Consider the following 44,539-nt stretch of genomic DNA (forward strand, 5'->3'; position numbering starts at 1 on the left):
GATTGAAAGGGCGTGCCATTGTTTGCTTCTGGTTTTGAGTCTTTCTCACTCTCTATTCTACAGTTCTATGCAGCCTCACATAGAATTGGTATTAGTTGCTGCGGTTTCTCTCTTCGCGTTTTTTAACTCTCTTTGGGCGTTATTTGTTTCTGCCCTTGCTGTTCGTGCTTGTCCCAATTGATATTGAGCAAATATTAATGATGCAACTGCCCCCAGCACAGTCAGTCCTAACACCAAAGAACCAATACGAATTCGTTGATTAGCTTTGTGGTTCGCCTCTGCTAATACTTGCTTTGCCTGTTCCTCTGCTTGCAACCTTTTCTGCACATCGCGCTTTTCCAACTCTTGGCTAGCAGCTAAAAACCGATAATCCAAATCACTCAAACTTTTACCTACTGCCCATTTTTGAGCATCGTGCAAAGTCTGTCCCCGCAACAAGCGCGACTCATCTTGGCGTTCCGACTCAACCCAAGTGTTCAATGTATCGGAGTAGGGGCGCAACTTTGCTAAAATCTTGTCGCACCATTCCTGCTTAAACACCTCTGTATAAATCTGGTTATAAATTCGCAGCTTCCCCTCCCGCTTCACCGCTAATCCCTTCAGGCGCAGTTCCGTTTGTTCAGGACTATCATCAGCTACTATCTCTCCCTGCTGCAAAATCTGCTGATACAACCCCAACAATCGCCCAGTCCGCTGTTCCCCACTCCGCAAAATTCTGTCTCGAATCGTCTTCAAATGCTCCGGCTCATCCTGCGTCTCCCAATTTTCAATAATCCGCCTTCTTACTACCCCTGCCACCAACCCCTCAATTTGGGATTTCTCATCGTCTCCATAAGACGCGACGCCAGTCGCTACAACGGGGGAGACCCCCGCAACGCGCTGGCTCATAAATCGCGTCTCTACAGGGCATTCCTCAATTAACAACTTACAAACTTTTTGCGTCAAAAACGGCTGTCCTCCCGTCCAATCCAACACCGCTTGCATCAACTCTTGGGCATTACCCACTTGTGCCAATCCCTGTGCCAGAGGTTGCGCCTCTGGGAGTTGAAAGCCAGTTAAATCAATTGCCTGCCCAATATTAAAAGGTGTGCGGCGTTTATCTTGAATCAAATCTGAAGGCGTAGATACGCCAATCAAAGCAAAGGTGAGGCGATTATATTCAGGATGGTCTGCTCGTCGGTTGTAGCAATCGCGGATAACTGCAAAAAAGTCATCCAAGTTGAATGAAAGACTCAGAACGCTGTCAATTTCATCAATAAAAATAATAATCTTTTCAGTAATTGTTTTAAGTAAAATTGTTTCAATAAACTTGCTCAAGCGTTGCACTGGTGAAAGCAAATCGTTATCAGTCCACCAAATATCTAAATCAAAAGTTGGATAAATATTAAAACTTCCTACCAGAGTATCAATCACCCCGGCATACCACTGTTCTGGGGTAATATCTGCCGTCCCAATAGCTGTAATATCAACAGCAGCACAAGCAAATCCCTCAGTTTGCAACTGCTGCATTACCTGCACCCGCAAGCTAGATTTCCCCATCTGCCGGGAATTGAGAACATAACAAAAATCCCCAGCCTTCAAGCCTTCATAGAGGTCATCGTCAGCTTGCCGTCTAACATAAGTTGGTGCATTTTGAGGAAGACTACCACCGACTTGATATTGGTACTGAGTCATAAACAATTAATAATTCAGCGCGAGTTAGACAAACCTCTCCCTGCCTTGAACTAAAGTTCAAGTCTGTCCCTCTCCGAATCGGAGAGGGACGGTTTTGCGTAGTAAAACCTTCTTAGAGGTCTTTTTGTTATGGCTAGTCAGAGAGATAGTATATAATTTATCGAACTCACGTAATACTAGTTTGATAGGGTATGTTAGCGATCGCATAGGGCATCGAAAGTATTAGTGTACGCAATAATTACGAACTTGTACTGAGCGTAGCCGAAGTATTACGAATTAAACCAGCTAGCCGTTTTAAGACTTTGACGACAGTATATATGTCATCCCGACTATCTAAAGCAAACAAATCAGATAGGGCGTATTGTGAGGTTTCAGCTTTTATCAGTTTGAGAAATCTAAATTCATTACCATTGGAGATAAACCCAAAAACAGGTTTTTCGGAACTTACATCCGCTAACATATAAGCCAATGCTTGTGGAATTGCTGGCACTAAGGAGTAATCTGCTCGTTTTGCTTCTACAACCAGAACCCAGAATGGTGGTTTAAAAACTAAGATATCAATACTTCCTCTAACAATTGTGCCTTCGTCTTCAGAACAAATTTCTACCTGTTGTTCCAACGCAATGTAAAAAGGCGGTTGATAAAAACCTGCCAGACGCAATAGTGGAGATAGCACCACCATTTTGACTACAGGTTCTAAAATTTGGTAGCGGGACAAATGCAAATATTCTGCTTTTACTTCGTTGAGAGATTGCTTTTCTAAGTCACTCAACTCAGGTAAATCATGCTGCCACTCTGAGAAAAACTGGGCATTGTCTGCACGTTGTAGCCCAAATTCATCAATAAGTTGGGCTAGGGTGATATCTTTTCCTTGAATAATCTGAACCATTGTTAATCCTTTTAGTTATAGCGATTCAAAAAATGTTTGCGATAGATTACCCCACCCTAACCCTCCCCTTAGAAAGGGGAGGGAACCGCATTTCTGATCTCCCCCCTTAACAAGGGGGGATTAAGGGGGGTGATATCTGGATAAGCGGAGGGTTTTGTCTATGTGTCGCATTCTTTTTTCAAATTGGTATTAAATGCTAATTGGAAATGAAAGTTCTATTGCACTCCTAATGTACTTTTTTAATTTTTCAACCCCAAGCGATGCCCAAAATATTGACGATACAATTCACACAGAGGTATCACTTCATTGCCTTGAAACTTAACTAATCCCATACTGCGGAGTTTAAACGCTTCAGTTGTGCCGACATCCACGGGGCGATTTGCTATCATCACTTGTTTAACCGCAGCTAGCAATTCTGCATCCTCTTGCAAATTCAGCCAATGGCGGCGTAAATGGTCACTGTAAGGCCCTTCCTCAGTTGCAGCGATTTTTTGCAGATTTTCCAGTGTCATCCTCCCACGGGCAATTTCATAAAGCGCTACCCGCACTAAATAAGGATGACCACCCACTAGTGTGATTAATTCTTCAATTTGTGAGTTAGACCAATTAAGGCTGTGACGCTGTAGCAAGTTTTTTACTTGTATTTGATTTAAGTCTGGCAACTCAATCGGTAAACCCACATTAAAAGGCGACTGATTTATATTGAGTGGAATATAAACTTCCTTAGAATGCACAATCACTAGCCGGAGATTTTTCCAAATTGTTTCATTCTTTGACCGCTCATGCCAAGCTCGTAGTAATCCAAAAAAATCAGCAGCAATTATCGGATGCTTGAAGACTTCATCGACTTCATCCAAACCCAAAGCTATGGGCTTATTAATCGCGGGTAATAAATACCGTTGAAAATAATTTGTACATTTATTCTTGCTACCTAAAACACCCTTCCAATACTCGTCTAACTTATCGGGTAGATTCAGTTCGTAAGTAATGCTGGCGCAGAACCACTGCAAAAACTGATCTAAATTGCCGAGAAATTCTGCATCGGCTGACTGGAAATTCACGGGTGCAGTCTGATAGCTATGTTGACTAGCATGATGGAGAACCCGCGACATGAGGGAAGTTTTGCCCATCTGCCGGGGAGCTTTGATGCGAATTAAGGCCCCTGGTTGAAGAATCGCTTCATAACAGTCTACCTCAATAGGCGATCGCTCGACATAGAAAGCAGAGTTTAGAGATACCTGCCCTTCTGGATTTTCTAAGGAGACTGCTGGTTTTCTCTGGGTATCTAGAATAGTTTCGCCAGCAGAAATAGCCCCTTGGGGATTGTTCCGACTTTTCAACACTGGGGTGGAAGACTCTGGAATACTTTCTAAATCTATAGCGCTACAGCCAAACTCGTAGGCATCCTCATACGACCTATCAGCGCCTAGTGCATCATAAAAGCCTACCGCAAATTTAATCGCGGCGCGATCGCCAATTGCCCGATTCATCCCAACTACGCAGTTAATGTGTTGGTAAAGTGCCTCAGCTTGCACCTCGCTATAACAGGCATTTAATAAGATACACTCAACTTTGTCCTTAAATAACTTAAATAGCCTAGCCAGTGACTCTGTACTCACCAGCTGCATTTGCCCTGTATTATTTTCCAAGGCTAAACCTTGATTTCCTCCACCATGTCCAGAAAAATGGATAATATCAGGATCGTGATCTAAAAGCGCCCGCCGCAAATCGTCAGGACGCACTGCCCATTTAGTTATAAGTTCAAACTTCTCTCGGCTGCGAGAGCGTTGCAACCCTTCCTGAATTTCCCTTACTTCCTCGTCCAAGCGGAGTTTATCTGTCGTCGTGGGATTAGCTGACACAATCAGGATTTTTTTCACAGCGTTATCAACTATTGAATGCAGGCTTCTGGCTTAGATGTAGTTTACTACAGCAGATAACTAGACAATTACTGATAGCGCATTACCGTTAATGAGTCTTTTGGCTCGGTTAACGAGTCTTTTAGCTCCGTCAACGAGTCTTTTAGCTCCGTCAACGAGTCTTTGAACTCCGTGAACGAGTCTTTTATCTCCGTGAACGAGTCTTTTATCTCCGTGAACGAGTCTTTTAGCTCCGTTAACGAGTCTTTTAGCTCCGTGAACGAGTCTTTTAGCTTCGTTAACGAGTCTTTTAGCTCCGTGAACGAGTCTTTTAGCTCCGTTAACGAGTCTTTGATACTCGTGAAAATGACAGCAATTTTCACAAGCGTGGAACACACATAATTTTAGGGGCACAATATATTGTGCCCCTACACGTGTAGTTTATTCAATTGAAAACTGCTGTAATCCTTAGCCGGATGCAACCTAATTAATCTTAATGTCCAGTATTTTCTTGGCAACTTGCGTTTAAATAAAAACTTTGACATTCCCTAGCTTCCAATAATTCTTTAACCGGATAACTAGACTGACAACTCATCAAAGTTGCCTCCAGTGCAGCTAGTGTAACAACAGTGGCTAGTCCCAGCACTGTAGCTCGTTTTCTAGGTTTGATTATACTGACTAAAGTATCTATCCCAGTGGCAGTACCAACAACTTCAATGGGCTTGAGTACTTTCAAAGCAACAGCCGCATTAGCATAGCGACGTTTCCGGTTTGGTTCCACCATTTTCATCAACCACGACTGAAAACGCGGACTAATGTGAGGAACTAATTTCTGGAAATTAAAGCGATAGTTATCATCAATTAATTTCCCAATCTCAACAGAACGGGTATTAGTAAGTAAGCAAATTAGTGTTGCTCCTAAACTATATAAATCTGATGCCTCAGTCAGGGAATGACCAAACTGTTCCTCTGGTGGCATAAAACCTGGGGTTCCTGCTACAAAGCTACTAAGAGCTACTTTTGCACCCTGTATCCTAGCTAAACCAAAATCAACCAGGTAAGCATTTAATTGTTCATCAACCAAAATATTCTCTGGCTTAATATCTCGATGGATAATTGACGGAACTTGCTTTTGCAAATAAATCAAAATTTCTAATATAGACAGAGCAATTTGCTTAATTTCTTCAGGATGAAAGTTGCGTCTTAATCCCAAGGATGGGGCATTTTTGTATTGCTGCACCAGATAAAAAATCCCTGGCATTTCAAAGCAATCTACATAGTGAGGGATGCGGGAATGATTCAGTTGTTGCAAAATTTCAATTTCGCGCTCATAGGCTTTCACTCCTGACAAATCAGTACCTGCACGAGCAAAACAAAACTCTTTAATCACCACCTGTTGATTAGAGTTGAGGACATTAGCTAGATAAGTAATGCGTCCCCCTTCTCTATTGCGTCCTAGTTCGGTGATAACTTGATAGCCAAGTTCTGAAAAATCTGGATGGTGATTTGAGGGAATTACCCCTTTATATCCATTGTGCATATCAAGCTCCATTCCACTCCACATGAGTTTTATTTTGTCAAGGTGCAATAAAAAATAAGAGGGACTCACCCAGATTGTTAGCCGTATTCTTGCACGCACCAAGATACATAGGCACAAAGTTATTCTTGGTGACGGACACTTGGCTCAATTAGGACTTACGCATAGGTAACGGAAAATCGAACCACAGAGGCACAGAGAACACGGAGGAATAAGAGTTTGAGAGGTATTTTGCGTAAGTTTTGTCAATGTCACACACAAGTGTCCTCAATTGTCAGTCTACTTTCGTCTTTGCGTCTTGGCGCGAAATTATCACCTTTGCGCTAACCAATCGATAATCTGGGCATTAACAACATCTGGAACCTCATCGTGAGGACAATGACCGGCATTGGGAATGGGAACAATTTTGATTTCTTTGCCATTCTCCCGCGCCTTTTCGTAAATCTTTGCCCCGGTAATTGGTGTCCAAGGATCATCAGCACCCCAAATCACTAATAAAGGACGTTCGACTTTGGGCAAAAGTTCCTCTGGACTTGGGCCAGGAGGGGCTGTAAGAATGGAGGCGAAGACTTGTTGCGCTCCTGGGTCGCAAGAGGGAGTATAAAGTAAATCGACTAATTCATCGGTGACGGCTTCACGGTTTCGGTAAACTTGGTAGAGGGTGCGGCGAATTTGGGCTTTTTGACGGATGCGGTTATAGACAAATTTACCTGTAATTGGCGATCGCACAAACCGATTAAAAGCTGCCATCACCATCTGTAGCGGCGGGTTCAATTCGTGGGGACGATGACTCAACCCACCCGCAGAGTTAATTAAAATACCACCAGCAGCAATTTCTGGATGTTCTACCAGTACTATTAAGCTCAAAAGTGCGCCGATAGAGTTGCCAATAAATACAGCAGGTTCGTGTATGTGTGCTGTGCAGAAATCTTTCAGCAGTTCCACCCAAACTTCCACAGTGTAATCAATGGGCGCTTTATCGGAACCACCAAAACCTAAAAGATCCAAAGCAAACACCTGGTAGCCAGCATTCGCTAAAACTGGGATATTTTTGCGCCAGTGTCCAATGGAAGCACCAAAGCCGTGAACCAGTACCAAAGGGCGTCCTGTACCCATGACAGTGTACTGAATTTTGTAGCCCTGCCAATTCCAAATGAGTTTTTCAAAGGCGTCTTGGCTTGCAAACTGCTGTGTAGTTACAGTCATTAATAAGATTCATAAAGTATTTCTTTAATATTAATGTTCTCTGACCTTAAAGAAGACTGAACAAAATGTTATTTTTGAACCCGTCGCCAAAGCGGCGTTCCTCCTCCCCGTGACCAGTTGATAATGAAGATAGGCGTTATCTTCACAAATTTTATGTTCTTAACTTGGTTAGACAGCAACTCTTGGCTGCTAGAAATCGGCGGGAAACGGATACTGATTGATCCTTGGCTGGTTGGTTCGTTAATTTTCAGCAATTTGGATTGGTTGTTTAAAGGTTCGCGATCGCAAGAGCGCCCGATACCAGATAATATTGATCTGATCCTGCTATCTCAGGGTTTAGAAGACCATACTCACCCACCAACGCTCAAGCTGCTGGATCACAGTATCAAGGTTGTAGCTTCTCCCAATGCAGCCAAGGTAGTACAGCAGTTAGGTTATACCCAGGTAACAGTATTGGCTCATGGTGAAACTTTCACTTTAAATAATCAAGTTGAAATCAAAGCTTTCCCCGGCTCTCCAATTGGCCCGACTCTGGTGGAAAATAGTTATCTCCTCAAAGAATTAGAAAGTGGTTTAACTGTATACTACGAGCCTCACGGGTATCATTCACCGCAACTTAAGCAGGCTGCACCTATCGATGTAGTGATTACACCGTTTGTAGACATGACGTTGCCTTTGCTTGGGCCGATTATTAAAGGACAAAATAGTGCTTTAGAAGTAGTCAAGTCGTTACAGCCTCAAGTAATATTATCTACAGCGGCTGGAGGCGATGTGGCGTTTGCGGGATTGCTGATGAGATTCATTCAGACTAAAGGAAATGCTGAGGAATTTCGTTCGTTAGTAGAGAAAAACAATCTTTCGACGCAGGTACTTGAGCCGAAACCAGGCGATCGCTTTCAACTAGCATTAGAAAAACGAGCATTAGCAATTTAAGTTGCACCTAGCCCTAGCGATTAGAAATCGCGGCTATACAAACGTAGTCCACCTACGCAGACTAATGAAAAATTAAAGGTTTGCTAACCTGCAAAGGCAAGGTTTTGTCTCGTCTAGCTGAGACTTCTAGTCGCCAGGGCTAATTCCGTTCTCTAGGTGAATTATCTTGCATATACACTTTTATAATCGGAAAAGGAATTTTAATTCCTGCTTGCTGATAGCGTTTGTGTAATTTTTTGACAAATAGATGTTTACCAATCCGCTGATCAAAGTATTCACTTACCCGCATATAAAGCGTAAAATCTATACTAAAATCATTAAAAGTATGAAATCTGATATATGGTTCACTTTCTTTTAATTCCGGTGCAATTTCTTGCATGACTTCTTTGGCAACTTCTACAGTCACTTTTTCAACTTGTTCCAAATCGCTATTATAACTGACACCCACATCCATTGTTAAAGTAATTTCCTTTGCAGGTAAATGATAGTTGGTGAAAATTGCAGTAGATAACTTAGAATTAGGAACAATGACTACATTATTTGAAATCTCTTTAATTGTCGTATTTCGCCAAGAAATATCTATGACATATCCCTCATGTCCAGCATCTAATTTTACATAGTCTCCGGTTCTAACTTGCTTGGAAATAATTAAGTAAAACCCAGAAAACAAATTTGCTAGTGTGTCTTGAAGTGCTAAACCAACTGCTATACCACCAATACCTAAAGTTGTGATTATAGGTGTAATTTGAACACCCACTGTTTGCAATATAATTAATGTTCCCAAAACGAAAACGGTAGCCTTAGCAAGGTTAGAAATTAATGATGTGGGAACGCCTTCGGCTCTGCGAATATATAAATTAACAAAACCACCAGTCAATCTGGCTAAGACTAAGGTTACTGAAAATAGCAATGCGATCGTCAGAATTTTTTGCAGTACGATCGCAACATCTGGCTTGAGGGGAGCGCTCATAATTGCCCAAAAAAAACCGGCGATGACAAACCAAATAAAAGTCATCCGGTGCAGAGAGCGAAATATAATTTTACTCCCAAAGATTCGTTTATTAGTAACGAATATTTCTAGTTTTTTAAAGATAACTTTTTCACCAATTATTCCAGCCAAAAAGCCAGCTAGAATAAACCATATCGGCGTAATCCATTCCATCATATAAATTTTAAATTTTGAGTTTTACATTTAGGAGAACAGCACTGTTGCTGCAATTATGGCTAAATTTTAGCTTGTTAGTTGTCGGATTACCTGTTTGAGATTTTCTTTCCTTATGGACTTGCCAATTATTTACCATTCAGATTACATTGCTCCCCTACCTGAAGGACATCGCTTCCCGATGTCTAAGTTCCGACAACTCTACGAATTACTGTTAGCTGATGGTGTAGCAAATCAAGAACAATTTCATACCCCCGAACGTCCGCTGCTAGAGTTGATAGAGTTAGTTCACACTCCAAGCTACGTTCAAGCTTACTGTGAGGGAACCCTAGATGCCAAAGCACAGCGTCGTATTGGTTTGCCTTGGAGTCCAGCATTAGCGAATCGTACTTGTGTAGCGGTAGGTGGTACGATACTCACTGCTAAACTGGCACTAAGTCAGGGTTTAGCTTGTAATACGGCTGGTGGCACTCATCATGCCTTTCCCAGTTATGGATCTGGTTTTTGTATTTTCAACGATTTAGCGATCGCCTGCCGCGTTTTACAAAAACTCGGACTTGTGCAGAAAATCCTAATTGTAGATTTGGATGTCCATCAAGGAGACGGCACAGCTTTTATCTTCCAAGACGACGACAGCGTTTTTACTTTTTCTATGCACTGCGAAGTCAATTTCCCCGGTACTAAACAAAACAGTGATTTGGATGTTCCTTTGCCGGTGGGAATGGAAGATGACGCTTATTTACAAACTTTGGCGAATTATTTAGCAGATTTATTGTCTAAAGTCAAGCCAGATTTAGTATTTTATGATGCAGGTGTTGATCCTCATATAGGCGATCGCTTAGGCAAATTAGCTTTAACCGATGCTGGCATTTTTCGCCGAGAAATGCAGGTTTTAAGTACCTGTATGAGTAGCGGTTATCCTGTCGCCTGCGTCATTGGCGGCGGTTATGCTGATGATATGAAATCTTTAGTCTGGCGGCATTCCCTGCTACATCGCGCTGCTAGTGAAGTTTATCAGCAGTACAAACTATAGTTAGTTAATAGGAAATACTACCAAAATCGTAAAGTTTTTAAACGCAGAGGAACGCAAAATAAACGCAAAGGTACGCAGAGTATTGCCAAATTTAATTTGTAGCGAATGGGATTAAAATAAACTTTGCGCTCCTCTGCGCTTACCTCTACACCCCTCTGCGTCTAAATTTAAACCCTATTTTGTCGGCAAAGGTAGTACTGGATGAACAACGGCAAACTCAGAATCTACGAACTAGCAAAAGAATTAAATTTGGATAGCAAGAAGCTATTAGCAATTTGCGACAAACTCAACATTGTAGTCAAAGGCCATACCAGCACCATCTCAGAATCTGAGGCAGAACGCATTCGTATAGCGGTAAATAAATTAACAGCAAAATCCTCGAAAATTAAAACAAACTCTGAAGATTGGGGCTATATGTTTATAGCTTCAGCAATTGATAGTTTCATCCGCCATCTTGAAGGTGAAACTGCCCTTAAATCATATCCCGAATTTAGGGAGCGGCGCGATCGCGCCAATGAGTTAATGTTGGAATGTGTCGGTAAAAAGCCTTGTCTATTTTATGTGCGTCGCAAAGGCTCAGGGAAAGAGCCAAGAGAAGAAATTTGGGATTTGACAATAGCAACAGACTCCGATGATTTTCAATTACCTGCAAGACTTGAGAAGCTCAGAAAAACTTTAGGATTCAGAGCGGCTGTACAAAAGGATGGACACGGCGGTTTAAAAATACTGTCGGCTCAATTGTTACAACCCTCACGGGGACACGCCGATAGCTATGCTGTACCTTGTCGCTTGCGTTTGCTAGCGAATCATCAGCATCATCTCGACATTCCGCTAGTCACATTGAAACGCATAGCAGCCGCGCCAGCTTGTGGCGACCATGTGCCTACAGAAGATCAGCTGAAAACTTGGAAAGCATTTTTGCAGATTGAGGAGAAAATCGCTAAAGCACGTCAATTTTGCGTGCGTTACATAGGTCATAACTATAACTTTAAAAGGCGGATTAGTTTTGAAATTGATGTAGCATCAGCCACCCTTGACGGCTTTTATCAAAATTCCTTGGAAGTGCAAAATTTCTGGGAACGAGCAAGACAGGCAAAGAACGAAGACTTGAAGCTTTTTGAAACTGCTCCCATCGGAAAAAATTGGATTAATGGTCGTCAATTAGGGACTGTTGAAGAAGTTGATCCCAACCGTTGTATTATCAGCCTCAGATTAGAACGTGACTTAGCTGAATATATGGCAGCAGAGCGTTATAAATTGCCAGCTACTGGATTTTTATGTTTCGAGGCAGTTGGTGATATTCAGCAGATTCAGCGCAAGAAAAAAGCTTTGGATGATTTGAATAATGGTTACACCCAAAATCCCTACTTGGGCAACTTTTTATTCGATGCTTCCCAGGCTAGACAAATCAAAACAACTGTCGAACTTCAACCACAAGATTTGTTATTATCTTCTGCTAATCCTGGTCAGAAAGCAGCAGTAGAAAAGGTACTAGCCGCTAAGGATCTTGTTCTCATCCAAGGGCCACCAGGTACTGGGAAAACTACTGTAATTGCCGAGATTTGCTATCAAATTGCCCTTCGTGGTGGACGTACCTTAATCGCGTCTCAAGCCAATTTAGCAGTAGATAACGCCCTGAGTAGATTAGTTCATAACCCAGTGATTCGGGCTGTACGTAAGGGGAGAGCCGAAAAAGTTGGGGAGGAAGGACAGCCATTTTTAGAAGACCAAGTGATTGGCAGATGGCTAGGAAATACAGCAAATGACTGCGAAAACAATCTTACTCAACGGCTTGAAAATATCCAAACTTTCAGTCAATTATTAGCATCATCACAAAGATTCACAGCCTACTTCCAAGCCGAGGAAGAGTTCAATCAGCAACAAACTAAATTCAATAAAAATAAGTTAAAATTAGAGGAAAACCTTAAAAATCAAGAAAAATCTTACAACGAAACTGTAGAACAATATAACGAGGTTGAATCTCTAATTTGCGGACTGGAAAACATCCTAAATACTGCACCAAATATCAACTGGGAAGCTCCAGAAGTGACAGATTTTTTGCCACTTCTGAAGCCTTACACAGAAGGTAACAGTTTAGTAGAAGAATTTTTAGCAAATGTTCGTAAAGCCATAAAATATACTGATGAACTTGGCTTGGTGCGCCCGGCGATTGGTGCTTTTGGTTTAGCAGTTTGGTTGCGTGAAACTGTAGCAAGAGAAATTTCTGAATTTAAAACTGCTTTTACTTATGCTCAAGATGCAACTAAAGCCATGTCAGAAGTTGCAGCATCGGTGCAGATTGTCAAACAAAATTTCGCCTCGTTAAATCAGCTACAACCAGATTATCAGCAATATCTTACCAAACTGCAAAACATCCAGCAAACAATCCAGATATGGGAAAACCGCAAACGGGAAATAGATTATATTATCTCAGCAGTTAAAGAATGGAAATCTACAGCACCTTCTCATCTGTATCAAACTTTGAAAGATTGTCATCAATCAGGTTTACCACTAACAGAGAATTTAGTAGACTTGCCGCTAGGTTTGTTGATGTTTGCTAATACATTAAAATTACCAATAGTACCGAAAATTTACAATATTAACCTACCAGACTGGGAGCTATTAGCAAAAGCGATCGCTTATGAAATAGACGGAGGTTTTACTGACAGACGGGGTAAACAGCATAATTTTAGCTATTTTTTACAACAAAATTTTAGTCAGATTCCAATGGTGCTATCAAAGAGCGATGCCTCCGGCGGGCTTTGCCTACGCACTCAGTGGCAAGAAACATATCAACAGTTTAGTAATTATCAACTACTTAACCCCAAACAGCGAAAATTGCTGGTTGAGAATACCCAGGCTTTCTTAATTAGAATGCAAAAAACCTATGGTGCATCATGGGAATGGAATAATATCGACTCTACTCTCACCAGAATTACACAAGAATTACTAGATACTATTCTTATAAATGCACGTCAATGCGTTTTAAAAGTAAAAACGGAAACAGAACAACAGCTTCAGCATCTGCAACGACAATTAAAAGAACTTCAGAAAAATGAAATTAGCCAACAGCAAATATCCGTTACTCAAACTGAGGTAGAAAAAGCGCAGCAAGATGCTAATTTGCAACTTGGAGGAGTTATTAATGTTTTGCAAGAACTTAATCAACAAAATATACCTGCTCAATTACGCATTCTAACTGAAAAATATCTTGCAACACAATCAAATATTTGGGAGGAGCCGCAAGAATTCTCAAATCAAGTGAATTCCTGGGGAACTTGCATTAGTCAGCTTGAAACCTTAATTTCATCATTAGAACCTTTTGCTGTGCTGGAGATAATTAAAAATTCTCTACATGAGCATTTATTAAAACTAAAAGAAGAAACTGAAACTTCTCTACAGCAGCTTCAAAAATTACATATTAACCTCCGTGAAATAGAACAGAAATTACAACCACAGGCATCAGACAATTTAATAGGAGAAAGAAATTGGTGGTTGACAGAATGGCAAAGAGTACCGGATAAATTTAAGCCAGAAAATTCTGCTACTGACTTGTTTAATATAGAGTTATTACGCAGCATTAATATTAAATTTGAATTTTGGCAACAGCAACTTGAAAAAGAAGAAAATTATCTCAATAAATATCAGAATTTTGTTCAAGATTGGATCGAAAAACTCAGACAGCCAACTGAAGGCGACCGCGACGATTTAAGACGTATATATTTAGATAACGCCAACGTTGTTGGTATCACTTGTGTTCAAGCTGCAAATAGAGGTTTTTCTGAAGAATTCAAATCTTTTGATGTTGTGATCATTGATGAAGTTAGTAAGTGTACTCCACCAGAATTATTAATCCCAGCTTTAAAAGGTAAAAAGTTAGTCATGGTAGGTGATCATCGGCAATTACCACCCATGCTTGATACTAGCACTTTAGAAGAAGTTGCTCAAACAATTGGCAATACACGAGAAGAACTACAATTCTTAGAAGAATCACTGTTTAAAAGTCAGTTTGAATCTTCTGATGAAAGCATCAAGCAAATGCTAACTACACAATATCGAATGCACCCATTTATTATGGGAGCAATCAATCAGTTTTATGATGGTAAACTAGAATCTGGTATTTTGGAGCCGGATACAAAACGCGCACATCATTTAGCAGGCGAAATTATTCAAGAATCTCAGCATCTTATCTGGGTAAAAACGCCTATAGAGAATCAGTTTTTAGAGCAACGAAATGGAACTTCTTACTTTAATACTCAAGAAATTGATGCGATTGAACATCTGTGTCAGCAGTTTGAGAGTACTTGGGCTTCTAAAGTTGCTAATGGTGAACCGAAAAAAGAAATTGCTGTAATTACGTTTTATGGCGCTCAATTAAGAAAAATTGATGAACGTCTGCAATCTGAACTTTTCCCTTCTTTAGAAATTCGTACTGGTACAGTAGACAGATTTCAAGGTATGGAACGACCTGTTGTAATTGTGAGTATGGTTCGCAATAATAATAAAGGAGATGTGGGATTTGCTAAGAAACCAGAACGGGTAAATGTTGCATTTTCTCGCGCTCAAGAATTGTTGATAATTGTGGGTTGTCATAATTTATTTACCCATCAATCAGGTAAAGTCGGAAGTATGTATTCGGAAGTTTCAAATATTGTAAGTCTTCATGGAGGTTTTGTAGATGTTTCTCACCTCTTCTGCTAAACCTATTGATGACAAGCTCAAAAATTTGGTAAACGAAAGTGAGGCGATATACTGGGCAAATTAGCCCGTGTAGGTAGAGGTTATCCACTCGCCTGCGTCATTCGTGGCGACAAAATTTTATCCGTGTCTTTGTCTTTGTTGGTGCGATCGCTGTAATTGGTGGCTTGGCGTAGCTTGGCATGTTGTTCAAGAGCGATCACAACACACCAGCAATCCAAAACCCCACAGTTAGAAGAGATGTTACGGGGTAGTGAGAGAATTATGGGGTATTGGGTCGATTCATTGCGTGTAGGACTTATCTAGTACGCACAAGTCATAGTATCTAGTTTGTCAAGTTCTTTCAAAGTGTAAATTTTTTAAACGTTCATTTGTTAAACAGCACCTGACAGTCTACTCTGAAGTTGATATAAGACATTATAATACCGTAAAAACACCAAGGCTAAAATCTCTAGCCTGCAATGAAGTTCAAGATGATGGTAGCTTGGTAATTTCTACAGGTGATAATGTTCCTGTATGGGCAAGTGGTACAAGATTGAGAGGCTAAAGATAAGCTACCTTGCTTAATCCTAAATTGACACTAAGGTGTCAACGACAAAAAATAATTTTTTATTTTCCAGGAAAGTAAACAGAATGAAAATTTTATTACTTGACCTTAACGGAACAATTCGCTGTGGAAAAACGGGAAAGTATATTGAATGGCCCCAAGGACAAAAACCGATGCTTGGTGCAGATAAAGCAATAGAACATTTTGCTGCTCGTAATTGGCAGATTATAGGAATATCTAATCAAGCGGCAATTGCAGCTGGATACAAAATCTTAGAAGCTACAATTGTAGAAATGCAGTTTACTTTACAGTTATTTCCTCAACTTAAAGAAATATTCTTCTGTCCAGATTTTGAGGGTAGAAAATGTGTAATGGTGTCTAGAGAAAAAACTATTAAATGTTCTCTAGATTCTGAAGAGGGATATGAATTAGTCGGTAACTTAAGAGAAATTAGTTTTAGGAAGCCTGGGGATGGAATGCTTAGAGCAGCGATTGAAAAATATTCCCTAATTAATATCGAATCTTTTCTAGAATCATGTAAAGTAAATCCTGAATATGATTGCTGGATGATTGGAGACCGTAAAGAAGATAAAAAAGCAGCAGCAAGCCTGGGGATAAATTATCTTAATGCCGAAATATGGCGGCGGCAGTTTGTGCCAGGAATGCACGAAGTACACCAAATTACTCCCACCCAAGTGCGATTTTTGGAAGGAATCGAAATTGACGCTTATACCAATTCTGTGTGAAGATGCGCCAAAATCAAATAGATAGGTGCTGAAGGTGAGTTGTCATTCGCTATTCACTCAGTAGGGTGGACAAGTCGGGAAGATATACTCCAATGTTTCAAACATCGTGCGTCTACATGGAGGTTTCGTTGATGTTTCTCGCCTCTTCTGCTAAACCTATTGATGACAATCTCAAGAATTGGGTAGACGAAATTGAAGCGCAAAGTCTTAGTTTATCAGTTTTAGCAGCGCGTCAATTTCGCTATAGTTTGCGTCAAACTCCTGTAGAAATAAATATCAAGGAACCCCGCCAGTTTAACGTACTCGAAGAATTTATCATCCGCGCTGCTATTGAATTTAAACCTCCGCCAACAGAGAATGAATTAGCCTCTGTACTTGGGCTTGATTCTGTATTTATCCAAACTACTACTGCAACTCTTCGTTTATTACAAACTCTATCAGCAACATCGCCAATTACAGTCACTCCTGAAGGGCGTTTATTCTATGAAAAAGGGTCTGTACCACAGCCCCCATATCCTGTACAGCTTAATGCTATTACAGACCCTTTAAGCGACAAAATCACCTTTCAATCTGAATCTTTAAACGAGACAGTGATAAATTTGCCTGACTTGGCAGATTTTATAACTATTGATAATACAATTACTGATATTTCCGTGTTACCCCTTGAGGAAATACAAAAAAGTATTCAGGCTTCAGGTTTAGCACTTCATATGCCAGAAGAGGGAAAAATCGTCACTTCGTGTAAGATAGTAGCTTCGACTCAAAAAATTTGGAGGAAGATATCACTTTTTGTTATTTTCGATGCCCTTGAAGATAAATTGAGCATCCAAATAAGAAGTGGAAAGCAAATTTTAGAGTCAGCATCAAATTGGTTGGAATTGCTACATACTGAAGGCAAAATTTCTTTGCAAGCATTATGTGAATTACCAACTGAAATCATCAATTTTGAGCGTGAAGCCATTCTCAAGCAGAAAAATACTGAAATAGAAGCTAGGCTGGAAAATATTCGCCAAAAGGCGCTAGAAAATCCCGCAAAATTCAGTAATAAAGTAGATAATTCGATAGTGGTAGGTGAAGCCATACAGTTACGCGATGGACAAATTAGCCAAGCTTTTTCAGAAGTTTTAAATTCGGCTAAAAGTCAGGTTTTGATTTATTCTCCTTGGGTGAATCAGACCGTTGTAAATGAAAAGTTTTTAACTATGTTACAGAAATTAGCTAATCGCAGAGTTTGGATTTTAATTGGACATGGAATTGCGCGGCGACAAGAAGATGAAGATAAACCAATTCCACCAGAAGTAGAGAAAAAACTTCGAGCGATAAAAACACCTGATGGTTTACCATCGGTACAGGTTTTTTGGCTAGGAGATTCTCATGTTAAAGAAGTAATAGTTGATAAAGAAATTCATCTTTGCGGCTCTCATAACTGGTTATCTTATCGCGGCAATTACCTTCCACGAGGCGAGTCAGTTTATAAAGTTACAATTCCCCATCAAGTTCAGGAAGCTTATGAATTTCTCGCTAATCGCTTCCAAAATCATGCTCAAAAATTATGGGAAAATGCTCTAGAAAACCGTGATTATAAACTGGCTGTAGAGTCTTTATATGTGTGGGGTGCGCTAAATATGGAAGATATTGCACTCAAAGAGATACAGCAAAACAATTGGCTGGAACTTTTGCCTGTGTGGTTAAATCTAGCACTTCAAGGGTTAAGGTCAAAGAATATACAAGCTGATTCAGCAATTTTTAAAACAGCACTTTCGTTGCTGAATCAGGTTTCTATTGAAGAAATTACCCTGCAATTGCAACAGGGATGGCGTAAGGTTGTAGGCGCGATCGCTACTAACAATCCTCAAACTGCTTTCAACTTACTTAGTGATGAAGTATGGGCGCAGTTTATCCGTCTCAATATTGTTCAAGATAAGGATTCACCCAAAGATTTTATATTGCAACATAGATAACTCGATAGCAAAAATCCTCAGCATTACACTAAAGGCTTTCACTATCGAGTTATCTATAGTTATCTCTTCATGCTACCTTGTTATTATCTAAGTATGAATAACAATGCCATAAGATAAAACATCATGGTGTTAGCATTATATTTCCTACTTTAATGTAATATTAATACCTCAGTGGTATGCACGCAAAACTGATATATATCTTTAGATATATATTTTTCTTTTAAATTAGCAGACGATTTTTAATAAAAAACCCATTGAACGGAGTGTCTTTGGTCTACGCTAACTGTCTAAAACGACCGAGTTTCACTAACATACATGATATCTATTTAGACAGTGGGTGAATCATAATTAGGATATTTTTCATACTTAAGTACTAATAATTTTTCGGAAGATAGGCAATAAATCTATCGTCCTGATTTGGTATGAGTTGGCAATTAAATGATTCTTAACCTTTGATTGACTTAAAGATAGATCCAGAAATTCGTGTTATTCGATACAATTTATAGGCAGAGAGAGCCGAGGAGAACAAAGTGGTCTTATTAAAAGGCTTTGAGATTGAGATTTACACTGGCACGCCTCAAGGTGAAATCGTAGGTCTCTCCGACAAAATTGTTGCAGCTTTGGATGGATTTATGCGAGAGCCAGATAGCCGCAACGTCGAATACATAACCGAACCATCCCCTAATTACGAGAATTTATTGTGTGCCTTGCTGCGTCCCAGGCGGGAGTTGCGAAACTACCTGAATCACTTAGGCGATTACACCTTGATACCTGGGAGTACTTTATCTTTGGGTGGGGGCGATCGCTTTCTGCGTTCCGATCCAGCAAACCCCTATCATGACTACATTGAGAACACCTACGGGACGAAAGTAGTTACCGCTAGCGTACATATCAATGTAGGCATCAGTGACCCAGAAGTATTAATGCGGGCGTGTCGGGTGATTCGGATGGAAGCACCTCTATTTCTCGCCCTCAGCGCCTCATCTCCCTTCCTAGATGGCAAAACTACTGGCTATCACTCCACCCGTTGGGGCCTATTTCCACAAACGCCTAGCCATGTACCGTTATTCGCCAGCCACGCCGATCATATTCAGTGGGTGGAAAATCAACTCGTTGCCGGAACCATGCAAAACGTGCGGCATTTGTGGACATCAGTGCGACCAAATGGCGATCGCCGTCCTTATGACTTGAATCGCCTAGAATTGCGAATTTGCGATTTAGTCACAGATCCCATTGCCTTGCTAGCTATTACTGCCTTATTAGAAGCGCGTTTGTTGCAAGTAATCGAAAATCCCAGCATCGATCCATTAACCCAAAGTACCTTCTCTGGTGAAGAACTCGTCACCCTGACTGCTGACAACGAAGCTGCTGTTGCTGCTGGTAGTCTCGATGCTCAACTGAGGCATTGGCAAGATGGCAGAAGTATCCTAGCCAGAGATTGGATTGCCCAAATGTACCAAGATGTTTGGGCGATCGCCAAACAACAAGGCTTTAACTGTTTCCTTTCCCCTTTACACAAAATCCTCCGCGAAGGCAATGAAGCTCAACAGTGGTTGCAATTACACTCAGTCGGTTTTGACAGCCAGCGCGTCATCACTCAGGCTATTGTCGCCACCCAAGAGCGCGAAATCGAACTCGAAGACAAATTGTGTTCGTCCCTATTAGCTTAACTGAGGAGGCAGAGGATGAGGCCCAATGCCCAATGCCTGCATCTCCTGTCTTCAAACTAATGGTAGATTTTCTTGGAGACAACCACTCACCCCAAAAGACAGAAACACTTACCTTCTCTTCATAAAACTTAATATTTCCTGATTTTAACCAAGTATCCTCTCAGACCATTGCTCTGGGAGGGTTTGTGCTTGGTTTAAAAAATCTAATCGATGGAGGATGCTTGATTATTATTAACAAAACCTATGAATAGTGTCTACCCTTTGGTAGATTTAACATTGACAACTAATTGTTTTATACAATACGTAGATTATACGGATAATGCCTCAGGTAGTTTTAGTTAACCCGCAAATCCCTCCTAATACAGGTAATATTGCTCGGACTTGTGCAGCTACAGGTACGGAGTTACATCTGGTGGGGCCTTTGGGGTTTGAAATTAGCGATCGCTACCTCAAAAGAGCTGGGTTAGATTACTGGCCTTATGTAAAACTGCACTATCATGAATCCCTAGAAGCCTTTAAAAGCGTACATCAAGAGCGTGGAGGCAGATGGTTGGGTTATACTGTCGGTGGAAATTTTAATTATGTCAGCTTTCAGTTTCAACCTGATGATTGGCTGCTGTTTGGTAGTGAAACCACGGGCTTACCACCAATAATTCTGTCAGATTGCGATGCTACTCTGTATATTCCCATGAGCCAACCGGGGGTTCGCAGCTTGAATCTGTCAGTAAGTGTGGCAATTGGCTTATTTGAAACCCGTCGTCAGTTAGGCTATCTACAATAGCTGTTTACCTGCATGACTATAAGTATATTTACTACTGCTCTCTCCAAATATCTATTAGATGAATGATTTGTAGCAGCAAAAATTTTCTGAATCAGGCAGTAATACGTAGCAAAGTATACTTAAATTTCCTTTTTTTCGTAAATTGTAGTGGAAGATACTTACAAAGACACGAAGGTTGTTATAAGAAATTTGTATATAAAACTTGAGATAATCCCAAATTTGAATGGTAGATTTTGATCAATTTGAAACATCTAAACTGGGGAACAAAAGCACTAAAACTCAGTCATATCTGGTATTTGAGCCATTTTTGATTGAGGAATGCTAGAAAGCAGCCCCAAAATAGCCGATAGTTAATACGGTTGTTTTTTAAGGAATAATCAACGTAAAGTCTCGTGTTGAAGAAGACTGATTGGGTAGAAATATCTTGAAGATATCTACAGCAGGGGGCATCACTTTTCCAGAAGTCGCAGCAATTTAATTCTCAGCAGCGACTATGGACTTGACAAATAGTTTGTCCAGTCCCCGCGATTGACGCAAGACAGGCGCGGACAATGGTAAAGAGTAAAATGTCCTAAGTGGTGTGAGGGTGTGAGGAGTGGTTGGGACAAGAAAACACAGCAAACTTTAAGTTTTGCTAACACGTGTGAACTTGTCTAAATCAGAGAAGCAGGTTAATCTTGCGTAAGCATCTCTGGTGAATGTGATCTTGATCTATCGTTCGTTGTGATCTAAATCATTGACTAGTATCCAACTGAAAAATCAAGGTCAGTTAAGCGCTAGTGATCATAGGAGGTCGTCTTTGAAACGAGCATTGAAAAAGAGAGTAAAAGCTGTGTTGAACAATAACCCCAGCAGCGATGATGCCCCGGTAGAACTGCTAAATGTAATGAATCCAAAAGTTAACCGCCGGGTGCGGACAAAAGCTGCCATGATTGGCTTGGCAATCTCTATGGGAGCAACCAGCCTTTTGGTGACTCGACAAAGCGATCAAGCCCAAGCAGCGGTGCCAGTAGGCAGCCAAAAGGCAACGTCAACGATTCCTGCTGTTCCTGACACTCAGGTGAAATTCGCCTCCACAAAGCTGGAGTCCCAAGCAGTCTCATCAGCGAGCGTGCCGGAAAATCCTGTGATCGTGGAACCAACGGCAGTATCACAAGTGCCTGGGCTTGAAGCTAAATGGCAAGTCGCGGCAAATGGAATGTCTTTGCAAGTTCCTGCATTAGCAACGTTTTCCCAAGCAACAGCGGCTTATAAAAATTCCACCCACCTGAAGCCCCAAGTGGCACAGGGAATGAACAATACCTTAGCCGAAACTAGTTTCCCAACAGTCAATAATCTGTCTGACTCTAGTGCTGATGGTGTTGGTATTACAAATGCATCACTAACTGCCCAGCCACAAACAGTGGCAATATCTGGCGCAGTCAACAGTGAAATAAATGCACAACTTAAGGCGCAACAAGAGTTCGCACTGAATCGCTTACAAGAAAAATCGAACCGTTTAAGAAACAGTCTGGCACAGTTGCGCTCTGGGGAAACCAAAAATTTATCACAAGCTGATATGGGGTTGGTGCAGCCGACGACTGTAGTTGAGAAAATTGTATTAGCTCAGTCGGGCACTTCTGGCGATGCGAGCAAAGCAAAGTTGATATCGAGGTTAAAACACAAGACACAGACGACTGCACTAACACCAGCTACACCAAGAGTTATTGCGTCATCGGCTCGAACAGCCTACGAAGTTAAGCCTGGAGATACATTAGCAGCGATCGCCAGCAGATACAATACTTCAGTACCAGAACTTGTTAAGGCAAATAACCTCAATAATCCAAATGAACTGCAAATTAGTCAAAAACTGATTATTCCTGCTGCTCAAGTTGAGGCAATTGTAGCGATCCCCACTTTTGTAGAGTCCAGCAAAACTCCTCATGTTGCCACCTCCCCTGTGAATATTGGTAGTGCCAACTCATATCTACCTACTTCACAATCACCAATTATTGCCGACAACAGTAGGGTTACCGTCCCTACACCGGTAACTGTTCAGATTCAGGCAAATAGTGCGACCGACTTAGAAACAGCCCCTCCCACGGCTAGTTCTTACGGCGTCGGGGGTGAAGGTCCAGTGCCAACAGCTTTTGCTGAAATGCAACAGCCTAAAACACTAACAAATAGGGTAGCAAGGGGAAACAATAACGACCGTTTACGGGGCTTGCAAGGGGAAATTCAGAGGTTACAGCAGAAATATCGTGCTCAACAGTCTGGTAACTTAGTTGTGCCAGTAGCAGCTACCGAAATGAATAATGCTGCAATGCTCACTCCTATTTCTACCCCCAATAATTTCCCAGTACCCAACCCCGCAGTTCGACCGAATAGTGTAGCAATACCCATTCCAGTTCCTACACCTATTAGGTCTAGCTATAGCGTTCAGCCAATTAAGCCCCAATTCAGTACTGCTGTACGCCCTACCGAGGCAGTAAACCCAGAGTTCTTGCCTAATCTAGGGTCTGCTAGCCAGTGGACTCCCTCTGGCACCCCATCGAGCACAAGAGTTGCAACGCCTCCTAGAAGAGTAAATGCCTCTGACTCCTTAGGAATGATGCGGGGAAGGACAGTTTCTCCACAGGCGATGCCACCTTTGGCAGCAGTGGATCAATATTTGCCTAGACCCATTGACGAACTGATACCTCCTCCATCTACTTCAACCTTAGCTTACAACTGGCCTGCCAAAGGTACTCTCACTTCTGGCTTTGGTATGCGTTGGGGAAGACCGCACAAGGGAATTGATATTGCTAACTCCACTGGCACACCGATTGCTGCCTCAGCTGATGGTGTAGTGGAAAAAGCAGGCTGGAATAAGGGAGGCTATGGTAATGTTGTCGATATCCGCCATCCTGACGGCAGTCTGACTCGGTACGCTCATAACAGTAAGATTCTGGTGCAACCAGGTCAGCAGGTGCATCAAGGACAAACAATTGCTTTCATGGGCAGCACTGGTCACAGCACTGGCCCACACAGCCACTTTGAAATCCATCCACCAGGTAAGGGTGCTGTTAACCCAATAGCCTTCTTACCACAAAATCGCGTGTAATTCTTGACTGTCTCTAACTAAATCATTGCCTTGTTAGTTGAGGGAGTTTACCTCCCTCTTTTGCTTTCTATTACCTCAACAGGGATGGAAACTGTAATAAAATTGCAAAAGGGACTAGTTTTGAGCAAATTTGTATGCTATATTAGTTAATGATTTGGATAAATATGGCTCAGTAGCTCAGTTGGTTAGAGCACGGGACTCATAAGCCTGGGGTCGTTGGTTCAACTCCGACCTGAGCCACTTTAAAAGTTATAAGTAGTGAGCGATAAGTGGAGTTAAGATAGAGTAACTTTGACCTCTAATACTCAGGACTCAGCACTAACTGTTTGATGAGTTTGCAACCAGTTGAGCAAATCAGCGATCGCACTAAAATCTAACAAAGCCTCACCCAGTGCTTCCAATTGTTCTAGAGAAAGACTCTGAATCTGTTCTCGAATCTGTTGTGGTAACTCTCCTACCCGTTTTTGTAGCTGTCGTAGTACAAGTGTTTGTGCTTGTTCCTGTTGTCCTTCCTCCTTCCCTCGCTCGTAGCCAATGCGCTCGCCTGTGGTAATGTAACTCATGGTACGCTCCTGCTCGAATTCTTTAAACTCCTGCCAAAATTCTGCTTCTAATCCTTTTGGTAAAATCATAACCCAATCGATAAAACGATAGAGGTTACGAATATCCCTTTCTTGCGGCCCTTGTTCATACAATCGTCGAATTAAACTAAATTTCTACGTTTTCCTTTTTCCCAGCTGTTTAGTAGTTTGCTGGGTTTTCAAATGTGCCATTACCACCATCGCAAAGGGATTATCGCTCTTTTCTAACTCTGTCCATCGATTTTGATAATCGAGCAGTTTGACGGTTCCAAATCTAAAATGTAGACCACAATCGGGATAATTATAACTGTATTGATTTGGCCTCCAAGTCGAGTCAGCATCGCACAAAATTGCTAGGCTAATGGCTGGTTTAGCAAATTTGTCAAAAATTCGCAGGTTGTAGGAAAACATCCTTTGAGCAAAATTATCTTCCGACTTTGCCTGAATTTCGACATGAATCAACAGCCAAATTTCCTCTCCTTGAATTTGCCAGACTTTGACCAATTTATCTGCATATCTTCTACCAAGTTCTGCTTCGCGGGCTATTTGTTGAAATTCCTTATCAAGAAACTCGTGGGGACGTTCCCAATTAATTAGTGCTGCTGTTTGCGGAAAGAAAAATTGCATTGCTTGGGGGAAGTAAGCTTCTAGGATTTCTTTCCACGGGGAATCATTATCGACTCTTTCTCGTTCCTCGCTCATGAGTTGATTGGTAGATTCATGTTTTTGATAATAAGATGTGAGCAGCCGATATTTTTCAGCAGGTTAGAAGTTCCTCGGTCAAGAAAATTATATACAAAAGTCAGCAAACATAGATTTTGGGATCAAAACCACCTTTTGATGATGCTATTTTACTTGAACAACTAAATACTTTATCGCTGAAAAATTTTCATCAGAAAAACTATAAATTCAGCCTGTTATTACACTTTTGGGATAAAATTTTACATTAAAATTTACAAATAGTGAATGGTGAGCTATAGCTATCTCTTCTACTCAGCACTATTTAATGTGGCGGATGACTTCAGCAACAGACCAAGCTTGTGCGATCGCTCCTCTGGGTGTATGAGGTGCATCGCCATCAAAAATCTCAGAAATAGAACCAAGACAAGCGTTAAATAGGAAGTGATCTAGCAGAGGTTGCCAATCAAAAGGCAGTGATTGTTGCGGATAAAAACGTTGCCAAGCACGAATAAATGGGCCAATTAGCCAAGCCCAAACAGTGCCTTGGTGATAAGCGCGATCGCGTTGCTCTTGGTTCCCCTCATATCTCCCTTTGTATTCGGGATCTCCTGGATCAAGACTGCGAAGACCATAAGGGGTAAGCAAGCTAGCAGTTGCCAAATCTAGTACTTGACACCCTTGCTGTGGAAAAAACCCACAATGGTGCAGTGACAGTGCCAAAACGGCATTAGGACGAATTTGAAAATTCCGGCGATCGTCTGGCTCAATAGTGTCGTACAAATAACCTAGCTGAGGATTCCAAAACTTTTGCAGGGAGGTTTTCACCTGTTGTGCTTGCTGAGTATAACGTTGTGCTTGCTTAGTAAGACGCACTGGATCGCCAAACTTAAGCTCGCTCAAGCGTTCTGCCCACTGACTCAGCCAACATAAAGCTGAATACCATAGCGCATTAATTTCCACTGGCTTACCATGACGGGGAGTGAGAGGGTCTGCCCCAATTACTACATCCATCCAGGTAAGGGCTACACCACGAGCATCCCAACTAATTAGCCCATCAGTAGCATCAACCTGGATATTGTAGCGTGTACCACCAACAAAGGCTTTGTGGATTTGTTGGACTACGGGGAATTGCTCTGCCAAAAATTCCCAGTCTTGGGTAGCTTCTAAATAAAGTCCTAAAGTTTCAATCCACCACAATGCCACATCGATACTGTTATAAAGTGGTTCGCCATCGGCATCAGAAAATGCATTAGGAATCAAACCGTGGCGACAGTAATGCCCAAAAGTCCCCAATACTCTTTTTGCCAAGTCAAAGCGCTGTGGAACTAATGCCAATCCAGGTAAGGCGATTAATATGTCGCGTCCTCGGTCATTAAACCAGTGATAACCAGCAATGATTGTGGGGCCTGCAATTGAGGTTCTATAGACGATAAACTGATCGCTTGCTTTGAGTAGTTGCTGCCAGATTGTAGATTGGGGAGCCAGTGCTGTCGTGAGGCAGTCCGGTCTTCTCCCAAGGGTAAATGCTTTAGCGCATAGCGCAGCGTTAGCGAGTCCGCGTCCCTTGCGCGTCTCGTAGAGAGCGTTTGGGGGTTTCCCCCAGGAGGAACTGCCGAAAGGGTTTCCCGACTTGAGGCGACTGGCGTCATGGGGCATAAGAGGCACAGGTTTAGGGATGGGGGGCAAAGGGGAGGGCAGAGCAGAGAGCTCGCTCCAGCCAAAAATCTGGCAGAGCCGGTCTTGCTCTGCTTCCACGGCTTCTGCAAAGCTTTCGGAGGTGAGAACACCTGCCATCGAGTCGGGAAAACCGACTCGTGCTTCTAGAGTCACCGCATCTCCTGGTTGCAGTGTGACTATTAAGTAACCAGGACTGTAGAGGTCTTCCTTGTTGCCTAATCCCCGTTTTGTCTCCTCAGGCAATCCATAATTCCAATACCAAACTGCATCTGATTGATAATTTCCTTGTGTCCAGCGCAAGTGCCAAGGTATACCAAAATGCCCATAATTTTTTGCTTGCAGACAGACTTGTTGTTGCCCAACCAATTCTAAGAACTGTAATCCTTGACTAGCAGTTAGCTGGTGGTGAAAATCACGTTCTGCTATCAGCAGTCGCAGCCGTAAAATCGCTGTGTCACCTCCTTCATAGCGATATTGGATCAAAATTCTATGACCAAATTGGGCAGGGGCATTGCTTATCTCCCTTTGTCCCCAGCCCCCAGTCCCTACTAACCCATAGGGCATCACCAATTGTCTAATTAACTGCCAGTTATCTTGACCCCAAATCCATTTTGGAACTGGGTTAATCTCAAAACAACGTAGCAATTCGTAGCCTGTCGGCTCAATCTGACCGTTACCCCAAAAATTTGTCCCTAGTGCCACAACACTCCCTAATACTTCCAAGCTAGCTTCTAGGTGCGAAAACAGCAGAGTCCGCTCAGAAGGAGGATTTGTAGCGGCAAACAGCCAACCATGATAAGTGCGCGTGCGGACATCAGAAACCGTACCACTGGCAAAACTTCCTAAGCCATTGGTAAGCAACCATTCTCTTGTATCTAAATCAGGCATTTGCTACTCAAAATCGTTATGAGTATGATATAGTCGTAACAGATTGTAATTAAACTGTGAGAGCGTAGATGGGTGAGTTTTAGCTGACCAGAATTCTAACGCTACTAAACAGATAAAGGAGAATTAGGTTAATGTCCCTCACTTACGGAACCGAAGGAAGCCTCCGCGTTGGTCAACAAGCTCCCGATTTCGCAGCAACGGCTGTGGTAGATCAGGAATTTAAGACAATCAAACTTTCCGATTATCGCGGTAAATATGTCGTCCTGTTTTTCTACCCATTAGACTTTACCTTTGTTTGTCCCACTGAGATCACAGCATTTAGCGATCGCTACGAAGAATTCAATAAAATTAACACAGAAGTCCTTGGGGCTTCCGTTGACAGTGAATTCTCTCACCTCGCTTGGATTCAAACAGATCGTAAGTCTGGTGGTGTCGGCGACCTGAATTATCCTCTAGTCTCCGACATCAAGAAAGAGATTAGCGCCGCCTATAACGTGCTTGACCCAGCAGCAGGCATTGCCTTGCGTGGTCTGTTCCTCATCGATAAAGATGGTATCATACAGCACGCAACCATCAACAACCTAGCTTTTGGTCGCAGCGTTGATGAAACCCTGCGGACATTACAAGCAATTCAGTATGTTCAGTCTCACCCCGACGAAGTTTGCCCCGCTGGTTGGCAACCTGGTGATCAGACAATGGTTCCTGACCCAGTGAAGTCTAAAGTATACTTCTCTGCTGTCTAAATTTTCCTAGCTAGCAAACTCTAATCCATCCTATTGGAGTTGAGAGTAAAATCAATGAAAACCACAGATAAATAGAGATACACATTAAGCAGTGTCAACCTCCATATGTATCTGTGGTTTTTTCATCCAATAGTATTTAAATAATCAGGGTAAAAATTATGCTTACTTCAACTGATTTTAGTGGTTTATTGAATGAGCGCTTCTTCCGCAATTTTTTACCAGTTCCAGCAACACATCAACTCAGGTTGGGAGTGGGAACACCAGATTTTCAACTGCCAGATATTACCAACGGTACTTTAGTAAAATTGTCTGATTATAAAGGCAAGCAACCAGTATTAGTTGCCTTTACTCGCATCTTTACCGAAAAACAATATTGTCCTTTTTGTTTTCCTCACATCAAAGCTTTGAAGGAGAATTATGAGCAATTTAAAAAGCGTGGTATAGAAGTTTTGATGATTACTAGTACCGATGAACGGCAGAGTCAAATTGTTGTCAGAGATTTAGGCTTACAAATGCCGTTGCTCAGTGATCCAAGCTGTCGCATATTTCGTACCTATCAAGTAGGACAAGCACTGGGAGCGCCTTTACCAGCCCAGTTTGTATTAGATAAAGAAGGAAAACTTCGCTACTGGCATTTATTTTCTTTTCTGGATCACAACGCCAGTGTTGATACATTGTTAGAACAATTCAATTGAGTATAAGGTGTAAGATTGGCAATGTCCGCCCTACTTATAAAGCTGTGAGGTTATCTCATGTTAACCCTTTATCATTCGCCTATTTCTCCCAACTCGCGCCGCATCTGGATTACTCTTCTGGAAAAAGGACTTGAGTTTGAATTGGTAGAGATAACACTGGATAGAGAGCAGTTTAAACCAGAGTTTTTGGCAATTAACCCTTTCCATCACATTCCAGTGTTGGTAGATGATGGGTTTAATATAGTAGAATCCTTAGCAATTTTGGACTATTTAGAGGCAAAATATCCGACACCTGTGATGTTGCCAAAAGATGCCAAGGATTTAGCGATCGCCCGGATGGTACAACTGGTAACTGTGAATGAGCTTTTGCCAGCAGCCACCACTTTTCTACCTCAGTTTCTCGGCTTGCCTGGAGGAGATCTAGAAAAAATCGAGAAGGCACAGCAAAAAATTGCCACAGTGCTGAAGTTTTTTGAAAATTTATTAGACGATCGCCCTTACTTTGCTAGTCAAAACCTCACTCTTGCCGAAGTTGTAGCTGGAACTGTAGTAACTGTGCTGCCAAGTGTAGGCATTTCCCTAAGTGACTATCCAAAACTGAGCGCTTGGCATGATCGCTTAGTAGCACGCCCATCATGGCAAGCTACTGAGGCTACACCGGAGGCAATAGAAGCGTTTAAGTCTATCATGCTGGCGAGAATGGCACAGTAAATTCATACATAACTAATTTAGAGACGCGAAGCTGGACTTCGTGCCGCAATTTTCGTGTCTCTACAATCCAAAATATTTACAGCTTGACTTGCTGCAAATGACTGCGGGGATTATAAGTACGTATAGCCCGGATTTTTTCATAATATTCCCGCTCTTGTTGGCTGAGGTCTTTCGGTGGTGCGATCGCCACCTTCACCAACTGATCACCACGTCCACCCTTGGCGAGAGGCCAACCTTTGCCACGTAAACGCAGTGATTGACCAGAACGCACTCCCGCTGGTAGCTTGACATTAACTGAACCATCAGGTGTGGGTACATCAATAGACGCTCCTAAGGTAGCTTCATCTGGTGTGATTGCCACTTCGCACACCAAGTTATCGGCTTCCATTTGGAAGAAGGAGTGCGGCTGAAGTTCGACTTTTAAGTACAAATCCCCTCGTTGTTGAGTCATCGGGTTGATTTGACCTTTACCCCGCACGCGCAGGCGAGTACCAGGTTTAGCCCCAGATGGGATACGAACATCAATTGTTTCGTTACCTAAACTGAAGCGCTTTTGCACACCGTTAAATGCTTCAGCAAAAGTTAGGCTGATTACAGCTTCTGTGTCCTGGGAAGTACCCGTGCTTGCATCACCAAACCCATAATCGTTAAAGCCGCCGCTAAAACCACTCGGCGCACCTGTGGAACTGCGGTAAGAGTAATTTTGTGAGTAATTTGAATAATTTTGTGAGTAACTTTGTTGTCGTCCACCGCGAGGGCTAGCACCGCCAAAGCGTCCTAGCAACTCATTAATGAACTCATCAAAATTGCCGTATTGACTGAAGTCAAAGCCACCCATATCAGCACCAACACCGCCGGATGGGAAACCTTCACCAGCTTGTTTCCAATATTGACCAAATTGGTCATATTTTTTGCGTTTATCTGTATCTGACACAACTTCGTAGGCTTCGCTAACTTCTTTGAAGCGTGCTTCTGCCTGTTTGTTATTTGGGTTGACATCGGGATGATATTTGCGGGCTAGTTTACGAAAGGCTTGTTTAATCTCCTCCTGAGTGGCAGTCTTACTAACTCCCAAAATTGCGTAATAGTCTTTGAAGTCGGTTGCAGCCATCTACTAGTCTCCTATAGAAATTCCTGTTATGTTTTTTTTAAGATCACAGATGTTTAATTGCTAGGTATAGTGCCAAGCAATAAAGAATCTGATTTTAAATTAGCAAACAATATAGAAAATCAAGTGTGGTTCTTGCTCACCGTGCGATCGCAATTTCCGTACTCCGATTTTTCTGATCAGCGGATCAGCCTGTCTAGCCCTTCTTCCAGGCTTGGGGGAGCATCCCTGAGTTGACGGTGCATCCGCAAAATAATTTCTTCTGGAACCTGGCGCGATCGCCTTTTATTGCGTGCCAAACACAGCCAAACTGGCGTATCCACCCAAATTCCCGTAATCTGGGTAAAGCCCAAGTCACGGGCTAAAGCAATGACTTCACGTCGATGGCGGCGCTGGGCGTTGGTAGCGTCGAAAATTGCTGTATTTTCTGTAGAAATAGCTTGCTGAAATTGCCGTTCTACTTCTCGCCAAATCAGCAGCCACGACCCCTGAATGGCTTGTGATCCGAACAGTTGCCCCCGGATGGCATCCGTAGAAATCAGCGACATCTGGGGGCATTCTGCCAGTAATGTTTTTGCCAAAGTTGACTTACCGCTACCTGGAAGACCAATCAGTAATAAAAGTGAGCAGTGAGAAGTTACAGCAGTTTTCATGTATTTGAATCACATCTATCGTAGGGGCGCAAGGCCTTGCGCCCCTACTGCGTGGTCTATTTACCTGAAAATAACTGTAAAAGTGAGGAATTAAAAGTGAGGAGTAATCAGAATTTTTAGTCATTAACTCCTAACTCCTGTACAGACGCGATTAATCACGTCTCTCCTAACTCCTGTACAGACGCGATTAATCGCGTCTCTCCTAACTCCTGTACAGACGCGATTAATCGCGTCTCTCCTAACTCCTAACTATTAAATGATTGTTCCATCAGGAATTACAGCATTTTTCAGCACCACGACGATACCACTACGGATATAAAAACCTTGACTTTCGCGGTCAGCTTCTTGCACATTATCTTTATTGATAATTTTGACATCATGACCGATACTGGCGTTTTTATCGATGATGGCACGGCGAATAATAGAGTCAGTACCAATACCTACAGGAATATCGCCTTTTTCTACGTTACATTGGCGTTCTACAGAAGCTTGATAAAAATCTGCACCCATGAGTAGAGACTCTTCGATGACACAACCAGATTCAATCCGCGATCGCACTCCTAATACTGAATGTTGAATGCGGCAATTTTTCAGAATACAACCTTCGCCGATAATTGATTCTGTGATCTGGCAATCTAAAAGTTTACTCGGAGGTAAGTAACGAGGACGGGTATAAATTGGCGCTTCTTCATCGTAGAAACTAAAGGGTGGCTGGGGTTGCTGAGTTAGGGCTAAATTTGCGTGATAAAATGCTTCAATTGTTCCAATATCTTCCCAATAGTCATCAAACAGATAAGCTTGAACGTTGTAATCCTTAGAAGCATCAGGAATAATTTCTTTGCCGAAATCAGTCCTTTCTAAACCCTCTTTTAACAACTTGAACAAAACCTCTTTTTTAAAGACATAAATCCCCATTGAGGCGATGTAAGGCTGTTGCTGGGCTTGTTCTTTTGTTAATCCCAGTACGCTTGTATCAACGCGCATTTTGATTAACGCTTCACCTTTGGGTTTTTCGCTAAAATCAATTACCCTACCAGAATCGTCAATTTTCATCAAGCCAAAATCCGAGGCGCGGCGCTCATCGATGGGGATGACTGAGAGAGTAATATCAGCACCCGTTTCTCTATGGCGCTGGATAAACTGGCGATAATCCATGCGGTAAAGGTGATCACCGGAGAGGATCAAATATTCGTCTACATTCCATTCTTCCAACAGCCACAGGTACTGACGCACAGCATCGGCTGTACCTTGGAACCAGTTGGGGTTTTCTAGGGTTTGCTGTGCGGCTAGCACTTCCACAAAGCCTTCGGTGAAGCCAGTAAAGTTGTAGGTACGGGCGATGTGACGATTCAGGGAAGCTGAGTTGAATTGTGTCAGGACATAAATTTTGAATATTTCGGAATTTATGCAGTTACTGACAGGGATATCGATTAGGCGATACTTCCCGGCTACTGGTACTGCTGGTTTAGCACGTAGTTTCGTTAGGGGGTAAAGCCGAGTACCCGCACCACCACCAAGGATCATTGATAATACTTTTTTCACAAAATTTCTCCTGACTGCCTTTCAACTCTCATCTTCAGTTTAGGACTGTCTGCCACCACAGGTAAGGGGGATCGTCTGATTCTTTGGGATGAATTTTACAGAATGCTGCTGGTGATGGATAGTGGGGGCGATCAAGAGAAAAATAGAACCTTTGTATTAATTGGGATGAGGAAGGGGGTGTGATCGCTACAAAAGTTTGACAATTAAGCAATGTCTTAATCTAAAAACTTAGCTTTTTTTAACAAAACACAATTTTTAAGGCAGTAGCTCTACTATATCTAAGGTTCTATAAATAACAAGTTAGATATTTAATAGTTGTAATAAAATTGTCAAAGTCTGTTTACAAGATTTTTGTTTGGTGGCTGTCAACTCTTGCTTACAGTTTTGGGCTAGGGGAATTTTAGATTATGGTTAAAAAGGATAAAGGCAAATAGCTTAAATAACTTAACCTTACTAAATTTCCTTATCTTTATATATTTTATCTATCAATTCCATTGTTTTGTCTATTTTTCTTAAATAGGTAGTACTATTAGAAGATTTTGAAACAAACTCATTTACTAATTTTAATATTTTAATTATTTTCATAAATCTCTGCTGACAGCACTCTGGATCATTCGGTGGGCATCCTGTACAATCTGAGTCTAATATCATTTCAACTCTTTCTTTTATTTTTTCCCTAGCTATATCTTGATTATTTTTGTCTTCTAGATTTTCAACAGATATTGTCATTTCCAAAATCATTGTAGCTATTTTCTCAATATTCATTGTTTTTCTATCTTTACTAAAAAGAATGGACTAAATCAAATTTTACTATATTTACATATAAGTTTTACAAGTTTTTTGCATATTTAATAAATTTTCTATATCTTGTTTTAAGATTAATTTATTATTTATATATATATACAAACTATTACAAATATACAGAACTAGATTTTTCTTTTGTTTATAAAATTTTTTTGGTATTGAATATTCACCAATAAACCACAATTTAACAGTCGTATCTGCACTAGAAGAAGCAATAAAATTGTTATTCTTTGGGATAAAACTAACTTCTTGTACACCACTTTTGTGGGCTTTAATATGTTTTAATAAATTCCCATTTTTATCCCATAGTTTAATAATACCATCTTCTCCAGCCGAAGCAATTATTTTACCATTGTCACTCACATTTATATTATTTAAATAACCTACATGCTCAGTTTTGAATTTTTTTATAGGTTTTTGATTGCCTGAATTATCTAGGTTTTTTATATTCCAAATATATATTTCACCACTATAATCACTTGATACAAGAATATTAGCTTTTCGAGAAAATTTTACGGAACTAAGTAATCCTGGTTCTTTTCCAAAAATTATACTCTTTTCAGTTTCCCTGTTCCAAATTTTTATATTATTATCACTTGTAAAGGCAATATTCTTTCCATCTGGGGCAAAATCTATACGTCTAATTAAACTTCCATTTACATAAGATTTAATAAAATTACCATTTTTGGCATTCCAAAGAATTATAGATCTGTCTCTACTGGCAGAAACAAGATATTGACTATCTGGGCTAAATGCTATGTCAAACACAGCATCTTTATGACGATTTAGAGTTCTTACATATTTACCATCTTTAGTCCAAATAATGATTGTATGATCAGCACTAGCTGAGGCTATAAGTTGATTATCAGGGCTAAATTTAACACTATAAACCCTACCCGTATGCATAGCCATATTTGTGATTAGTCCTCCATTGATATCCCAAAGTTTTACTGTGCCATCATAACTAGCAGAAGTAAGTTTCCTCCCATCAGGACTAGAGTTAACACTAGTAACTAAGTCTCGGTGCCCTTCGAGTCTGTTTCGCTCTCTTATCTGAAGAATTATTTGCTGTATCTCATTCAAATATTTTGGATTTGTAATTTGCTCTAAAGCTTTTAGGCTCTCTATTAAAACCTCTAGCTGCTTATTACCATCGATTAGCTCGTTTGACGTCCTTATTACTCCTAAAGCAGTATTCGCTTCCCGTTGTTTAACTTCTAGTTGCCATCGTTGCCCTAATATCAAGCTAAAAATAGCAAGGACTCCTACTGTGATCGCCAGACGAGTTCGTTGTTTTTGATATTTAGCACTTGCCTCTGCCTCTTTTGCTCTTGCAGCTTCCGCTTTAGCTTTATCTTCTGCTGCCATAGCTTTTTCAATTTCGGCTATGGCCCTAGCTTCTGCTTCTTTTTGTCGAGACTCTGCTAGTTCTCTAAGTTGACGTTCCTGCTCTAGTTGAGCTTGAATTTGTCTGTCTCGCTTCTCCAAACTTTTGTGCAAAAACTCTGTTTCTAATGGCGTAAGTCTTGGCTGAGTCTTATTCACCCACTCAGAAATTACAGCCAATTTTGCACCCACCAATAATGCATCATCCGATTTATTAAACCTTTGTAGCCATTCTTGACAATCTTCCTCTAAAGAACGACTAAGACGAATATTTTCTAGATTTTCAGCAATCCAACTATTGAGTAATTTCCACTCAGATAAAAGCGCTTCATGGGCAACTTCTACAGTATTTTGATCCGTGATAATTAAACGTTGTTGAGAACCCGCCAGTAATCCTACAACCCGTTGTAATTGTTGTGGAGAATCTGCAACTACTTCTAATCTCTCCCAACTAGCACGTCGCCGCGTCACTTCTCCAGCTTCACCTAACTGCACTAATTCCATAAACAAGCAACGCGCAAAGGCTTGATCTACAGTTGTTAAACTTTCATACAAAATCGTCGCTCGTTTATCTAAAGCTCCTTTAACCCCGCCAATTTCCTGATAACCTTTACGAGTTAAAAGTGGTTCTGGCGATTCCGGTTCTTCAATGCAAACTCGCCACAATTCCTTAAGCGCATATTGGAGTATGGGTAATACACCAGGACGGTTGACTACATCGGCGGAAATTTGTGAAACTAAACCACGCTCAAATGTTACCCCGTGTAATTTTGCAGGTTTTTCAATTGCTTCTTCTAACTCAGCAAAAGACATGGGTGTGATGATGAATGATGTGGGAGGAATATTATTAATAAGAGTAATAATTTCTCGATAGTCAGCACAACGATTTAAGAAATCACCGCGAATTGTCAAAATTATCCGCGTTTCTACTTCAGCCTTTTTTACGTCCTGTGCTATTAAGCGGATAAAAGCTTTGCGTTCCTCATCGTCTTGACAAAGGGTAAATATTTATTCAAATTGATCGATAAATAATAGATGCGGCTGATTTTGCTGCTGTTGTCGAGCTAAGATATCAACTAATTTGCCTAAAGGATGTTCTCCTGGGGTAAAAGATGCGATCGCCCATTCACTGCTTCCAGGGAGGCGATCGCCTTTAAGTTGCGGTAACAAACCCGCTTTTACTAAAGAAGATTTACCACTACCTGAATAGCCAATTACAGCCAAAAATCGACTTTCTGCTAAACGCGAAATTAATGTGCGAACTGCTTCATCTCGTCCACAAAAATATTGCGCTTGCTCTGATTCAAAAGCATAAAGTCCCCGATAAGGATTTTCCTGATTTAAAGCAATTTTTTCTCCTGTGGGAATATCTAATTTGGGATAAGTAACCAGAGTAATCGAACGTCCCCAACCCATGCGAATCGGCTCCTGTACGGAACCTTTAAGTTCGTTGCTGACAAAATCAAACAAGCGATCGCCACTAATTCGCCTACTATTACCTGCATTTTCAGCCGCTAATCCCTTAACAACTGCACCTGTGAAAATGCTGTATTCTTCACTTTTAATCACTCCGGCGCGTTCAAAGCCACCACAAGCTGTAATTAAGTAATAATCTTTTTGCGAACTGAAAGCGTTAAGAGTTCTTTCTATTAACTGTCTTTCTAATAAATAGCCGCTATGACAGCAATCGAGTAGCATCACTAAACTACTCAATTGCGAATCTCGAATTAAGTCGTTAAGGCTATCTAGGGGAATGCCATATTTTTGCTCAATATTTTCGTTTTCTTTAAGTTCAATCTGACAATCGGAACTTGCCAAATATCCCTTTTGTTGTCCCAAATTGTCGGAAATAGTAAAACCGTGTCCGCTAAAATAAATCAGCGCTTCATTATTAGCAGCTTGCTCTAGTAAAAAAGTTCTCAAATCTTGCCCAAGTTGAGCGCCAGTAACTTTTTGCGCTGCCATTTCATAGCCGTTTTTATCTTTATTCCAGCGCTGCGGTAGTCTTTGCACAGACTGGAAATCACCATATTGCTCTAGGAGTTGCGCGATCGCCTCAGCATCATTTATAGTCTTCGACAAACGCGGTAATGATGGGCTGAGATACTCGGTGATGCCGATAACAAGCGCGTATCGTGCCATTTAACACACCTTCGGTTGGTAAATGCGGGATAATCTTGACAGACACAATGATGGCTGTGTTACTAGAAACAATACCATCTATTATTTTTCTACAAGCAAGCTGAAATTTTTCAGACATATAAAAATTTAACCGAGGTAGCTTATGTCAGAAGTACAGCAACTATTTTTCCAAGCAGATGGAGAGATTGAGCAGATTGAGATTAACGTTACAGCCACCGAAATAACTCAGGAAATTCAGGAGGAGGATGATGGCATAGAATACAAGGATGTGCGAACAGATGCGATCGCTCGGATGCAACAAGCTCGCCAAATGATTCGCTCTTATACTATCTATGCTCTTAGTGCTTTTAAAGACTTTAATACTGCTGAGATTGAGGAGGTAAAACTTACATTTGGCATTAAGTTGGGTGGCAAAGCCGGCATTCCTTACATTACCGAAGGTTCAGCTGAAAGTAATCTGCAAATTGAGGTGAAGTGTAAGTTTCCAGAAAAACAAAAACCTGATTCACAGTAACTGCAAAAAATTATCCGCGCAGTGTAGGGTTAGGCAATGCCCATTAAACACCCAACTTCCTTGTATTTATTCTCCTATTAATCAAACGTAATTGTTGCGATCGCTTCAAATACTTCACCCAAGGTTGCTCTGACAATTGGGAAATGGCATTTTGTGACAGTGTTGCCGTAAAAATATCTTTGCCAGTGGTAACACCACTGACGCCTAAACTTTCTAATATAGCAGTTGCAGCAGAGTCTAAAATTGGTTCAGTATGGATGAAAACCTCCAAACTAGTTTCTTCTGGGTCTTGAACATCATTCAGCGCTGTAGCAAGAGCGGCGTCTAGTTTCTGATAATTCATCAGCAATTCCTTGGTAAAAAGGGTAGACAATAATTGCCTACTTTAACTTATCAAATTTATATGTTTTTATTGCCTACCCTTATACAGAAATAATATCCACCTCTCTCAGCTTAATTACAGATTTAAAGCATTAATCACTCCATAGCCCCATTTGTGATCAAATGTGCCTGCGGGTTTTCCGGGAATGGCACTATTTTTGCGTAGTAAGTCTTTCACAGCAGCCGGATCAAGTTTAGGATCTCGCTGCAACAGCAGTGCTACTAATCCACTAACCAACGGTGTCGCCATACTCGTACCAGCCTGAACCACAAACTTGGAATTAATCATCGATGAGCGGTCAAAACTGGCATCGGCAGAAAGGGTGGAAACAATCATTGCTCCTGGTGCTGCTATATCTGGCTTGTGTCCATCATTGCGTAGAGGCCCTTCACTACTGAATTCCGAAATAGTATGCAATTCTAAGCCCATTTCTCGCACTTGGTTATCAATATCTGTGTACTTGGTTTTAGTAGTATAGGCAGCAACTGTAATTGCACTGCTGGCGGCTCCTGGGGAACCAATTTTTATTGCATCCTTCACGCTTTTACCTGTGAAAAACACTGACGAAGTGTCATCTAATGTCCACACATTTAAACGTGTGTCAGTTGAAGAAGTGTTGCGGACTCGCAGCTGCCAAACACCTCCCATTACTGGCGAGGGGCCATTACCACGTATTTGCACAAAGAAATTATGGTCGCCGTTGGCTTGATCTGGTCCTGGTGTCGCTAATTGCACCCGTGCATCTGGTAACTGGTAATCTTGTGCAGGATTACCGTCAGTAATTATTTTTTGGAAGGGGGTGACAAAACCGTTAGGACTCCGTACAGACACTTCCAATTCGCTATCTTTGGAATACCAAGCGTTTAACCAAACTATGCCTATTTGATTCAAAGGAACATTAAAGCGCATACCACGAGTGCGCCCACTGGGTATCGTCGCTTGTCCATGAATATTGGCGTCCCCTTCGTTACCCGCAGCACAGCAAACAATTCTTCCAGGGCCAGTTTCGGCGTCAATGACTTTGGATAAGGAATCGCTACCATCATGGGGATCAGCGTGTCCACCTAAGCTGAGATTCACCACTGCTGGGCGTCCCAACTCTCTAGCAACTCGGAAAATGTAACGGACACCATCAGCAATGTGGGCATCCTGTAAATCTGATCTGACGACAACTAATTCTGCCTCTGGTGCTACACCACCATAGGTAGTATCGGCACCAGCGGCAATTCCAGCCACGTGAGTCCCATGACCGCCAGTATCCTGAGAAATTGTCAGTTGCGCTCCCGTAAATTCACCCCCATAGCCGCCCTCTGTGACTCCTGGGCCTGGTAGTGTTTGATCCCAAATTTGTAAAATTCGTCCAGCAAAGGCGGGGTGTTTCGGATCAATGCCACTGTCTATAATGCCGATGATTACTCCTTTACCAGTCAGTCCGGTATGGTTCTTAAACTCCGGCAATTTGACTTTTTCTAGTGCAGTGTCCATCCTCAAATGAAGTTTGCGTGATGGCTTAATCCGCTGGATAACATCTTCTTCAGATAAGACATCTAAACTTTCTATTGGTAAGAAAGCTGTCCGCACACTCCCAGAGTTCTGATTGACTTCAATATTATATTGTGATAGATAACTCAAGTCTGCATCAGGGTCGCAGTAAATAAAAACAACGCTCTTAGTTGGCTTTATCGGGCTTTTATGGGCAGTTATCCCAAGCGATCGCTTGTGTGTAACTAAAGCTTGATCTCCTTCATTTTGATAGTCTTGAAATGCCAAAAGTAGTCCTGGAGAAAGTTTTTCGTGTCTCATTTTTACCTCAAATTTAATTTATTGGGTGAAAGCAAAGTAGTTTACCCTGATAAGTCGTAGCATTAATGCAGACTATGTAGTTTTTTCGCCTTGATTATTTGATGCGACTATAGTTATCTATTTTTTTCCTAGATAACATCAAATAAGCTTAGGAGGCGGGAAGTTATTCCTAAGACAATTGCTAATTCATAACTCATATTCATAAATTATGTCTCCCTCATCGTGATTTTCTCTGGCTCGTGAGACATCTTTGAGCAGCCGCATCTAAAAATTACCCAAGACTGGGGTCCCTGGGAATTTTTCTGAAGCTATTAAACTAATCCAGTGTCTGCCGAAATCATTACGGACAAAGTAAATGAAATAAAATTAAGAATAATTAAGTAATAAATAAAAAAGATAATTTTAATAAACATTAAACACTAATAAATTGTAGTCAGAATAGTTAATAGCGATTATCTGCGAGGCCAGAACAAGGGGATTTTACCCCTTGTTTCATAAAAAATGGGTATAAATCGTTAATGACTACTGAGAAATCACAGATTTTCTATCATAAGTAAGAGCCATAAAGAAGCTAATATTTGCAACGATCGCTTCTGAAGGTACAAAAAGTTATTCATGCAAATTCAAACACCAGACTGGGTAAAACACGCTGTTTTCTACCAAATATTTCCAGATCGCTTTGCCAGAAGCAAACAGCCGCGCAAACGGCTGCTGCGTGAAGCCCGTTGGGAAGATTGGGACGCTATGCCAACACTCCAAGGTTATAAAGGCGGCGACTTATGGGGCATTATGGAGGGTTTAGACTACATACAGGATCTGGGAATCAACGCGATTTACTTTACACCCATTTTTCAATCCGCTAGCAATCACCGCTATCATACCCACGATTATTACCAAGTTGACCCGATGCTGGGGGGTAACGAGGCTTTTAAGGAATTGCTAGACGCAGCCCATCAACGGAATATCAAAGTCGTTCTGGATGGGGTGTTTAACCATTCCAGTCGTGGCTTTTTCTTTTTCCACGACGTTTTAGAAAATGGCCCCCATTCGCCTTGGGTAAATTGGTTCAAAATAGAAGGCTGGCCTCTTGCAGCCTACACTGGTGAATTAAGAGCAAACTACGTAGGTTGGGCAGGAAATCGCGCCTTGCCAGAATTTAACCACGACAATCCAGAAGTACGCGAATACATTATGGAAATTGCCGAATATTGGATTAAATTCGGCATCGACGGTTGGCGGTTAGATGTACCATTTGAAATAAAAACTCCTGGCTTTTGGCAGGAATTCCGCGATCGCGTTAAGGCAGTCAACCCCGAAGCTTACATTGTGGGCGAAGTCTGGGGAGATTCTCGGCAGTGGTTGGATGGGACGCAATTTGACGGGGTAATGAATTATCTATTTACCGGGCCAACAATTGCCTTTGCAGCTGGCGATCGCGTAGTCTTAGAACAAGTCCAAAGTCGCGACTATCAACCCTACCCACCCTTATTTGCTGCCGAGTACGCCACTAAAATCCAGGAAGTACTGGAACTTTACCCTTGGGAAATTCAGCTAACTCAACTCAATTTGCTCGCAAGTCACGATACAGCCCGATTGATGACCATTGCAGGCGGCGATCAAGCTAGCGTCGAATTGTCAACTCTACTGCTACTCACCTTTCCCGGTGCCCCTAGCATCTACTATGGTGATGAAGTTGGTTTACCTGGTGGCATAGATCCAGACTCACGTCGTAGCTTTCCTTTAGAAGCCAAGTGGGAGCGAGAAATTTTCAATAGTCATCGTCAATTAATTGCCCTGCGCCACACTTACCCAGCGTTGCGTACAGGTGATTACCAAGTCCTTCATGCTCAAGGACAACTTTACATCTTTGCGCGAACTTTGGGGACAGAGGAATTGATAATTGCCATCAACGCTGGCACAAGTTCGGCAACGGCGAATGCAGATGTCGTCAGTTTGCGTACTCAACCCAACAAGCTGTTATATGGCACTGCTGAGGTTGAGTGGAATGGTGAAGCAGAAACTCAGCAGTTGTCATTAACTCTTCCTGAACGCAGTGGATGCATCCTGGGAGTAGGGAGTGGAGAGTAGACAAGAAGCAGAGGGGCAGAGGGGATAGGAGGTAAAAAGCAAAAAGACTTACTACTGCACCTTCTCCCCTGCTCCATGCCTTATGCATTAGCTTCCCGCCACCATTGCAGGCATCAACACCCCATCAATAATATGAATCACGCCATTGTCTGTCAGAATATCTGTTTTGAGGACATTGGCGTTATTTACCTTAAATTTGCCGTCGGCAGATTCAATGGCTACAATTGACCCTTCAAGCGTCGCTGCCTCATTAATCTGTACCAAGTCATCAGACCGAACATCCCCACTAACGATATGATATGCCACAATTTTCTTGAGCTTGGGGATATCTTGTAGTAGCGAATCTAAAGTTCCCTCTGGCAGATTGGCAAAGGCTTGATCATTTGGTGCAAATAGTGTAAAAGAACCAGGACTCTTCAGAATTTCTATGAGATTTGCAGCTTCCGCAGCCTTTACCAGGGTATTGAAGGTTCCCGCATTGACAGCAGTTTCCAAAAGGTCAGCCATAAGGGTGTGTCACTTTAGTTAGGTAATATTATAAGTAACTTAACTTATAAAGTGATTAAAACATTCTCAACTATCAACATAGAGGTTGCTAGCGATTAAATACACAGCAGCAGATTTATCAGGACTGCTACACTGGGGAATGACCCCAAGAACCAGTAATTATGCTAAAGCGTTCTAAGTTCGAGACAACTCAGTCTCAGATTATGCACCGGGCTGAGGAGCTGATTGGTGCAGCCTCAAATCGTTACCGCATTACGGTTCAGGTGGCAAATCGTGCTAAACGTCGGCGTTATGAAGACTTTGAAAGTAACGAAGATGTGATGATGAAACCAGTGCTAAGGGCAATTATCGAAATGTCCGATGAATTGACTCAGCCAGAGATTATTGGTGAAATATAAAAAAAGACTTTAGAGAAGGTAGGATGAGCAAAAATTTATCGTTCATTCAACCCCTACTCAAGCCCTGGCAGACACTCACTGCCTTAATGGTAGTGGGTGTAATTGTTTTGAGTTCAGGGGCTGACAAATCAATACAGACAAATTTATTTAGCATCCAACCTGCGATCGCTCAGAGAATCACTCCTGGCGATGTTTGGCAGCAAGTATATCAGCAATTGCCAAATTTACCACGGGAAAATAAGTATATCAGCAAAGAAAATGGAAAAGTTGCCGAAAACAACACCTTAGTAAATCGCCTGATTAAATATCACATTTATACCAAAGGGCGTGCCCCAATTTATCGCTTAGATTGGAAGCTAACTTTAGCTGATTACCTGGGTGCGAACGAAATTATCTATGATACTAGCTATCCAGGAAATGATTCACTACGGGAAAATCCTCTAGAAGGCGATCGCAAAGCCATCAGTCGTCTCACCCGCAGCCAGCGAGATGCTTTAGTGCAAGTCTTAGTCAATATATTTAATCCTACTTCTCAAAATACCCTATCGCCTAACTCGAATACCACAGCCAATCCTAGTACATCAACTACCCCACAACCACCCCAACGAGGAGGTGCTGAATTACTGAAGTAATGGGAAAGTTATGAGTTGTAAATTAATAACTCCTAAGTCTTAACTTTTTATGGAACGCGTTGTAAAAAGCGGATCTGGCTGGCGTATTGGCTGGAACCCCGATGCACCTGATTTTAAAGGTTTAGTCGGTACAGATGATTGGGCAATTGAGTTAACCGAAGCCGAGTTGAATGATTTTTGCCGTCTACTAGCACAGCTAGCAGACACGATGAAGCAACTCGCAACTGAATTGATGGAAGAGGAAAAAATTGCCTGTGAAGCTGAAAGCGATTTGTTATGGATGGAGGTGGAAGGTTATCCTCATGCTTACAGTCTGCGCTTCATCTTGAATACAGGGCGGTGTGTAGAAGGTAAATGGGATGCTTCTGCTGTTCCAGATTTACTGCAAGCTACTGGGATACTTAAGGTTTTTTAAATTTGCCTATTGATTATCCTAGAGTTTTGCTATAGAATGGTAATTCTGACCGGGGCGTAGCGCAGCTTGGTAGCGTGCCACTTTGGGGTAGTGGAGGTCGTGGGTTCGAATCCCGCCGCTCCGATTGATGATAAGCCATACCTGCTAGTCTTTTTAAAAGATTGGCAGGTTTTTCAATCATGTCTGCCAGAGGATACCAAATCTTTAGCATAAAATCATTCCAAAGCTTCAGTACAAAGAAATTGAGTTCAGTATTGTGAGTGATATCGATACCGCAGATATTAGAGAGTTAACGCTGGAAAATCAGAGAATTTTGAATTATAGCAACCGCCAAAGCGGTTAGGACAAACAGTATACTTGATGAGTAAAGTAACAAATATTGATACTGCTCAAGCGGACAGTACAAAAACA

31 protein-coding genes, 2 tRNA genes and 3 pseudogenes are annotated in these 44,539 nt (G+C 41.6%); 18 read left to right on the top strand and 18 right to left on the bottom strand.

Going from position 1 to position 44,539, the window contains the following annotated elements; all coding sequences use genetic code 11:
* Nucleotides 1–120: 120 nt before the first annotated feature.
* The 5 genes and pseudogenes from V7K46_RS18545 to V7K46_RS18565 all read right to left on the bottom strand — a co-directional run.
* A pseudogene (locus V7K46_RS18545) lies at nucleotides 121–1,674 on the bottom strand (AAA-like domain-containing protein); the annotation flags it as partial.
* A gap of 238 nt (nucleotides 1,675–1,912) precedes the next feature.
* On the bottom strand, nucleotides 1,913–2,563 hold the full coding sequence (locus tag V7K46_RS18550; protein WP_335115617.1) for a type I restriction endonuclease: 651 nt from the start codon (nucleotides 2,561–2,563) through the stop codon (nucleotides 1,913–1,915).
* A 239-nt stretch (nucleotides 2,564–2,802) separates the two neighbouring features.
* Entirely contained in the window at nucleotides 2,803–4,443 is a 1,641-nt protein-coding gene (locus V7K46_RS18555) for an AAA-like domain-containing protein (RefSeq protein WP_335115619.1), read from the bottom strand.
* Nucleotides 4,444–4,915: 472 nt separating this feature from the next.
* Complete coding sequence (locus V7K46_RS18560) at nucleotides 4,916–5,974, bottom strand: serine/threonine protein kinase (RefSeq protein WP_335115621.1); 1,059 nt, start codon at nucleotides 5,972–5,974, stop codon at nucleotides 4,916–4,918.
* 297 nt (nucleotides 5,975–6,271) lie between these two features.
* The gene (locus V7K46_RS18565; RefSeq protein WP_273766121.1) at nucleotides 6,272–7,165 is read right to left on the bottom strand and encodes an alpha/beta fold hydrolase; all 894 of its coding nucleotides are present in this window, start codon (nucleotides 7,163–7,165) and stop codon (nucleotides 6,272–6,274) included.
* A 153-nt stretch (nucleotides 7,166–7,318) separates the two neighbouring features.
* Between V7K46_RS18565 and V7K46_RS18570 the strand changes: the two genes are divergently transcribed.
* Complete coding sequence (locus V7K46_RS18570) at nucleotides 7,319–8,098, top strand: MBL fold metallo-hydrolase (protein ID WP_335115623.1); 780 nt, start codon at nucleotides 7,319–7,321, stop codon at nucleotides 8,096–8,098.
* Nucleotides 8,099–8,237: 139 nt separating this feature from the next.
* Here the strand turns inward: V7K46_RS18570 and V7K46_RS18575 are convergent, their stop codons facing one another.
* The gene (locus tag V7K46_RS18575) at nucleotides 8,238–9,263 is read right to left on the bottom strand and encodes a mechanosensitive ion channel family protein (protein WP_335115625.1); all 1,026 of its coding nucleotides are present in this window, start codon (nucleotides 9,261–9,263) and stop codon (nucleotides 8,238–8,240) included.
* A 112-nt stretch (nucleotides 9,264–9,375) separates the two neighbouring features.
* On the opposite strand from V7K46_RS18575, the gene V7K46_RS18580 reads away from it, so the two are divergent.
* Both V7K46_RS18580 and V7K46_RS18585 read left to right on the top strand, forming a co-directional pair.
* On the top strand, nucleotides 9,376–10,293 hold the full coding sequence (locus V7K46_RS18580; protein ID WP_335115627.1) for a histone deacetylase family protein: 918 nt from the start codon (nucleotides 9,376–9,378) through the stop codon (nucleotides 10,291–10,293).
* Between the two features lie 201 nt (nucleotides 10,294–10,494).
* Complete coding sequence (locus V7K46_RS18585) at nucleotides 10,495–14,994, top strand: translation initiation factor IF-2 N-terminal domain-containing protein (RefSeq protein WP_335115629.1); 4,500 nt, start codon at nucleotides 10,495–10,497, stop codon at nucleotides 14,992–14,994.
* 80 nt (nucleotides 14,995–15,074) lie between these two features.
* Here V7K46_RS18585 and V7K46_RS18590 read toward each other — a convergent pair whose 3' ends face one another.
* Nucleotides 15,075–15,212: a hypothetical protein gene (locus tag V7K46_RS18590; protein ID WP_335115631.1), complete on the bottom strand. Its 138-nt coding sequence runs from the start codon at nucleotides 15,210–15,212 to the stop codon at nucleotides 15,075–15,077.
* Between the two features lie 412 nt (nucleotides 15,213–15,624).
* Here V7K46_RS18590 and V7K46_RS18595 point away from each other — a divergent pair, with 412 nt between their 5' ends.
* From V7K46_RS18595 to V7K46_RS18620, 6 genes are all read left to right on the top strand, one after another.
* Nucleotides 15,625–16,284, top strand: a complete 660-nt coding sequence (locus V7K46_RS18595; protein WP_335115633.1) for an HAD hydrolase-like protein — start codon at nucleotides 15,625–15,627, stop codon at nucleotides 16,282–16,284.
* Nucleotides 16,285–16,376: 92 nt separating this feature from the next.
* Nucleotides 16,377–18,245 carry a hypothetical protein gene (locus V7K46_RS18600; RefSeq protein WP_335115635.1) on the top strand — a complete coding sequence of 623 codons (1,869 nt, stop codon included), beginning with the start codon at nucleotides 16,377–16,379 and terminating at the stop codon, nucleotides 18,243–18,245.
* Nucleotides 18,246–18,775: 530 nt separating this feature from the next.
* Nucleotides 18,776–19,915 (top strand): glutamate--cysteine ligase, encoded by a 1,140-nt coding sequence (gene gshA / locus V7K46_RS18605; RefSeq protein WP_335115637.1) that lies wholly within the window; start codon nucleotides 18,776–18,778, stop codon nucleotides 19,913–19,915.
* Nucleotides 19,916–20,234: 319 nt separating this feature from the next.
* Nucleotides 20,235–20,696 (top strand): tRNA (cytidine(34)-2'-O)-methyltransferase, encoded by a 462-nt coding sequence (locus V7K46_RS18610; protein ID WP_335115639.1) that lies wholly within the window; start codon nucleotides 20,235–20,237, stop codon nucleotides 20,694–20,696.
* Nucleotides 20,697–21,495: 799 nt separating this feature from the next.
* Nucleotides 21,496–23,778: a peptidoglycan DD-metalloendopeptidase family protein gene (locus V7K46_RS18615; protein WP_335115641.1), complete on the top strand. Its 2,283-nt coding sequence runs from the start codon at nucleotides 21,496–21,498 to the stop codon at nucleotides 23,776–23,778.
* A 166-nt stretch (nucleotides 23,779–23,944) separates the two neighbouring features.
* A tRNA-Met gene (locus V7K46_RS18620) sits at nucleotides 23,945–24,018 on the top strand.
* A gap of 65 nt (nucleotides 24,019–24,083) precedes the next feature.
* Here the strand turns inward: V7K46_RS18620 and V7K46_RS18625 are convergent.
* Nucleotides 24,084–25,061 (bottom strand): annotated as a pseudogene (locus tag V7K46_RS18625) (DUF4351 domain-containing protein).
* A gap of 297 nt (nucleotides 25,062–25,358) precedes the next feature.
* A complete protein-coding gene (locus tag V7K46_RS18630) occupies nucleotides 25,359–27,605 on the bottom strand; it encodes an amylo-alpha-1,6-glucosidase (RefSeq protein WP_335115643.1) in 2,247 nt (748 codons plus the stop codon).
* A gap of 131 nt (nucleotides 27,606–27,736) precedes the next feature.
* Here V7K46_RS18630 and V7K46_RS18635 point away from each other — a divergent pair, with 131 nt between their 5' ends.
* From V7K46_RS18635 to V7K46_RS18645, 3 genes are all read left to right on the top strand, one after another.
* Nucleotides 27,737–28,348 carry a peroxiredoxin gene (locus V7K46_RS18635; RefSeq protein ID WP_335115645.1) on the top strand — a complete coding sequence of 204 codons (612 nt, stop codon included), beginning with the start codon at nucleotides 27,737–27,739 and terminating at the stop codon, nucleotides 28,346–28,348.
* A 158-nt stretch (nucleotides 28,349–28,506) separates the two neighbouring features.
* Nucleotides 28,507–29,043 (top strand): peroxiredoxin family protein, encoded by a 537-nt coding sequence (locus V7K46_RS18640; RefSeq protein WP_334724927.1) that lies wholly within the window; start codon nucleotides 28,507–28,509, stop codon nucleotides 29,041–29,043.
* Nucleotides 29,044–29,100: 57 nt separating this feature from the next.
* Nucleotides 29,101–29,754, top strand: a complete 654-nt coding sequence (locus V7K46_RS18645) for a glutathione S-transferase family protein (protein ID WP_335115647.1) — start codon at nucleotides 29,101–29,103, stop codon at nucleotides 29,752–29,754.
* A gap of 76 nt (nucleotides 29,755–29,830) precedes the next feature.
* Here the strand turns inward: V7K46_RS18645 and V7K46_RS18650 are convergent, their stop codons facing one another.
* From V7K46_RS18650 to V7K46_RS18675, 6 genes and pseudogenes are all read right to left on the bottom strand, one after another.
* On the bottom strand, nucleotides 29,831–30,865 hold the full coding sequence (locus tag V7K46_RS18650; RefSeq protein WP_335115649.1) for a DnaJ C-terminal domain-containing protein: 1,035 nt from the start codon (nucleotides 30,863–30,865) through the stop codon (nucleotides 29,831–29,833).
* A 176-nt stretch (nucleotides 30,866–31,041) separates the two neighbouring features.
* Nucleotides 31,042–31,515 carry an AAA family ATPase gene (locus V7K46_RS18655; protein WP_335115651.1) on the bottom strand — a complete coding sequence of 158 codons (474 nt, stop codon included), beginning with the start codon at nucleotides 31,513–31,515 and terminating at the stop codon, nucleotides 31,042–31,044.
* A gap of 252 nt (nucleotides 31,516–31,767) precedes the next feature.
* Nucleotides 31,768–33,057, bottom strand: a complete 1,290-nt coding sequence (locus V7K46_RS18660; RefSeq protein WP_335115653.1) for a glucose-1-phosphate adenylyltransferase — start codon at nucleotides 33,055–33,057, stop codon at nucleotides 31,768–31,770.
* A 453-nt stretch (nucleotides 33,058–33,510) separates the two neighbouring features.
* A complete protein-coding gene (locus V7K46_RS18665; protein WP_335115655.1) occupies nucleotides 33,511–33,822 on the bottom strand; it encodes a hypothetical protein in 312 nt (103 codons plus the stop codon).
* Nucleotides 33,823–33,873: 51 nt separating this feature from the next.
* The gene (locus V7K46_RS18670; RefSeq protein WP_335115671.1) at nucleotides 33,874–35,229 is read right to left on the bottom strand and encodes a WD40 repeat domain-containing protein; all 1,356 of its coding nucleotides are present in this window, start codon (nucleotides 35,227–35,229) and stop codon (nucleotides 33,874–33,876) included.
* Nucleotides 35,230–35,478: 249 nt separating this feature from the next.
* Nucleotides 35,479–37,389 (bottom strand): annotated as a pseudogene (locus tag V7K46_RS18675) (nSTAND1 domain-containing NTPase); the annotation flags it as partial.
* 142 nt (nucleotides 37,390–37,531) lie between these two features.
* On the opposite strand from V7K46_RS18675, the gene V7K46_RS18680 reads away from it, so the two are divergent.
* The gene (locus V7K46_RS18680; RefSeq protein ID WP_335115657.1) at nucleotides 37,532–37,903 is read left to right on the top strand and encodes a CU044_2847 family protein; all 372 of its coding nucleotides are present in this window, start codon (nucleotides 37,532–37,534) and stop codon (nucleotides 37,901–37,903) included.
* Between the two features lie 43 nt (nucleotides 37,904–37,946).
* Here V7K46_RS18680 and V7K46_RS18685 read toward each other — a convergent pair whose 3' ends face one another.
* Together V7K46_RS18685 and V7K46_RS18690 are read right to left on the bottom strand one after the other, a co-directional pair.
* Complete coding sequence (locus V7K46_RS18685; protein WP_335115659.1) at nucleotides 37,947–38,246, bottom strand: hypothetical protein; 300 nt, start codon at nucleotides 38,244–38,246, stop codon at nucleotides 37,947–37,949.
* Nucleotides 38,247–38,360: 114 nt separating this feature from the next.
* Nucleotides 38,361–40,088: a S8 family peptidase gene (locus V7K46_RS18690; RefSeq protein ID WP_335115661.1), complete on the bottom strand. Its 1,728-nt coding sequence runs from the start codon at nucleotides 40,086–40,088 to the stop codon at nucleotides 38,361–38,363.
* A gap of 615 nt (nucleotides 40,089–40,703) precedes the next feature.
* Here V7K46_RS18690 and V7K46_RS18695 point away from each other — a divergent pair.
* Nucleotides 40,704–42,176 (top strand): glycoside hydrolase family 13 protein, encoded by a 1,473-nt coding sequence (locus V7K46_RS18695; protein WP_335115663.1) that lies wholly within the window; start codon nucleotides 40,704–40,706, stop codon nucleotides 42,174–42,176.
* Between the two features lie 87 nt (nucleotides 42,177–42,263).
* Here V7K46_RS18695 and V7K46_RS18700 read toward each other — a convergent pair whose 3' ends face one another.
* Nucleotides 42,264–42,683 (bottom strand): fasciclin domain-containing protein, encoded by a 420-nt coding sequence (locus tag V7K46_RS18700; RefSeq protein WP_335115665.1) that lies wholly within the window; start codon nucleotides 42,681–42,683, stop codon nucleotides 42,264–42,266.
* Nucleotides 42,684–42,844: 161 nt separating this feature from the next.
* Here V7K46_RS18700 and V7K46_RS18705 point away from each other — a divergent pair, with 161 nt between their 5' ends.
* The 4 genes from V7K46_RS18705 to V7K46_RS18720 all read left to right on the top strand — a co-directional run bounded on the left by V7K46_RS18705 (nucleotide 42,845) and on the right by V7K46_RS18720 (nucleotide 44,252).
* Complete coding sequence (locus V7K46_RS18705) at nucleotides 42,845–43,081, top strand: DNA-directed RNA polymerase subunit omega (protein ID WP_273767371.1); 237 nt, start codon at nucleotides 42,845–42,847, stop codon at nucleotides 43,079–43,081.
* 23 nt (nucleotides 43,082–43,104) lie between these two features.
* A complete protein-coding gene (locus V7K46_RS18710; RefSeq protein WP_335115667.1) occupies nucleotides 43,105–43,713 on the top strand; it encodes a hypothetical protein in 609 nt (202 codons plus the stop codon).
* A 49-nt stretch (nucleotides 43,714–43,762) separates the two neighbouring features.
* Nucleotides 43,763–44,128: a DUF1818 family protein gene (locus V7K46_RS18715; RefSeq protein ID WP_335115669.1), complete on the top strand. Its 366-nt coding sequence runs from the start codon at nucleotides 43,763–43,765 to the stop codon at nucleotides 44,126–44,128.
* A 50-nt stretch (nucleotides 44,129–44,178) separates the two neighbouring features.
* A tRNA-Pro gene (locus V7K46_RS18720) sits at nucleotides 44,179–44,252 on the top strand.
* The last annotated feature ends 287 nt before the right edge of the window (nucleotides 44,253–44,539 follow it).

The sequence above is a fragment of the Nostoc sp. genome (assembly GCF_036917395.1).
Classification (GTDB): Bacteria; Cyanobacteriota; Cyanobacteriia; order Cyanobacteriales; family Nostocaceae; genus Nostoc.

Bases quoted from the DNA above. Each gene is read 5' to 3' on its own strand.
- V7K46_RS18550 (WP_335115617.1), bottom strand. From the start codon at position 2,563: ATGGTTCAGATTATTCAAGGAAAAGATATCACCCTAGCCCAACTTATT.
- V7K46_RS18560 (WP_335115621.1), bottom strand. From the start codon at position 5,974: ATGGAGCTTGATATGCACAATGGATATAAAGGGGTAATTCCCTCAAAT.
- V7K46_RS18565 (WP_273766121.1), bottom strand. From the start codon at position 7,165: ATGACTGTAACTACACAGCAGTTTGCAAGCCAAGACGCCTTTGAAAAA.
- V7K46_RS18570 (WP_335115623.1), top strand. From the start codon at position 7,319: ATGTTCTTAACTTGGTTAGACAGCAACTCTTGGCTGCTAGAAATCGGC.
- V7K46_RS18575 (WP_335115625.1), bottom strand. From the start codon at position 9,263: ATGATGGAATGGATTACGCCGATATGGTTTATTCTAGCTGGCTTTTTG.
- V7K46_RS18580 (WP_335115627.1), top strand. From the start codon at position 9,376: ATGGACTTGCCAATTATTTACCATTCAGATTACATTGCTCCCCTACCT.
- V7K46_RS18585 (WP_335115629.1), top strand. From the start codon at position 10,495: ATGAACAACGGCAAACTCAGAATCTACGAACTAGCAAAAGAATTAAAT.
- V7K46_RS18595 (WP_335115633.1), top strand. From the start codon at position 15,625: ATGAAAATTTTATTACTTGACCTTAACGGAACAATTCGCTGTGGAAAA.
- V7K46_RS18600 (WP_335115635.1), top strand. From the start codon at position 16,377: ATGTTTCAAACATCGTGCGTCTACATGGAGGTTTCGTTGATGTTTCTC.
- V7K46_RS18610 (WP_335115639.1), top strand. From the start codon at position 20,235: ATGCCTCAGGTAGTTTTAGTTAACCCGCAAATCCCTCCTAATACAGGT.
- V7K46_RS18630 (WP_335115643.1), bottom strand. From the start codon at position 27,605: ATGCCTGATTTAGATACAAGAGAATGGTTGCTTACCAATGGCTTAGGA.
- V7K46_RS18635 (WP_335115645.1), top strand. From the start codon at position 27,737: ATGTCCCTCACTTACGGAACCGAAGGAAGCCTCCGCGTTGGTCAACAA.
- V7K46_RS18640 (WP_334724927.1), top strand. From the start codon at position 28,507: ATGCTTACTTCAACTGATTTTAGTGGTTTATTGAATGAGCGCTTCTTC.
- V7K46_RS18645 (WP_335115647.1), top strand. From the start codon at position 29,101: ATGTTAACCCTTTATCATTCGCCTATTTCTCCCAACTCGCGCCGCATC.
- V7K46_RS18650 (WP_335115649.1), bottom strand. From the start codon at position 30,865: ATGGCTGCAACCGACTTCAAAGACTATTACGCAATTTTGGGAGTTAGT.
- V7K46_RS18655 (WP_335115651.1), bottom strand. From the start codon at position 31,515: ATGAAAACTGCTGTAACTTCTCACTGCTCACTTTTATTACTGATTGGT.
- V7K46_RS18665 (WP_335115655.1), bottom strand. From the start codon at position 33,822: ATGAATATTGAGAAAATAGCTACAATGATTTTGGAAATGACAATATCT.
- V7K46_RS18670 (WP_335115671.1), bottom strand. From the start codon at position 35,229: ATGGCAGCAGAAGATAAAGCTAAAGCGGAAGCTGCAAGAGCAAAAGAG.
- V7K46_RS18680 (WP_335115657.1), top strand. From the start codon at position 37,532: ATGTCAGAAGTACAGCAACTATTTTTCCAAGCAGATGGAGAGATTGAG.
- V7K46_RS18685 (WP_335115659.1), bottom strand. From the start codon at position 38,246: ATGAATTATCAGAAACTAGACGCCGCTCTTGCTACAGCGCTGAATGAT.
- V7K46_RS18690 (WP_335115661.1), bottom strand. From the start codon at position 40,088: ATGAGACACGAAAAACTTTCTCCAGGACTACTTTTGGCATTTCAAGAC.
- V7K46_RS18695 (WP_335115663.1), top strand. From the start codon at position 40,704: ATGCAAATTCAAACACCAGACTGGGTAAAACACGCTGTTTTCTACCAA.
- V7K46_RS18700 (WP_335115665.1), bottom strand. From the start codon at position 42,683: ATGGCTGACCTTTTGGAAACTGCTGTCAATGCGGGAACCTTCAATACC.
- V7K46_RS18705 (WP_273767371.1), top strand. From the start codon at position 42,845: ATGCTAAAGCGTTCTAAGTTCGAGACAACTCAGTCTCAGATTATGCAC.
- V7K46_RS18710 (WP_335115667.1), top strand. From the start codon at position 43,105: ATGAGCAAAAATTTATCGTTCATTCAACCCCTACTCAAGCCCTGGCAG.
- V7K46_RS18715 (WP_335115669.1), top strand. From the start codon at position 43,763: ATGGAACGCGTTGTAAAAAGCGGATCTGGCTGGCGTATTGGCTGGAAC.